Here is a 57,314-nt window from a genome sequence, read left to right on the forward strand (position 1 = left end):
CTCACCGGCCGGCGGTAGCGGCGGCTCGCCGCGGCGTGCCCGCGCGTCGACTATGGCGCTGATCTCGTCGGCGATCAGCTGTCGACCCAATTCCTGACGGTCCTGGACCCCGGCGGTGTCGTGGGTCTTCAACCACGCGGCCAGCTTGTCGGCGACCCGGCCCTGAATCGCGTACACCTGCTGGTAATCCACCACCGGTTGAGTCCAGTGCAGGCTGGAGGACGCGGTGGCCATTGCCTGGAGCCGGCCATGAACGTGACCGTTGGTGCTGCCGTTGAGGCGCCGCGGTGCGGCGCCGTTGTGCTCAGCCATGCCCTGCCCTCATCTCGGCGGTCGGTTGCTTCTGCCATCGGCGCGGACTCGTGGAGGCTGGGTCACCACGATCCGCCTCGGTCAGCCGACGTAGCCGGCCGCCGACCGCGGCCGCGGTCCGCGCCAGCGGCGACCGCGTGAACCCCCGCCCACGTCGCGCACCATCGCTGAAGACCGCTGCCGTCTTCGGGTCCCAGGCGACAACGCCCAACGACGGCAGTCCCAGGTGCGCCACGACGTCGTCGTGGCGGTACGGCTGGCCGTCTCCCACCAACAGCACATACAGCCGGCCGCCACCGGCGCCGTGCGCGGCCAGGTCGTCGCGAAGCCTGGTCGCCCACCCCTGCGCGGCCCGTACCGACCGCAGCGTCGACCGGACGACGAGCACGACCATGTCCGCGCGGCGCAGCACCGGCACCGGCGTGCCCGCGGCCTCCAGCCGGCCACAGTCGGCCACCACGTCCGTAGCAGCGTCTCCGAGACGCAGGCCCGCGAACACGTTGGCCAGCGCGGTCCACCGCGTCGATAGTGCACGCGCTTGACCGGGATCGGTGACGCCGGGCAGCACGAGCCTCGTGCCTTCACGGTCCAACGCGACAAGCTCCTTGTTGATATCCGCGGTGGAGCCGGCCCGCGAGGTGGCCGCGGTACCCAGCAGCCCACGCGCACTGGTCACGGAGCCGCCGAGATACCCGGCCAGGACGTCCCCGCCGGCGGGGTCGCATTCGGCGACCACCGCCGGGCGCGGCCAGGTCATCGCCAGCACGAGCGCTGTCGTCGTGACCCCCGGTGAACCCTTCGCCGACACCATCGCGAATACCGCCATCCCGGTCCCGCCTCACTCGCCTGGAGCCCGCAGCACGAGAGCGACCCTGCCCGTCGCTGCGCGTGCCGCCAGCGCCGCTCCCGCGCCGGCCGGCACCCGTAGATCGACCACCCGGATCCCGTTCGCGTCCGGTCGGCCCACGCTCACCACGGTCGCGGCCAGCTCATCCGGCTGCTCAGTCGGCGGATCAGCATCGTCGGGCGGCGTGCTCACCACCGCCACCTGGTCCTGGGCGCGCAACGGCTGGTTCGGCATCCGACTCGCGCTCACGGCCACACCGACCAGCTCCTCACCCGGCCCCGGAACCCGTTGTCTACTCAGCGCGCTACGCGTCAACAGCGTGCTGGGGCGCAGGTCCCTGGTCGCGAACTGGCCCAGCACCTGGCTGCGCCGAGAGGCGGGTACGACCGACACACCGGCGCCCACCGTGATCTGCGTGACGCGCACGTCCGCCGCCGTCAGCGCGTCGCCGTAGGCAACTGGCCGCGCCACCACCAACACCGCTGCTGTATCCGCCGCAGTGGTGGACAACCACGCACCCACCAACCCACCGTTCACACACAACAACGCGCCGACGAGCACCATCACCGGACGACGACGGCGTCGGGGCACTGTCGACCGCGGCATCACGAGCCCGCTCTCGGCCGGCGCGCCGGCGCTCTTCTCCGCCCTGTCCGCCACTGGCGTGGACTGTTCGCCTGCCATCGTTTACTCCCCGAGAAGTCCTGCCCCGTCGGTCCTCGCTATGTGCTCGTGGGCTGGATGAGCACCTGCATCTCACCGATGCGGACCGTTGTCGACGATGCCCGGGTGACCCGGATCGTTCCCGAATCGCCGCCGCCAGCCCAGTCCACCCGCCACGTCGTCGTGGCCGTCACCCGATACAGGTGGTTCGGCTCGCGTGCCGACGACCGCGTGTACCGGTGCCCACACGTCGGCGACATCCGATTCCCGAACTGCTTCCGATACCTGGTTCCCGGGCCATGGCACGTCACCGTCTGGTCGTCACCCATCTCCCAGACGATCCGCTCACCCCGCGCTGTCGCGGTCACCGACATCCCCGGCACCGACGCCGTCTCCGAGGCAGGGCCCCACGTCGACGCGGTCCGGCGAGTCCACATCCACACTGGCAGTCCGACCAATCCCGCCGCGCCGCGCCGTGGCGCCATCTGGATGTCTGCGCCGCGAATTGGTAGCTGTCTGACCGCGCGTCGCGCCAACTCGGCAGGCGTCACCGATGCCTCAGCATCGGGCGCGCTGGCGCGCCATTCCCAATACCCACCGGTTCCCGGAACACCGGGACACATCGTTTCCACGATCACGCCCGAGTCGTGGCCCTGCCACACAGGATCCGACTTCGGCGGCTGCGGGGACGCCAACTTCTCATAGCATCCAGTGGCGGGATTCCACGTGCCGAAGTCCGAGCTCGAACATGGCACCCGCTCCCGCGAGACCGGGCTCCGACAGACTCGCTGCCCCCGACCGGAGCGGTCCTGTCCGCGCTCGCTCTCGTCCTCGTTGCCAGGCTTGCCCGGTGCACTCGGTCGCAGGTTGCACGGCCCCATAACCCCCGGGCAGTCCACCGGTGGTCCTGCCACAGCCGAGGGTGTCCACACCCACACGGCCACCGGTACGGTCAGCACGAGGACCATCAGCGGGGCGAGCATGTCTGTTCCCGGTCGGGCGTCAACGACACCACATACCAGCGACCCTCGACCTGCCGCGCCTGCGCGGTGACCTCGTATCGGTGGTTCTGGCCCGACACAGCCAACGACTTCCCCGTACGGGCATCGACCGGGATCCACTTACTGTCATCGAAACAGTCGACGATCCGCGCCACCCCTCGCTTGTCGTCGACAGCGGTGACGCGAGGTGAGACCTTCGGCGCTCCCGTCAGCTTGATGTGCTGCTGCCGGTACCGGAACACCGTCTTGTAGATCTCACTCCGCGCGCCGCCCCACGCGTACCGCTCCACCGCCTTCGGCGACCGCGACGGATGCGCATACACCTCCGTCAGCACACCCTGCAGCCGTCGATACGTCCGCAACACCTCCGCCGCCTCGCCAGTCGGTGATGGCGTCGCAGCCGGCGACGTGGACGCGGGCGAGTGCCGAACCGTGCTAGAGGAACCGGTACCGGTAGACCGTGAGCCGTCCGCACCGCCACACGACACCGGGAGGCTCGCGCACACAAGGATCACGCCAGCCAACAGCCACAGGTCTCGCCGGCACATGCTGGCATCCGCCTCCCCGTCGACGGCGTGCAATACCCTGCGTTACGACACGGCCTCTATCTGTACACCCTTGTTTGGCGACGTCGCAACAGGGTGACGGAGCGCAATGACGCGCGGTGACCGTTTACCCGCATGGGTCCGCTGCAGCGAGGGCGAGCGTAGAGGGCGCAGCTGACGTTGAATGTGAGAGCGCTGCTCGTGTGCCCGTTCATATTCCGGAGCATTGCATGACCGGCCTGGGAAGCGGCTGCGCAGTACCCAGGGGAAGGTAGTGTCTGACGGAACCTCGACATGGCCGTCTCATCCTTCGGGGCTAGGCGTACTCGGGCGGCTGGCCATCGAGGCCGATACTCATGCTCGCGCTCTCGGCGTCCTGGGCCGGTCTCACGCTGATCGCGTGGTCGGCATCCGCCGCAGACGCGGCGAGACGTAGATGCGCGCGTTGCAGCTCGGCGCGGACCCGTTCGGGGCCGTGGGTCGATAGTGCTGCGATGCTGGTGAGGCGGCGCTGGTCGGTCCATAGCGCCTCGACGCCAACTGGTGGTGGTTGGCAGTACAGGACGTCGATGCCGCAGTCGTCGAATACGGATTGGTCGAGGTAGCGTGCGCCGCCGGTGCCGCATACGTACGTTGTGGCGTCGACCTGTTCGGTGAGGTCGGCGAGGCGTCGGGACCGGTCGTCGCTGACGCTGTAGGAGCTGCTGCGGACGGCGAGACCGGGCCAGTCGACGAGTTCGAGGAGCACCGTGGCGGAGGCGACGGCGATATCGTCGAGGCGGTCGGTCTTGCCGACCAGGTCGACGATCTCCTGGAGCGCGTCGCGAACGCTCCGCCAATATGGGGTACGGCCGTAGTGTTGAGTGAGCATGCCCTCGAGGCGGCGCTGGCAGGTCCTCGGGTCGACGATGGTCACATCGTTGATGAATGTGGCTCGACCATGTGGTAGGTGGACCGGGAGGGTGAGCCACTGGTGCCGGTCGCGTTCGCCCGGAGGGCCGACGCGGCAGCGATGTTGGTAGTCCCGGCGGACGAACTGGACGTCGTCGAGGATCACCCACCGGTCCGCGGCGTAGAGCTTGGCGAGGGTGGACAGGCCGGGGAACAGGTTCGGTTGGTGGATCGCTGCCCACGGTCCCCGGCTGCGCATCACTGGTCCCCTGCAGCCCTATAGCTTGGCCAGGCGGCTGGTGTACCCGGCAGCGACCAGCCGCTGGTAGGCGTCGAACACCTCGTCGGGGACGTCTTGGTCGATGGCGAATCCCTTCTTCGGGTATTCGATGACCCGCTGCATGTCCCCGATCATCATGTCCAGCACCAGTGGCGGGTCGACGTCGAGCTCGTCGGCGTACACGTCGAACTTGACGTCGACGGAGGCGCACACGACCTCGACGTCGGCCCACACCTTGCGGCAGGTGGCGTATCCGCGGCGTTCCATGTAGGGCATGGAGATCAGCATCACCGAGCCCACCGCGACACCGGCGGCGGCGAGCACTTGACGCGAGAGCGTCATGTTCTGGCCGGTGTTCGTCGCGTCCGGCTCGACCAGCACCGCGTCCGCGGGCACGCCGAGCTCGATCGCGCGCTCGCGGTTGTGCACCGCCTCGCCGCGCGGGAAGTACTGCACGGTATCGGGGCTGTTCGCGCCGGTGAACACCAGCACAGGGAACATGCCCCGCTGGTACAGCTCGGCGGCAAAGTCCGCCACGTCGGGGTCGGGCCCGCCGAGCGCGATGCCCGCCGAGCACGGCCGCAGCTGATGGTGCATCTGGTGGTAGTCCCAGACCAACGCCGCGTCCTGGTACTCCTCGTCGGTGATCCGTCGGCGTGCGTCGCTCACTGCGGTCTCCTGTCACGCTGCTCGGGGATACCTTGGATCTTCTCGACCCACTGGAGCTGATGGTTCAGGCCGTGCTTGGTCGCGACGTCGCGCGCGTGCGTGAGCACCCGCAAGCCTTCATCGGCGGTGCGGCGGTCCATGACCAGCACGTGGCCGCGTGCGGTGCCGAGGCGGACCTGTTCGAACGGGGAGTCCTCACGGCGGTGCGACGCGGCTAGGTCGATCGACCGGGTCGCGTTGCGCAGGTCCCCGGCGGCGAGCTGCGCGAGAGCGCGCTTCTGGTGGGCGATGCCCCAGCCGTCAGGCTCGCCGAGGTCCTCGAACGCGTGGCTGGCCGCGTCGATCTCCCGCATCGCCGGCTCGATGTCGCCGCTCTTGGTCAGAGACGTGCCGATCCATAGCCGCGCACGGGCACGCTCGTAGTCACGCAACCGCTCGTCGGTGGCGAGCTGCCGGTACATGCTGGCTGAGGTCTGCAGGTCGCCGTACATCTCGACGCCGATCGCCACCGACAGCTCGATCTGCGCGAGCCGCCGAGGGATATCCAGCTGGGTGAACAGGCTGGAGGCTTCCTGGTAGGCCTGCTGAGCCGACAGGGGCCCGACGAGCATGCCTTGGTAGCGGCGCATGTCGCCGAGCAGCATCAGCGACCGGCCCCGCAAGTACAGGCCGCGGTCGTCGAGGCTTGCCGGTGCGTACGGGGTGAGCCACCGTTGCAACATGATCGCAGTCGTACGGAAGTCCTGCCGGTTCAGATAGATGTGCGCCCGATCCAGATCGTCCGCCCATGACTCCAACTCCGACGGGTCAAGAACCGGCGGCGTGTCGGGCGTGCGGGGGTCTGGCGGGCTGAGGTGTTCTAGCGCGTGCAGGAGCAGCGGATCGAGGACAGCGCGCTCGAGGTGCCGTTGCACCGTGTCCGGTTCCCGCGCGTAGGACCGACCGGTGTAGGCACGGTCCGCCGCGCGGCGGCGGTCATCAAGCGGCGGCGGTGTGCTGCCGCTGCCGACGTGGAAGAGCACGCTCGCGGCGGTACGCATGGCAGGTGTGGGAAGCTCATCGAGGAGCGCCTGGAACACTCGCTGGTTGTATGCGAGCCGGCTCACCGTGTCTGCCGGTACGACGCCCCCGGCGGCGAACTTCTCTGTCAGGGCCGGGTACCGGTGCGGCCGCAGCGACAGGTCCGCGAGACCGGCCTTGCGCAGCCGCCGTAGCTCAGCCGACAACAACCGAGCCGTCTCATTGACCTCTCGGCTTTCCGGGAATCTTCCGTGTTCTGTCAGCACCTACTCCGCGAAATCCTAGTTCCCTAGAACCCATGAACGATAAGCGTTCCAGCGACCCAAGACTAGGCGATCACGCCTATCACCGCGACCTGATCTGGAACTAGCCGAGGGCAGGGCATGGACAAGGACAGTCTGGCTAGCGATGACGAGCTCACCGCGGACGAGCTCGCGGCGATGGACTCGTTGTGGCGGGCGAAGCGGGCAGGCGAGGTGTCCGAGACCGATGCGAAGCACATCTAGGTCATGATCCGGCTCGGTCACCCATACAGCGCTTTGAAACGCCTCACCCACTCGCGGCACCGGGGCCACGATGACCGGTGACCTAATGGCGCGGCTGCCTCGGTGGGCCGCGCCAGCCCCGGCCGCTTCCGTCGAGCTGCCGGCCAGCTCCGTCGAGCCAGGAGCCCCGAGCGATGCCTTGAGCAGACAACTGCACCACCGCACTCCTGACTCGAAAGCCAAGGCCACCCGTGAACGATGACGGCATGTCCGAACAGACAAGCAGGCTTGTCGCCGCCTCTCAACGCCTGCGCGCATGGAGGAACGAGCTGACAGCTGCTCAGACCGCTGCGATACAGGCCGTCGACGACGCGCGCCGCGCCGACGAGATATCACCGGACGAAGCCGTCGAGATCGAGGCCGTGATCCGCCGTGGACACCCGTACGGAGCAAGGAAGCGCCTGGCCGATGCTCGACGCCGCCACCGACAAGCGCCGCCATAGACCGGCGGCACCGTGGCCGGAGACCCGAGCCGACTACGGCGCTGCCCACCATCGCCGGGTCAACCGCCCGGTGCCCCGAGGAGAAAGGACAACCGATGAAGGACGAGCTGTACGCGCTGCCACTGGACGATGCGACATGGCAGAAATCAACGTTCAGCAACCCGGACAATTGCCTCGAGGTCGCGCTCGTGCCAGGTGGCGTCGCGGTTCGTGACTCAAAGAATCTCCACCGCGCGCCGTTGCTCTTCGACAACGCCGAGTGGCGCGCATTCGTCCGAGGCGCTGCCGCAGGAGAGTTCACCTGACCCGTCCACCGCTGACCGTGGCGGCCGGCAGCCCCGTAGCCAGCCGCCACGGTCGTTGTCCACGCGAGCACCCGATGGACAGGCCAGACCATACCGGCATGCTGTTGCTGCCGCTCCTCGTCGCCGCCACGGCGACTGACGTCATCACGATCGGCCACCTCGTCGCAGATGAGCGCTCTTGCTGGTGCGCTTCAGGGTGATCACGCTGGGGTCGAGTGCAGGGCCGTGTTGGCGACTACCCGGAGGAGCGGCGTCATCGCGGCTGCGGAATGGGCATGTCCGGCCCGGCCGGGTGGAGAACTTGCTCGAGCCGCCAGCACAGCCACTCCAGGTCGTCAGCTAACCGGCGGAGGGCGGCACGTCTCGTGGGGTCGGACTCAGTCCGGTAGTCGGCAGCGACCTGTCGGCGCCAGATCTGGAGCGCGGCGAGGCCGCGTTCGATGTTCTGGCGGGACTTGCGGTTGGGTACGTTAGTGGACATGGCTGTCCACCTCCTGTTCAGGTGGTTGGCCTAGGCCCGTCGCTGGTGTTGCCGCACCGCGGCGGGCCGCCCATCGGGCTAGCTGTCGTCTGGTACTCGCGCGCTCGCCGGCGTGGTTGAGCCGTCGGTTGTCAGTGGGACGGTGGCGAGCGCGGCGTCGAGGGTGGCGCCGATCATGGCGGTGGGCGTGGTGCCGTCGAGGCAGGCCGAGATGAACTCGTAGCCGCCGTCGTAGCCGCGCAGCGTGACGAGGACCTCGGAGGTGACGGTGTAGCTCATGTCATTGCTACGTCCGTGGGGTGGGGGTCGCGGAGTTGGTGGGTGGCGGTGCGTGGGTGAAGCGGCGTGGTTGGTCGCGGGACATGGCCGACGTCGCCGTCGCTGGCCAGGCGGTGGAGGGCGTTGGTGACGGCTCCGGCGCTGCGGCCGAGCAGGCGGGCGACCTGCCCGGGGGTGTAGGACTCGCCGTGCCGGTCAGGGGCATTGAGGTAGTCCAGGACTGCTGCGCGGAGTTCGCCTGAGCCAAGCCGCCGCTGGCCCGTTTCCGTCTGTCCCTTGAGTGTGGGTGTGATGGTCCAGGTGCTGGTGGCGCGCGGCCCGGTTGCGGCCCTGTCGGCCGGGGTGCGGGCGACGTGGCCTGCGTTGGCCCAGCGGGCGAGAGTCTTGGTCGCGGTCGACCGGCCGATGCCGGCGAGGCTGGCGAGGCCGTTGGCGGTGATCCCTGTGTGGCTGCGCAGTGCTTCCCAGAGCCGCTGCTCCGCGTCGGTGCGTGCGGGTGAGTAGTGCTCGCTGGCGGCGCGTGTGTCGACGTCGTCGCGTGTTTCTGTGCCGAGGGTCGAGGTGTTCTCGGTGTTGGTTTGCCGGCGGTTCTTGGCCGGTTTTTCGTCGTGTGTCATGACTCCATGGACGCTCTGTTTGTTTCACGAGTCAAGACGAGTAGTCTCGAATATTGGAGCAAATTTACGGCCGTGGTGCTCGGGATTACGTGGCTGTCAAGCGGCTCGGGGACCTGGGAGGTGGGTCAGGTCGCATCGGGCCGGCGCACCTACGGCGAGCCACACTCGGCTCGCGGGCGTGGTGTGTGCCAGGTTCTCGATGGTGGTGCTGGCCACCGGCAACCGGTACAGGGCGGGGGTGTTTCGGGTGATTTTGTCGTGGAAGTTGTTCTCGCGTTTCGCGCCAGGGAATACGAACAGGGCGGGGTGGCTGATTCCGGCGTCGGCGAGTTCGCGGTAGCCGGTGAGTTTTTCGGTGACGGTGTCGAGTTTCTCGGTTCCGGTGTCGTATTCGAGGAAGAATCCGATGTCGTGGTTGTTGTCACGCCACGTGCCGTAGCCGTCGGGGTGGACGATCCGTGCGCACGCGGCGGTGGCGTGGCGTTCGCTCAACCAATCGACCAGCTCGTACTCGGGGTTGGCTCGAGCGTGGGCGGCGAGGCGGGTGAAGAACTCGTTCACGCCGAGCAGGTGCGCCAGCCGCGGTGAGCGCGCGAGTTTCAGCGTTCTCTCGTAGGTCTTGGCGGCGGTCGGGATCGTGGCGGTGCCGGTGGATGCGGCGTGGACCATCGCGCCGAGTGGGCCGAGGGTGTAGCGCCATGACTGCGAGCCTGGGCGTGTGCAGGACCGGAACCGGGCCAGCACGCCGCGGCGGGTGAGCAGAACGAGGCGCTTGCGGGCGACGTTGTCGCTGGCGAACAGCGTTCGTGCGATCTGCTCGGTGGTGAGCACCTGGTGGTCGGCGAGCAGGGTGAGGAGGGTGTGGTCGCGGTCGGTGATCTGCCGCTGTGCCTCGACGGCGTCGACGACTTGTACCCGTGAGGCCGCCCTGCTCGATGCCTGTTCTGCGGTTGTTCTAGTGGCTGTTATAGCCAGTCGGGGTTGGTGCATCACTCCTCCGTCCCTGGTGCGACCTGCGGTGTTGGCCAGGGTGGGGTGTCCCGCTCACCGTCTCGTTCTGAGTGGGACGGTGAGCGGGATGTTGACGGGGAGGGTGAGTGGGACGGTGAGTGGCGCACGCTGATGGCCGTCTGATTGCTGTGTCGGATCGCGTCGCCGCCGGGTGCGGTAGCGAGTCGCTGCTGGTGGCGTGTGGCGGCGCGGTGTTCGACCGGGAGTCCGGTGCGGCGTCGCGCGGCGTCCCGGAGCGCCTCGGCGCGGCCGGGCACCGGGTCTGGCAGGGGTTCGGTGGTGAGGGTGCAGGGTGGCGCGTGGTGGCTGTGGTGCATGGTCCGGGCGGTGACGTGGTATCCGGGCTGTCGGGCGAGGTCGTCTGCGTCGAGGTAGGGGGTGACGTGACGCTCGAGCCGGGTGGCGTCGGTGGGGGAGACGGTGAACAGGATCTTGGTGCGGGCGTTGGCGTCGACGGCGTCGCGAACGTCGGGTGCGAGCTGGGTGGAGTGTTGGTGGGCGAGGACGAGGCAGAGCCGGTAGCCGCGGGCTTCGGCGAGGGTGTCGTCCATGCCGATCGGTAGGTGCAGGAAGTTGTGGCATTCGTCGACCACGACGGTGGCGTCCAAACGCTGTTCAGGCGGCTGCGCAGAGCGGCCGGTGGCGGCCCACCACAGCCCGGACAGCAACAGCGATCCGACGAGTTGCGCGGTGTTCTCCCCGATCTCGCCCTTGGGTAGGCGAGCGAGGAGGATGCCGCCGTCGAGGATCTGACCGAGGTCGATCGTGGAGCCGGGGGCGCCGAGCAGGTCGCGGGCAAACTGCCGGGACAGGACCGATCGGAGGCGCGACAACACGGGCCCGCAGAGTTGGTGGCGTTGGCTGTCGGTGAGCGTGTCGAAAGCGTTCCAGAACCCGTCCAAGCCCTCAGGTTCCCCGTGCTCGATGAGGAGCTGGCGTCGGAACGCGGGTTGGGTGAGGACAGCGACCACGTCGAGGAGGGTCGCGGTGGGGCGGCGGGCTGCGGTGAGGCAGGCGGCGCGGAACACCTCGTCCATGCGCGGTCCCCACCATGCGGTGTAGAGCTTGCGGAAGGTGCCGATCACGTTCTCCGCGGCTTGCTCGCGCGCCTCCACCCCGGCTGTATGTCTGGTTGGGGCGAGGACGTTCCAGGCGGGGGGTGCCTGGGTTTCGGCGGGGTCGATGATGACCAGCCGCCGCCCGGCGTGGGCGGGGAGCCTGTCGAGCACGTGGCTGGCGAGGTCGCCTTGGCAGTCCAGCAGTACGACGCCGCGGCCGGCGTCGGCCTCGGCGAGCACCTGGTGTGCCAGCCAGGTCGACTTGCCGGTACCGGTGACACCTTGGACGTGGACGTGGTGACGCGCGTCGGCGACGCGCAGGCCGATCAGTTCGCCCGCGGCGCTGACCCCGAGCGGCTTCGGCCGATCTCGCCGCGGGTCGCCGGCCGGTGTGACGCGCAGCCTCGGCGGATTCGGGTACGCCGGTGTGGGTGGCCGGTCACGCGACATGATCGTCTCCGCGTGGGTCGTGGGAGTGGCGGGGGATGCGGGGGAGGTCGTGGCGCGGGTCCCAGGACCGGCTGGGATTCTCGGTGATGCCGTAGCGGGAGGCATGTCCGGGAAGGTGCCAGAGCGCGGCGAGTTCGTCGGTGGTGGCGATGAATCCTCGGCCGGGGCGACGTGTCACGACCCGCCAGGCTGCTCGGCGGGTGTGGGTGAGGAGCAGTTCGGTGGCGCGGGCGACGCGGTCGTAGCCGCCGGCGATCGCGGCGACGACGTTCCGCCGCTGCCTACTCTTGCCCCAGGAAGCGACGGCCACCCGGAGCGTGACGCGCAGGTGCGGGCTGTCGGCCTTCTTGGCGTTGATCGCCTGCTGTTTGGTTTTGGTGACTGGGTCCTGCTCGCCGCTGCTGTGACGCGTGCCGTGGTGGCCGTTCGTGGCGCGGGTGGAGGTCAGGAACAGGTCGAAGAGCCAGAAGATGATCTGGCGCAGCGCGCGGAGCATCGTCAGCGCCACCGACAGTGGCCGCAGCCACGCCGAGCTGCCGTCGTGGTCGCTGCGGTGCGCGGTGACGAGGAGTTGGGCGCAGGCGATCTCACCTCGGCGACGGTCGGCAAGGCTGGACAGTGTCTGCCCGATTGGCTCCTCGGTGTGGCTGTCGCGGTGACGCCGGGTGGTGTCGATCAGCGGTGCCCACTCGCCGCCGCGTGGTGTGACGTCGGCTGCCCTCACCCGTCGGGTGCCGACGAGGGTGGGCCGGTCGGTAGTAGCGACACGAGCGTCCGGCCAGGCGCCGGTGACCGCGTCGGCGACGGCGCGAGTCGACAGTGCCGTTGGTACCCACACACCGATCCGGGTGGTCTGGTCGGTGGCGATGAGTTCCATCGCCAACGTCCGGGGCCCGATGGTGTGGCGGCGGGTGCGGTTGAGGATCCCGGCGATGGTGTGCCAGAAGTTCACGCCCGCGTCCGGTGATGGCCGCGCCGGTGGCTGGATCTCCACCCACCGCGCCGAGGCCGCGGCCCGCCTGCATGCCTCACGGCGCGCATACGCGCGCACCACGGCGACAGCCACGGCGGCGAGGGCGGTCACTGCCGGCAGCGGCCACCACGCGTGCCACAGCCCCTGCAACGCGGCCAGCCACCCCTGCAGGGTCGATCCTGGGTCGCAGATCAGGTCAGCGAGCACCGAATCCATGTCACACGCCGGAGACGGCGCTGGCGACGGGCCCGTGGCCGACGGCGCGGTGAGGGCGACGGACGTGGTGGTGTGTGGGTGAGCAGACGGATAGGCGAACATGGGAGTCCTTCTCGTGTGTCAGGCGGATGTGCGGGTGGCGCTGGTGGCCGGCACCGGTCGCGGACTAGTGGTCAGCAGGGGTCATCGCCCTCCTCGACGTCGGCCGGGTCGCTCGTGCACAGGCGGTCCTCCCGAGAGCTGGCCAGCGCGGCGAACCCGGTCCGCGCCGCACCTGCGGCGAGTAACGCGTCGCCTCTGCGCGCGGCGAGGAGGTAGCCGCGTTCGCCATCGGTGAGCCCGAACGCCTCGCTGACTTGGTCGATGGCTTGGGGTGCCTGGGCGAGCAGGATCTGGGTGGCGGCGTTGGCGACCACGGCGCGGCCGAGGTCGCTGCCGAGCACGTCGGCGACGTCTTGGGTGACCACCGACAGGCCGCACCAGTGTTTGCGGGCGGCCTTGGCCAGGCGCATGAGGAACTGGGCGCCGGCGTGGTCGCGCAGCAGCAGCCACGCCTCGTCGACGACCACCAGCCGCCGGCGTCGCCGGGTGGGCGTGGTGACGCGTCGCCAGGTCGCGTCGAGGGTGAGCAGGGTGCCCAGGGTGCGTTGTTCGTCGGGGAGGTCACGGAGGGAGAAGACGACAAGGTGGCCGTCGGGTCGATGGGTGGTGGGGCCGTCGAACAGGCCTCGCCAGCTGCCCGCCACGTACGGCTGCAGTCCGCGAGCTACTGCCCGGGCGGTGGGGTCCTCGTCGGCTGCGAGGGCGGCGGCGAGGTCTTTGAGCAGGGGCGCCGGTCGGACCCAGGTGCGCGGGTCGCTGGTGATCCCCGCTGTCGCGTAGGTGGTGACGATCGCACGGTCCAGTGCGGCCCGCCCGGCTGCGTCGGGCTCGTTGCCGAGGAGGACGGTGACCAGGGTGTGCAGGAACAACCCCCGACGCGTCAACGCGTCCGGCTGATCGGCGGCGTCGGTGGGGAGGTCGAGCGGGTTGACACGCACGCCGGGTGTGCCGAGAGAGATGACGGTGCCGCCGACGGCGTCGGCGAGACGGGCGTATTCGCGTTCGGGGTCGATGACGGCGACCTCGACGCCGGCGTACAGCAACCTGAGTGTCTCGAGCTTGGTCAGGTAGGACTTGCCCGCGCCGGAGCGGGCGAGGGTGACTGAGTTGTAGTTGTCCTGGCCGAACCGGTCCCAGACCACCAACGAGGTCGACGCGGTGTTCCGCCCGTACAGCACGGCAGTGTCACTGGTGCTGGCAGCCAGGTCGGGGGAGGTGAACGGGAACGCGGCGGCGACGGCGTCGGTGTCCATCACCCGCCGCACCCCGAGCCGGTCTACCCCCAGCGGCAGCGTGGCCGTCCAGCCCTGCAGCGTCCGAAACGTCGTCGGCTGCGCGTCCAGCAACAACGACGCGGCCAACGCCTGGACCCGCTTGCACTCCGCCGACAGTTCCTTCGGGTCGCGGGCGTGCACGGTGAGGTAGAGGCCGACGCGGAACAACCGGCCCTCGCCACGCGCCAGCCGTTGCGCCAGCTCACTGGCGTCGTCGGCGGCGACCTCGGCTTCCACGTCGTTCAGCCGTCCCCGCTGGGTGTCCGCGCGGGCGGTGGACTCCAGCCGGGCGCGTTGCCGCCGCAGCCGGTCGGCCGCGACCTCGGTCGGGACCGGGTCGACATGGAGTGCGACATCGACCCGGCCGGGATCGGCCAGCAGCGGGTCGAGCCAGCCGAGGCCGACCTCGGCGGGATAGCCGACCACGGCGAATGATGCGCACACGCCCTCGCCCACGCGCAGCGCCCGGGTGCCGACGGCGACCGCGTCCGGACCCAGCCCCGCTGTGGCCATGGGTGCGTCGGTGTGGTGCGTGGCGGGGTACAGCCAGGAACGGACCAGGTCCAACGCATTCATCGGTCAGACTCCCTCGTCTCACGGTTTCGCCTCGTGACGACTCCTGTGGTGGTCCCGACTGGTGCGGGGCCGTAGGGGTCACAGGTGGCGGCCACCAGTTGGCGGGCCTGGCCGCCGGCCAGGACAGTCGCGGTGATACCGCATGTCTGGAGTGCCCGGGCGGCGTCGTCGGCGCGGCGGGTCAGCCGGGAGCTCGCGTCGCCGGCGTCGCCGTCGGATGTGGGGTCGCGGAGGACGAGGAGCACCTGCCGGGCGCGCAAATCGTCGGCCGTCGCCTGGGCGAGGAACTCCGCGCATTCCCGCGCGGCTTCCTCCAGGGCGAGGTGGGGCAGCCCGCCGGCCGCCTCCTCGAGCCGGGCTGCCATGGGGGTGAGGCTGACGCGCTCGGTGCGCACCACCACTTGGGCGGGTTCGGCGAGTGAGTTCAACCACCGGGCAAAGGAGGCGACCCTGGCTTGCTGCTCGGCGTCGGTGGCCAACGCGAAGTTCACCGTCGAGCACGCCAGTACCACCGCGGCCCCGTCCGGGCCCAGATCGACGATCCCGTCCTCGGTGATCGCGTGGGCCGGCAGGCGCAATGGCGCCGGTAACGGCTCGGTGTCGTCGGCCCTGACCCAGGCCGGTGGCGCGGACACCGAGACCTCGGACGTGCTGACCAGGTGTCGAGGCTGGCACGCCTGTCGTAGCGCGGCCCAGGCCAGCCGGTCTAACGTCACACCGTCACGGCGGCCCAACGCCAACACCAGACCGAGACCCGCGATCGGCGCGGCGGCGCCGAGGAACACCGGCAGCGGCAGCCAGGCATCTGTGGCGATGAACACCAGCCACAACACGACCGCTACCACGGCGAGGATCGCGACCTGCCGCGCGGTCAACCGGGCCAGCACCACATCGTCACGATCGACATCGGCGGGAATGGGTACACGTGTCCGTTGCTGCGTCATGGCTTGCCTCCGGTTCGTGTGGTCACCGCGCGCACGGCCTGGTGGGTCCTGCCGCGGCCAGCGACGGCCAGCGCGGCGGTGACACGGCGAAAGACCAACGCGCTGGCGACGACCTGGACGGTGCGGGTGACCGGACTACCGGACAGGCCACCGCGCCAGATCCACCGCGAGATCCAGGACGGGATCCGCACCAGGATGTAGAGCAGGCAGACCGTGATCCACAGGTCCGCGATGCCCGTGCCGGTATGGGTACCGACGACGCCGAACAGCTGGACCTTGTACCAGTCGGTGTCGAAGAACACCCGCATCGCGGTGATGAACACCAACGCTTGGGCCACCTGGATCGCCAGCACCCCCGCGAACCCGCGCCACCACAACCGCGCGATCTCCTCGGTCTGCGGCAGGCAGTGACACGCCAACGCCAACGGCGCCACCGCGATCAACAACACCGTCAGCGTCAAGCGGATCAGGTAGATGACCCCGAGTGCGAGGGCGAGCAGCAGCACGATGATCACTACCCACAACACGAACACACTCGCCGACCCGGACAGGGTGTTGCGGTTGAGCAGGTCGTAGATCGTCTTCGTCGCGTCCTCCACATCCACCCCGGGGCCGAGCAGGGCGGCGGAGAGGGCATTGGCGAAGCCGATCGCTTTGCCGACCAGCAGCAGGCTCACGTTCGCTAGCACGACACCGCCGACCAGACGCGGCGCGATGTCCTTGACCGTGTAGGCGGCCTGCACCGTCGGGTTGCCCAGCAACGTCAACCCGGCGATCACGACGAGCAGGACGAGGCAGCTGTTCGCGACCACCAGCGACCCGGTCCACAGCCCCTTCACCCGCTCGGCCTGATCGAGGCGCGGGGTAGCCAGCAGCGAGTCACCGAGCAAGTCGAAGACCGGGTTGATGGCCTGCCGCACCAGCTCCCGCAGGTACTCGGTCATCGCCTCGCTCATCTGGCACCCCATCTCGAACGCGCCACACTCCCGCCCCGGTGTGGGACCAGGCGTAGGTGGAGCCGTCGGCCGCGGCGGTGGCGCGTTTGGTGTCGTCGGCCGCGGCGAGGGCGACCCGGGCGACGACACGCGACCCGGCGTGGGTGGGGCCGTCGCCGATGACGGTGCCGACGACGGTGCGGGCGGTGGGGATTGTGGTGTCGGTGAGGGGCGGGGCTCGGCGTTCACGGTGGCGGCGACACTGCCGACCGCCAACGCGACAAGCAGCCCCGCACCGGTCAGCCGCAACGCCAACCGGATACGGCCACGCCGCGTGGACGGCGGACGGGGGAGCCTGGCCATCTCAGGCGCCCACGAACTTCTTCAGGATCGACACCAGCAGCGGCGCCAGCGCCGCGACCGTGTACCCGACCGCGGCGTATTTCAGCGTGTCCTTCGCCTTGGCGACCTCGCCGGGGTCACCACCGGCGAGCAGGTAGCGGATCCCGCCGACGGTCAGGAACAGCGTGGCGAGTGCGACGAGCAGCCCGACCAGCCAGTTCCGGATGTTGTCGATCACCGCCGTCAATGACGACGGCGCGGCCACGTCGCCGGCTAGGGTCGCGGCTTGCGCGGGTGCGGCACCGATCAGCACGACGATGGTGACCATGATGCTCACCGTGGCCGCCGTCGCGGCAGTGACTGTGCGGGCATGTCTCATGTCTGAACTCCCTCCCTCGCGGCGGGTGCGGGTAATGCGAAAAGATCCGTCAATGACCAAGACCGGGTGATGGCGCGTCAGGTAACACAGAAATTTCGAGGTTTCCCGCGAGAATCGCCTCGGCGAGGCGGTGTTCGGCGCGGAAGCGTTGCATCAGTACCGCGCGAAACGGCTGATCGAGTTTCCTCGCGACGCTGGTCAGCGGTATGCCGTCCAGGCGGGTCCGGGCGATCAGGTCCGCCTCCGCGGCGGTGATGACCTTCTCGGTGACCGCGCGCGAGGACGAGGTCGGGGTGTCCCCACGGCCGCGGAGGCGCGGTCGATGTCACCGGCCAGCTACTCGCGTGGGGCGGGTCGTTGGTGGCGTGACGCAGCTTCGCACCGGCGCGGTAGGCGATCCAACACAGCCGCAGCGCGATCTTCGGACGCTCGGTGTCGATGCTGCGCAGCGCGGTGAGGAACCCGGTCAGTACCTCCGCGTCCAGGTCGGCGGTGTCGCCGGTGTAGCCGCACGCGAGCTTGCCGGCAACGCGACGCAGCCCGGGCAACGCGACGCCGACCGCGGCGACCGTCCACGACGGGCCACACACCCGGGCACGGTGGACCAGTTCCCGCCACGCCGCGTCGCGTACGTATCGGCTGGTGCGGCGGTCCAGCAACAGCCGCTTGAGCTCGGTCACCGGGATCGGTCGTTGCGGCAGATAGACGCTGATCTCTGCCCCGTGTACCGCCAGTGGCATCGGCCCGAAGACCAAGGCGCTGAACGCGGCGTCCGCGGTGTCCAGCGGTGAGTGCCGGCTCTTTCGACTCGCCATCGCAGGGGCCTCCTCATCGGCCGAGGTGATGTAGGAGCCCCATCACGACAGAGCGGGTGAACAGAACTTGCACAGCCGAAACGACCGCGGTGGTGTGCATGATCTGTTCAAGATCCGTGCAACCCCGTCGACCCGTGAACACCCGGTCCGGGGACTGTGCAATATCGCCCTGACCAGCGTGTTCATCCCTCCGCCCGCTGGACGCCCGTGCCGCCGGCTCATTCCCAGGAGCCGAGACAGCTGCGTCGCATCCGCCCCGTGGCAACCGCGCTACCGGTCCCTGCGGCGAGGTCGAGCCGCGTGACAGCCGTGAGTTCACGTGGCGGCCCGGTTGTGGGACCGCTGGCGCGGGTGCATGGACGGGCAAGTCCCCGCGAGGGCCGTCGTGGCCACACCTGGACGGTCGCCCACCGCACGACGCGGGACGCCGCCAACGAAAGTCCCGACGAGTTCTGTGACCTCTCAGCCCGAAAAGCGGACTTGGTCAATGAAGGGCCGACGTCTGTCCAATGTCGCCGCCCTCATGACCTGTCCGCACTTGTCGATCGCGAGGCCGCTCATGAACACGAAGCAACTACACGCCGAGATCCGCCACGGAGACGCACTATCGGTATTGCCGACCCTCGACTCCGAGTCGGTGGATTGCGTGATCACCGACCCGCCGTACAACTCCGGCGGCCGAACCTCGACCGAACGCGCCAGCCAAACCACCCGCGGCAAGTACGTCAGCGGCGACGCCAAACACACCCTCGCCGACTTCGCCGGAGACACCCGCGACCAACGCGGTTACCGCTACTGGCTGTCCCTCGTCCTCGCCGAATGTCTCCGCATCTGCACGCCTGGCGGGTCGTGTCTGGTGTTCACCGACTGGCGGCAGCTGCCCGCCACCTCCGACGCGCTGCAGGCATCGGGGTGGACCTGGCGCGGCATCATCCCATGGCACAAACCGCTGGCCCGCCCACACCGCAACGGGTTCCGCCGCGAGTGCGAGTACGTCCTCTGGGGCTCGCACGGACCGCTCGCACGTCGGGACCAGCCGGTATATCTGCGTGGCTGGCTGTCCGGCTCCCAGCCACGCCGGAATCGTCAGCACATCACGCAGAAGCCGCTGGAAGTGATGGCCGAGCTGGTCAAGATCTGCCCACCAGGCGGACTCGTCCTCGACCCCTTCGCCGGCGCCGCCTCCACCGGCGTCGCCGCCATCAGGAGCGGGCGCTCATTCCTCGGGATCGAAACAACCGACCACTATGCGGTGGTCGCTCGAGAACGGATCAGTCAGGCACTGGACCAGGTGGTGACCTCATGCTGACGCCACCAGCGTCGGACACCGACGAAGGCCAGCATGACGGACTCGACGACCAGCGGCCTGGTTGGCGGTACGACCAGCCTTCGGGCCGTGGCCATTCCATGTGCTACCTCGGGACGGTGCACCCGGTGGGTGGGGTGGAAGGCGACAGGTTGCGTCGCGAGCTGACCGCGGTGTTGCGTGACCTCCTTGACTGGATCGCGGACCAAGAGGTAATCGATGGTCGGTTGGACAACGGACCCGGCGAGGAAGGGAAGGAACGCCATGACAGCGGTCGGTGAGGAGAACCCGGACCCGCCCCGTTTCCATGCACCGTCCACCCGTTCTGCCAGTGGCAAGTCACCCGGCAGCGGGTTGTCGGACTACGCCGTCTCTCCGTTCGGGATGCCGGCCGCGTTGTTGGGTGATGAGGTGCGGGTCGCGTTTCTCGGGCGGACATCGACGGAGGATCAGCAGGATCCGCGGCAGTCGTTGATGCGGCAGCTGCACTCGTGTAAGTCGGCGATCCCGGCCTCGTGGGTGATCGTGGCGCATTTCTACGACGTCGAGTCCGGTCGGATGGAACTCGCCGCCCGTGGCCGCGGCGAGAACTATGAGCGGTTCGACATCCCTATCGCCCGCGACGGCGGCGTCGCTGACCTGCTGGAGGAGGCCAGCCACCCGGGTCGCCGGTTCGACGTGGTGATCTGCGAGAGCATCTCCCGCGTCGCCCGCCGGGCGTTCGAGGGACTCTCGATCGAACGGGAGTTGGACAACGCGGAGACGCCGTTGTTCGCGTCCAACGAGCCGATCACGTTGTCGGGGAGCCGGGCGCAGCGGGTGCTGCAGCGGCGGATCAACCAGTCCGTCGCCGAGTATGAGGTGCTCAACATCCTGGAGCAGTCCTGGGGCGGACTATGCACGCATGTGCGGGAGGGTTGGAACATCGGCAAGCCCTGCTACGGCTACAAGGCCAAGACCTACCGGCATCCGAACCCGTCCCGGGCGGACAAGGGGAACACCAAGACCCGCCTCGAACCCGACGGACGCAAGGGCGAGACCGTCACCCAGATCGCGATGTGGCGGTACCACGAGCAACTCGGCTACGGCACCATCGCGGACCGGTTGAACGACGACCTGGAGACCTACCCGCCGCCGGAACCGACCCGCAAGACCCGGGCGCGCGGTGCGTGGAGCAAGACAACCGTCTCCGAGATCCTTCGGAACCCGAAGTACACCGGCTACCAGGTGTACAACCGGCGCGCGTCCCGGTCCCGGCGCGGCAAAGTCAACGACCCGGTCAAGTGGGTATGGTCTCCCGAACCCGCGCACGAACCGCTGATCCCGAAATGGATGTATGACAAGCTCGCCGAACGCAGGAAGGCCCGCAGAGGCTCGCGTGAACAGGCCGACACCAGCGCGCACCCGCAGGCGCGGCGGACCTACCTGTTCCGGGGCATGGTGTTCTGCGGCTGCGGACGGCGCATGTTCGGCAACCACTCCCGTGACCGGACCTACTACATGTGCTGGCCGCGCGGGAACAACCGCGGCCGACCCAGCGCCTACCCGAACCACCCGAAGGCCGTCTACCTCAACGAACGCGCCCTGCTCGACGCGGTATCCCGGTTCTACGCCGACCGCGTGTTCGGCCCCGACCGACAAGCGTTGCTGGCCGCCGACCTCGCCCAGGTCGATGACAACGCCGCCGAGGCACGCGAGGCCGAACGAGACCGGCTCCGACGGGCGCTCGCCGACGTCGACCGTCGCCAGGCGACGATCCTGCGGCAGGCCGCCGACGCCGACGCCGACGACCCGTTCGTCACGGCGCTACGGCAGACCTACAACGACCTGGAAGAGCAGAAGAACGCCGCCGCCACCGCGCTCGCCGACCTGGACGGCGTCGCGGTCGAACCGCGACGGCCTGCTACCGACACTGCGCTCCTCGACGCTCTGCCTGCGCTGCGGCTGGACCTCGCCCACGCTCCCGAGCCACTGCTGCGACGGCTATTCGAGACCACCCGGCTCACCGTCCGCACCCACCACGACACCGACACCGCCGATATCGAGATCCGGCTCCCCGCCGCGCACCTCCCCGACGCCGCACGCACCGCCCAGGCCATCACGGAAGACCGTACGACGCCCGACAGCCGGCAACACCACGACGTGCAGATGCTGTACGTGCCCCCAACGGGATTCGAACCCGCGTTGCCGCCTTGAAAGGGCGGAGTCCTAGGCCACTAGACGATGGGGACGTCGGGAGCCTGGTCAAGGATAGAAGGTCGCGCGGCGATCTACCAAAGCGGGCGCTAGCTGCCGCTACGGGTCACGCGTCCTGGCGTGCTCGGCTGCGGGCTGGTTGGCGGGGTCGACGGCGGCACGGTGAGGGGGGTTACGACGCCGGAGCTGGACGGCGTCGGCAGCGGGGTGGGGGACTCGCCGATGCGGCGGTCGAGCGGCCGCGTGGGGTCCTCCTCCGCGTAGCGGTCGATCTGTGCCGAGGTGAGGCCGACGCCACCGAGGGTGATCTCGTCCCAGGCGTTGAGCCGCTTGGTCTCCTTGTCGAGGTACAGCACGTCGAGCTGGATCGGGCTTGGCTTCTTGCTGTCGATCGCGCGCAGGCCGGAGCCGCCGGTGGAGCCGACGGTCATCTGCCTGGTGCCGCCTGGCTGGAGGTCCGTCTGCCGCCGGTGGTAATGGCCGGAGAGCACGAGCGGCGCCAGTCCGTCCCACTGCTCGGCGATCATCGGGTCGTGCGTGAGCGCCATGTCCATGACACCGGCGGCGTCGAGCCGGGGGCGCAGCTGCTGGCCGTACGCCTCCAGGTTCTCGTCGCTCTCCAGGGTGTAGAGCACCTCGTCCGGCTGGAACCTGGGGTCGCCGATGCCCCACATCCTGATGCCGTTCACCACCTTGGGCTTGCCGGACAGCACGATGCCGTTCTCCTGCCGTGCCACCGCGCGTACGGTCTGCTCCGAGTCGTGGTTGCCCTTCACGAACACGTACGGCACCCCGAGGCTCTCGATGCCGTCCGCCGTACGGTTCTCCGCCGTGGTGCCCTGGTCGACCAGGTCGCCGGTGTCGATGACCACGCTCACGTCGAACTGCTGCTGCACCGACCTGATGATGTTCCAGGCCGCGGGGTTGTTGTGGATGTCGGAAATGTGCAGCACCCGGATGGTGTCCGGGTCGGGTTCGGTGAGCGGCAGATCGGACGTCGCGTCGTACAGCTTGGTCAGGTTGGTGACGAGTTTCGCCAGCTGGGTGCGGTACTTGCTGAAGTCGGACGCGATCGTCTCCGCGCTGCCAACCAGCCGCGGCGCGCTGGCCAGCACGCCGGTGTAGCGGGGTTCCTCGATCGCCTCCGGGTTCCAGCTGGCGGCCGCGACGGCGTACGCGGCGACCGCCGCCGTCAGGGCGACACCGCTGCCGATCGCCATCCGCCGCCAGGTGCGGAACACGATCGCGGTGAAGATCGCCGCGCCGAGCACCGCACAGCCGGCGGACTTCAACGCGAGCACGGTGACCGCGCGTTCGAGGTCGCGGACCACCCGGTCCTCGATGCCGGCCAGGCTGTTCGGGTTGCGGACGATCTCCCTGGCCGCCTCGTCGCGGATCTGCGTCACCGTCGCGTGGATGGACAGCGGGGTGTCCGACGTGTCGAACTCGATCGAGCCGAGCGGCGACAGGTCGATGAACGTGTTGCCGGTCAGCGACGGCCGCAACGTCAGTTGTGCGTCTACGGGGCCGACCGGTTCGACGACCGAGCCGCCGACGAGCAGCCCGAACCAGGCGCCGACGAGTGCCACCGATGCCACCGCCAGCCGGCGGCGCATCCGGGCGCCGAGCCACCACACCAGGTACCGGCGGGCTCGCGGTCCGAGCCCGCGGGTCAGCCGGCGGCGCAGCCTGTTCACCACATGCACCCGCCCAGGCTCTCATCCCGGTGCGCGAACCGTGGCGGACTCCGGACAGAATGACCAGGTGGTGGAGCTGACCCCGCAGGAGTTCGAGCGCCTCGTCGACGAGGCGCTCGACGGCATCCCGCCTGAGTTCACCGAGATGATGGAGAACGTCGCGCTGGTGATCGAGGACGACCCGCCGCAGCCGGGCCTGCTCGGCCTCTACCAGGGCGTGCCGCTCACCGAGCGCGGCCAGTGGTACGCGGGCGTGCTGCCGGATCGGATCTCCGTCTACCGCAACCCGATCTGCGCGATCTGCAACACGCCGGACGAGGTCGCCGAGGAGGTGCGGGTCACCGTCGTGCACGAGATCGCCCACCACTTCGGCATCGACGACGAGCGCCTGCACGAGCTCGGCTGGGGCTGACCTGCGAAGTTCGGCACCGACAGGCATCGTCCTCGTATCCTGGAGGTCTCACCAGGGGAGGTGCGCCGTGCGAGACGTGCTCGACGAGCTGGAGACGTTGTGGTCGGCCGGCCGGCCGTTCGGGATGGCGCGAGTGGTGCGCACGTGGCGCAGCGCGCCGCGGGCCGCCGGCGCGACGATGGCGGTGGGCCCGGACGGCGCGGCGTTCGGCAGCGTATCCGGCGGCTGTGTCGAAGGAGCCGTGTACGAGCTGGCCGGCCGGGTCAGCGAGACCGGACAACCGGTGCTGCAGCGCTACGGGGTGAGCGACGACGACGCCGCGGCGGTGGGCCTGACCTGCGGCGGCGTGCTCGACGTGCTGGTCGAGGCGGTCGACGCCGAGTCGTACCCCGAGTTCGGTGCCGTGGTCGAGTCCGTACGCACCGGTGAGCCGGTGGCGGTCGCCACGGTCATCGAGGTCGACGGCTCCGGCCCGACGGCGGAGGGCGAGTTCGCCGGCGAGCAGCCGGCCGAGCTCGGCCGCCGGCTGGTGGTGTGGCCGGACCGCAGGTCCGGTTCGATCGGGTCGGACCGGCTGGACGACGCGGTCACCGACGACGTACGCGGCATGCTCGCCGCCGGCACCACCGACGTGCTGCGGCTGGGCAGGCACGGCGAGCGCCGTGCGGACGACCTGATGATCTTCGTGCAGTCGATGGCACCGAAGCCGCGGATGGTCGTCTTCGGCGCCATCGACTTCGCCGCGAGCATGGCGCGGATGGGGTCGTTCCTCGGCTTCCGGGTGACGGTGTGTGACGCGCGGGGGGTGTTCGCGACCAAGCGCAGGTTCCCGGACGCCGACGAGGTGGTGGTCGAGTGGCCGCACCGCTACCTCGAACGCGAGCTGCACGAGGGCACCCTGGACCAGCGCACGGTCGTCTGCGTGCTCACCCACGACCCGAAGTTCGACGTGCCGCTGCTGCAGGTCGCGCTCCAGACCCCGGCGGCGTACATCGGCGCGATGGGGTCGCGCCGTACGCACGACGACCGGATGGCGCGGCTGCGGGAGGCGGGGGTCGCCGAGAGCGACCTGGCGCGGATCTCGTCGCCGATCGGGCTGGACGTGGGTGCACGTACCCCGGAGGAGACCGCGGTGTCCATCGCGGCGGAGATCGTACAGACCCGGTGGGGTGGCACCGGTGCCCGGCTGGCCCAGCTCAGCGGGCCGATCCACAAGGACGCCACCGGGTTGACGGTGCGGGCCGACCCTTGACCGCAGGCGCGGTCGCGGGCCTGGTGCTCGCCGCCGGGGCCGGCCGCAGGTTCGGTGGGCCGAAGGCGCTTGCGTTGCTCGACGGCGAACGGCTGGTCGACCGCGCCGCCGCCACGTTGCGCGCCGCGGACTGCGCACCGGTGGTCGTCGTCGAGGGAGCCGCCTCGCTCGGCGACGTGCCCGGTGCGACCACCGTGCACGCGCAGCGGTGGCGCGACGGCATGGGCGCCTCGCTGCAGGCCGGTCTCGCCGCGCTGCCCGACGACGCGGCTGCCTGCGTAGTACTCCTCGTCGACACACCGTGGCTGACGTCCACCGCCGTACGCGCCGTGATCGCCGACTGGCACTCGGCGGCGCCAACGGCCGCCGCGGCCATCGCCACCTACGAAGGTCGCCGCGGCCACCCCGTGCTGCTGGCACGCAAGATCTGGCCGGCCGTCGCCCACCTCGCCACCGGCGACGAGGGAGCCAGAGCATGGCTACGCGCCCACCCGGACCAGGTGCACGAGGTCCCCTGCACCGGCCTAGCCGACCCCCGCGACGTCGACGTCCCGACCCCGGGCATCACCGCCCCCTGACGCTGCGCGGGGTCAGGTGAGGGGTGGGGTGCGTTCGGCGAGGGTGTTTACTGCGGCGGTGAAGCAGGTGGCTGGTGGGCGTACCAGGCCGGCGCCTACCTGGCCGGTGCCGGCTACTCGGCCGGCGATGCCGGTGTTCACGCTCGGTAGGACGTTCGTACGTACGACGGCGACTGCGTCGATGCCTGTCGGGGTGCCGCGGAAGCCGAGCACCGGTACTTGGTACGTGGTGTGCTCGGCGACGGTGATCTCGTACATCGCCTTCGTTGCGGTGAGGGCGTCGTCGGCGGAGCCGCCGACGAATCGGACGATTGCGGGGGCGGCGGCCATCGCGAAGCCGCCGAGGCCTGCGGTCTCGGTGATCGTGGAGTCGCCGATGTCCGGGTTGGCGTCGTCGGGTCCGTAGCCGGCCAGGTAGAGGCCGTCGGGTACGTCGGCCGGTGCGGTGAACCAGGTGTCGCCGGTGCCGGACAGCTGCACGCCGAAGTCGGTGCCGTTGCGGGCCATGGCGACCACGAGCGACGACCCCTCGACGCCGCGGGCGGCGTCCGCGGCCAGCTTGCCCGCGGGCATCACCAGGTTGAGGAAGAAGTGGTCGTTGCCGTTCGCGAACCGACCGACCTCGGCGACGTCCGCGGCACCGAGGCCGGCGGGCAGCTGATCGGCGGCGACGGCGTCCATCAGCTCCGGCAGCAGCTCGCGGACGAACAGCATGGTGCCTGCCCGGTTGCGGTTGTGCCCCTCGTCGCCCATGTGCAGTGCTTGCGCGATGATGCCGCGGACGTCGACGGGACCGTCGCGGTCGGCGCGGCGGCGTACGGCCGTCTGCAGCAGCGGGCCGAGCACGCGCGCCATCCAGTGCAGCCGGTCGACGACCTCGGGACCGTACGCGCCGTACCGCAGCACCTTGCCGAGGCCCTCGTTCAGCGTGCAGTACGCCTGGCCGCCGTGCGTCGGGTCGCGCAGCACGAAGCCCCACATCGACGGCGTGATGAGGCCGGCCATCGGGCCGACGGCGCCGAGCTGGTGGCACGGCCGCAGGTCGTAGCCCCGGCCGGACGCCAGCATCCGTTCTGCTTCCTCGGCGTCGGCGGCCATGCCCTCGTACAACACTGCACCGATGAGGGCGCCGCGCATCGGACCGGACGCGCGCGCCCAGTCGATCGGCGGGCCGGCATGGCAGAACTGGCCGCGGTCGAGGCCGAGTACGTCGCGGGCCGGCAGTACGTCGACGAGCTCGGCGCCCGCCGCGAGCAGCCGGCCGGCCGCGGTGGCGTTCGCGTCGTCGCGGCGGCGGTCGGCGAGCACCCGCGCAAGCGCCGCCGGGTCGGTGCCGGGCAGCGGTGGCCGCCAGTCGGTGCGGCTCACCCGGACCTCTTGGCATTCCAGCGCATCGGCGAGCAGGTCGAGGCCGGTGTTGACCACGCGAGGGGCGTCGTCGAGCAGGCCGCCGGGCGGCCGTCGGTCGGAGTCGGTGGACATGGTCAGCTCACCAGGGTGACGGCGTGCCGCGCGGCGGCCGCGTTGGACAGGTGGACGTGGGCGCCGGCGTCGGCCAGCGTGCGGGCCTGCCGGTCGAGGTTCTGCTCGTCGCCGCGGCTGCCGGTCAGCGAGATCACCACGTTCGCCGCCGCCTCCGCGACGGCCGGCGCCAGCTCACCGGCCGGGTCGGGGTGGCTGCCGTAGCCGAGCACGACGTCGGCCAGCACCGCGCCGACGGACGGGTCACCGGCGGCCCGGACGAACTCCTCGGTGCGCAGCGTGGGGTCGATCATCGGGTGGGCACGGCCGCGGGTGTACTCGTCGGCGCCGAAGTCGGTCATCGCGAACCGGTCGGCGGGTAGGCTCGCCGCGGCGACGGTCGCCGCCTCGCCGCACAACGTGCCGCCACAGAACAGCCCGCGCAACGCGCTGCCCGGTCGCGCGGTCAGCTCGTTCACCGGTCGCCACTGCGGCCACTGCGGTACGGGGCGGCCGAGCGACCGGAGCACCCGCTCGGCGACCGCCGTGAGGTCGTCGTGCGCCTGGCCGACCGGTGCCCACAGCACCGCCTGCTCGCGTGCCTGTGTCAGCTCGGTGAGCTGCCCGAGCACGGTGCCGTCGGGCGGTTTCGTCACGACGACGGTCAGCTCGGTGAGGTTGTCGGCGAGCAGTGCGTCGAGCGCCTGCCTGGTGGCGAGCCCACCCACCTCGGCGGACAGGTCGCGGCCGCCCACACCGAGCACGTGCCGCACCCCGCAGCCCGCCTCGGCGAGCAGGCAGGTCAGCTGCTGGGCGCCGGTTCCGGACGCCGCGACGAGCGACACCGGTCCAGGCTCGACCACGTTGGCGAAGCCGAACCCCACGGCGTCGATGACCGCGGTGCCGCAGTCCGGCCCCATCACGAGGAGGCCGCGTTCCGCGGCCTCCCGCTTGAGCGCGATCTCCTGCTCGAGCGGCACGTTGTCGCTGAACACCATGACGTTGCTGCCGGCGCGGAGGGCGTCCACGGCTTCGCCGTACGCGTACTCGCCCGGCACCGACACCACGGCGAGCTCGGCACCGGTACGGGCCACCGCCCCGGCCGTGGTGTGCGGGACGACCGCGACGCCGCTGCCGGTCGCGGGGACGCGGGCGGTGAGCAGCTCGGCGAGCCGTTCGACGGCGGTCGACATGGCGGCGTCCGGGTCCGCGTCGTCGTCGAAGCGGACGGCCACCACCAGGTCACCGGCGGCGGTGCCGGCCGGCACGTCGAAGCCGCGGTCGGCGAGCAGCTCGAGGTTGAGCTCGGTGCCCATCGCCACCTGAGCCTCGGCGACGGACGACAGCTCGGCCAGCGCGAGGCTCGCGGACATCAGGGTGACCGAGTCGTGGTACTCGCCGCGCCGGACCTCAACCCGGGTCCTCATGTTTCACCGCTCCTCGGTAGACACGGTGTCACTGACCCTTGCCGTAACCATGTCCATGGCTGCATCCTGCCATCTTGCGCGCCGACGCGCCGGTACTGTCCTGGCAAGGAGGATCCGATGGCGTTCGGGTGGAAACTGCACGGCGACGGCAAGAAACTCGAGGTGGGCGAGGTCGTCGCGCCCGACGAGCGGCTGTCGTGGGGCCGGACGGTGGGCCTGGGCGCCCAGCACGTCGTCGCCATGTTCGGTGCCACTTTCGTCTTCCCCCTCGTGATGGGTTTGAACCCTCAGCTCGCGGTGATGATGAGCGGGGTGGCGACCATCCTGTTCCTGCTCATCGTCAAGGGCAAGGTGCCGAGCTACCTGGGTACGTCGGCGTCGTTCGTCGGTGGCGTGGCGGCGATCCGTGCCCAGGAGGGCACCAGCGCCCAGGTGACGGGCGCGATCCTTGTGGCCGGGCTGATCCTCGCCGTGGTCGGTGTGCTCATCCACTTCCTCGGCGCGCGGATCATCAACAAGATCCTGCCGCCGGTGGTCACCGGCGCGGTGGTCATGCTGATCGGGTTCAACCTCGCTCCCGTGGTCGCGGACATCTACTGGCCGCAGGACCAGTGGATCGCGCTGCTCGTCATGGTTGCCGTGTTCCTGATGAGCGTCGGGCTGCGGGGCTTCCTCGGCCGCATCTCCATCTTCCTCGGCTTGGTGTTCGGCTACGTGCTCTCCTGGGTGTTCGACCTGGTGTTCGGCCAGATCACCTCCTACGACGCCGCGGCGGAGAAGGTCACCACGCACTCGCGGGTGAGTTGGGAGAACGTCCAAGCGGCGGACTGGTTCGGCCTACCGCCGCGCACCGGCACGATCGGCCCGGACGGCGCCGCACTCGTCGGCTGGCACCTGCCGGACATCAAGTGGACGTTCGTCCTGCTGGTCATCCCCGCGGTCATCGCCCTGATCGCGGAGAACGCCGGGCACGTGAAGGCCGTCGCCGAGATAACGCGCACCGACCTCGACCCGGTCATGGGCCGCGCGATCGGCGCGGACGGCGTGGCCACCGCGCTCACCTCGTTCGTCGGCGGGTCCCCGACGACGACGTACGCGGAGAACATCGGGGTGATGGCGGCGACACGGGTGTACTCGACGGCGGCGTACTACGTGGCGGCGATCGTGGCCATCCTGTTCGGCTTCTCGCCGAAGTTCGGTGCGATCATCTCGGCCACACCCGGCGGGGTGCTCGGCGGCATCACTGTCGTGCTGTACGGCATGATCGGGCTGCTCGGCGCGAAGATCTGGCGGGAGAACCGGGTCGACTTCGGCAACCCGGTCAACCTGGTGCCGGTCGCGGCCGGCCTGATCCTCGCGATCGGCGACACCGCGCTGCGGTTCTCCAGCCAGTTCCAGCTCTCCGGCATCGCGCTCGGCACCATCGTGGTGATCGTCTTCTACCACTTCGCCAGGCTGATCGCTCCCCGCCACCTCGTGCATGCGGCCGACGGCAAGGAGCCGGTGAAGGAATGAAGCCGGCACTGTTCACGTACCACCGGCCGAGCACGGTCGCCGACGCCGTGGCGACGCTGGCCGAGGTCGGTGCGGACGGCAAGGTGCTCGCCGGCGGCCAGAGCCTGGTGCCGCTGCTGTCCATGCGGCTGGCGGCACCTGAGCACATCGTGGACATCGGGGCGCTGCCCGCGCTCGACGGCGTCGACGTGACGCCGCACGAGGTGCGGGTGGGTGCGCTCGTGCGGCACACCGACCTCGAGCAGCACGCTGGGGCGTATGAGGTGCTGCCCCTGTTGCGGCAGGCGTTGACGTACGTCGCGCATCCGACGATCCGCAACCGCGGCACCGTCGTCGGCAGCCTCTGCCATGCGGACTCGGCCGCCGAGCTACCCGCGGTGCTGGCGTTGCTCGACGGGCACCTGGTGGCCACCTCGACGCGGGGCGAGCGGCAGGTGTCGGCGGCAGAACTGTACCTGGGCCCGCTGCAGACGTCGCTGCACGACGACGAGCTGGTGACCGCCGCGGTGTTCCCTGTGCCGACCAGCCGGGTCGGTACGGCCGTCGTCGAAGTGGCCAGGCGCAACGGCGACTACGCGGTCTGCGGTGTGGTGGCGATGGTCCGCCGTGGTGCGGACGGCGACATCGAACGTGCCCGCGCCGCGTACGTCTCCGTGACGGCCGTGCCGCGGGTGCTCGACCTCACCGCGGTCGCCGCTGGCGGTGACTGGTCGGCGGCGGGGGAGCACGCGAAGGAGCAGCTCGCCTGTAGCGGCGACATCCACGCGTCCGCGGAGTACCGTCGACACCTGGTCGGCGTGCTCACCGGCAAGGCGCTCGCCGAAGCCGGAGAGGCGGCCGGATGACGGAGCAGCAGCTGCCGGTCACGTTGCGGGTAAACGGGGTGCGGCACGACCGCACCGTGCCGGTGCGGATGCTGCTCTCCGACGCGCTGCGCCACGAGCTCCGACTCACCGGCACACACGTGGGTTGCGAGCACGGCGTCTGCGGTGCGTGCACGGTGCTTGTCGACGGCCGACCGGCGCGTTCGTGCCTGCTGTTGGCGGTGAGCGTCGACGGGCACGAGATCACTACGGTGGAAGGCCTCGCCGGCGCCGACGGCTCCATGAGTGCGGTGCAGCAGGCGTTCCGCGACTGCCACGGACTGCAGTGCGGCTTCTGCACGCCGGGTTTCCTCACGACCATCTCGGCGTTCCTCGACGGCAACCCGTCGCCGACGGAGACCGAGGCGCGGGAGGCGATCAGCGGGAACCTCTGCCGCTGCACCGGTTACGAGAACATCGTGCGGTCCGTGCTCCGCGCGGCCGAGCTGATGCGGGAGGGGGCGGCGAGTGACACAGATGTTCGGTGAGGCCGTCCCGCGGCTGGAGGACCCGCGGCTGCTGACGGGCGCCGGCAGGTTCCTCGACGACCTCGGGCACGACGCGCTGGCGGCCGCGTTCGTCCGCAGCCCGCATGCGCACGCGCGCATCACGGACATCGACGTGACCGAGGCGCTCGACGCCGACGGCGTGGTCGCCGTCTACACCTACGACGACCTCGTCGCGGACACCGCCACCCGGGTCGCGGAGCCGCTGCCGGTGCTGATCCCGCACCCGGCACTGCATTCGCCGCGCACGCCGTACCCGCTGGCGAAGGACGAGGTGAACCACGTCGGCGAGGCCGTCGCCATGGTGATCGCCCGCGACCGCTACCTCGCCGAGGACGCCTGCGACCGCATCCAGGTCTCGTACGACCCGCTGCCACCCGTCGTGGGTATAGAGAACGCGAGGGCCGCCGACCAACTGGTGCACGCGGACGTGCCGGAGAACACTGCCGGGCACCTGGTGCAGGACAACGGCGACGTCGACGCCGCGCTGGCCGCCGCGCCGCACCTGCTCGACCTGACCCTGGAGGTCGAGCGCAGTGCGTCCACACCGTTGGAGGGCAAGGGAGTCTACGCGCGGTGGGACGTCGCCGACCAGGAGCTGCGCGTGTACACGTCGACGCAGGCGTCCACCTCCGTGCGCGCAGCCGTGGCGGCGAAGCTGAACCTGCCGCTGGCCAAGGTGGAGTGCATCGCGCCGGACGTCGGCGGCGCGTTCGGCGTGAAGATCGTGCACCCGTGGCCGGAGGAGGTGCTCGTGCCGTGGGCCGCGCGCAAGCTCGGCGAGCTCGGCTACCCGGCCGAGGTGAAGTGGGCGGAGGACCGCCATGAGCACTTCGTGTCCAGCGCGCACGAACGCGGCCAGCTGCAGGACATCCAGGTAGGTTTCGACGACGACGGCCGGATCCTCGCCCTGGACGTGCGCATCTGGCACGACAACGGTGCCTACACGCCGTACGGTCTGATCGTGCCGATCGTGACGTCGACACAGCTGCTCGGGCCGTACAAGCCCGCCGCGTACCGGTGCGAGTTCTGGTCGCTCTATACGAACACCGTGCTCGTCACGCCGTACCGCGGTGCCGGCAGGCCGCAGGGCGTGTTCGCCATGGAGCGCACCATGGACGCCATCGCCGTGCAGCTCGGCCTGGACCGTGCCGAGGTGCGGTCGCGCAACTTCATCCAGCCCGACGAGATGCCGTACGACCACGGCCTGACGTTCCAGGACGGGCGTCCGCTGATCTACGACTCCGGCGACTACCCGGCCGGCCTGGCCAAGCTGAAGGAGCTGGTCGGGTGGGACGACTTCGAGAAGTACAGGGAGCAGGCCCGCGCGCAGGGACGCCGGGTCGGCATCGGCCTCGCCTGTTACGTCGAGGGCACCGGCGTCGGGCCGTACGAGGGCGGCCACGTGCAGGTGGAGACCTCGGGCAAGGTGAAGGTCGCCACCGGTCTCACCAGCCAGGGGCAGGGGCACCTCACCTCGTTCGCGCAGATCGCCGCCGACGAGTTGGGCGTGCGGCTCGAGGACGTGGAGGTGACCACGGGCGACACCAGGCGGTTCGCGTACGCCGTCGGCACGTTCGCCTCACGCGCCGCGGTGATGAGCGGGTCGGCCATCGCGCTGGCCGCGCGCAAGGTGCGGGAGAAGGCGCTGCGGATCGCCGGTGAGGCACTGGAGGTCGACCCGGGCGACCTGACGATCGCCGACGGGGTCGTGCAGGTCAAGGGCGATCCGCAGGCGAGCATCCCGCTGGCCAGCGTCGCTGTACTGAGCAACCCGCTGCGGTACGCGTTCGACGAGAACGCAGCGGCAGCAACGCAGTTCGCCTCGACCGACGTCAGCAAGCCACCGGTCGCCGAAGGTGACGCGCCCGGCCTGGAGGGCACGGACTTCTACTCGCCGGCCCGGTCGACGTTCGCGTCCGGCATGCACGCCGCCATCGTGGAGACCGACCCGCAGACGGCGGAGATCAAGATCCTGCGCTACTGCGTGGTGCACGACTGCGGCCGGTTGATCAACCCGAGGATCGTGGAGGGGCAGATCCACGGCGGGGTCGCTCAGGGCATCGCGGGGGCGCTGTACGAGCGGATGGAGTACGACGAGAACGGCCAGCTGCTCAACGCCTCGTTCATGGACTTCCTCATGCCGTACGCGTCGGAGCTGCCTGCGACGATCGAGATCGACCACCTGGAGACGCCGTCGCCGCTCAACCCGTTGGGCATCAAGGGCGCAGGCGAGGCGGGGGTGATCCCCTCGGCGGCGCTGTTCGCCGCCGCGATCGAGGACGCCGAGGGCATCCGCATCACGAAGATGCCGCTGAGCCCCAGCGAGCTGTTCGGCCTGCGGGCGGAGGCGCAGGCATGAAGATGACGGGGAGCGCGTCGCTGCGTGCGGAGCCGGCACGTGTGTTCGCTGCGCTGCAGGACCCCGAGGTACTGGCCGAGGCCGTACCCGGCTGCGAACAGCTCGAGCCGACCGGCGACGGCAGGTACCGGCTCGCCGTGACCGGCACGCTGGCGTCGGTCACCGGCACGTACGACGGCGAGGTGCGGCTGGACGTGCAGCCGCCTGAGCTGCTGTCGGTGCAGGGCCGGCTCAGCGGTGCTCCTGGTGCCGTCGATGGAACCGTACTGATGGTCCTCGCGGCAGCCGAGGACGGTGGCACCGAGCTCAGCTACGACGTGGACGTGACCGTCGCAGGGATGCTGGCGGGCGTCGGGCAGCGGCTGCTGCTGAGCGCGGTGCGTCGGGTGCTTGCGGAGTTCTACGCGGGGATCGACCAGGCCGTGTCCGGCGCCGCCGAGCGTACGAGCGCGGCCGCTGTAACACCGCAGGCGTCCGGCACGGTATACCCGACGGCAGCTCGCGAACGTGGCCGACCGGATGCCGGCGCACTGCTGCTCGCAGCGGCCGCAGGCGCGGTGATCGCGCTCGTGGGTGTCGGCATCGGGCGGCGATTGCGTAGGCTGGCAGCGCGCTGACGTCCCTGCACATCGACCGGCCGGCAGGTGAGTGACGATGTTCAACCCGGTGAGTCTGGACGGTGCGGCTCTCGGCGACAGCTGGGTACTCGACATCGACGTGCGGCCCGGCGAGGTCGTCTTCGAACTCGACCTGGTGCTGCTGCCCGGCCACCCCGCCTACGAGCCGCCGGAGCCGGGCGAGGAGTACTGCTACCGGCGTGCGTCCCTGCGGTTCGGCGGCCTGCGTGAGGTCACCTGGCGGCTCGGCGACTCCCCGCCGTGGGAGGACCCCGAGGACGAGCTCGACTACGGCAACATCGACACCCTGCGAACCGACGGCGAGGTCTACGAACTCGACGGCGACTGGGGCGCCATGCGACTGGTAGCCGACCCACCACTGGTCGACCTGCAGTGACGCGGCGCCGCGCCGGCTACCGCAGCTGCGTGCTCTCCCGTTGCACGAGCTGGAAGTCGACGAGTACCTCGCGGGAGTCCGTCCCCCGCTTTCCTGCGAGCCGCCGGACGAGCAGGTCGATCGCCGTGGTGGCTATGCGCTCCTTATCCGGTGAGATCGTGGTGAGCGTCGGGTTGGAGTACGTGCTTTCCTCGATGTCGTCGAAGCCGACGACTGCAACGTCGTCGGGGACGCGCAAGCCACGGCGGCGCAGCGTGTAGAGGGCGCCGAGAGCCACCAGGTCGTTGAAGCAGACGACGGCATCAGGCGGCTCCGGCAGGTCGAGCAGCTCGTCCATCGCCCGCACGCCCTCCATCCTGTGCAGTCGGCGAGTAGGTACCACCAGCTGGTCGTCGACCGGCAGGCCCGCGTCCTTCAGCGCGGACTGGTGACCCTCGAGGCGCAGCGCGCCCGTGCCGACGCGCCGCTCCACCTGGCTGCCGATGGCGGCGATGCGGGTGCGGCCCAGCCGCACGAGATGGCCGGTGGCGAGCCTGGCCGCAGCGATGTTGTCGAACGCGACGTGGTCGGTGGTCGCGGGGTGTTCCCGCTCACCGAGCAGCACCATGGGCGTCTCGCTCGATGCCGCCGCTATCTCCTCCGCGCCCAGGGCCAACGGGCTGAAGATCAGCCCGTCGATCACGTTGTCCCGCAGACCGCTGGCGATCTGCCGCTCCCGGTCGACCAACCCGTCCGTCTGGTCGATGAGGATGGTGAAGTCGTGCTCCTCCGCCGCCCTCGTGATGTGCCTGGCAAGCTCGCCGAAGTACGGCACGGCGAGGTCGGGCAACGCCAGGGCAATGACCTTCGTACGGCCGGTACGCAGCGACCTGGCCGACACGTTGGGCACGTAGTTGAGCTCGGTGATCGCGGCGAGCACCTTGGCGCGCATCTCCGGTGAGACGTGCTCGTACCCGTTGACGACGTTCGACACCGTCTTGGCCGACACGCCGGCCAGCTTGGCGACGTCGCTCATCCGCGGCCGCATCGTCGACCTCCCCTCCTGGCCGCAATGCTAGGCCGCCGCCGTCGATTCCCGGTGTGGGCGGTCACCGCGCGGGGTCCAGCCGCAGCAGCGTCACCGAGTGTGCGGGGAAGGTGTGGTCGAACGCGGTGCTGCCCACCTGTCGCTCGCTGCGTTCGATGCGGACGTCGTCCGGATGGTCGAGGTTGTTGAAGCTGGTGAAGTCCTCGCCGGCCACAGTGCTTGCGGTGACGGTGCCGGTGTGCGTGAAACCACCGGGCACCACGGTGACGTCCGCGGCCCGGGTCGACATCCGGTTCACGACGAGGACGTTCAGCTGCCCATCCCTGTCCACGGTCGTGGTGCCGACCAGGCCGTCGTACGAGCTGCCGAGATCGGTGGGGTCCGTACTCACCTGCGGGTTGCCGACCAGCTGGTGCGGCACGACCTTGCCACCGCCGGTCAGGAACGGCTGCAGCTGTTGCCGGACAACGGCTTCCGACGTGTACGCGAAACCCGGCGCGCCACCGAGCACCGCGCGCAGACCCTGTGGCTCCTCCGCCACGAGGGTGTTGCCCTCTGCCCACGGCAGGCCGAGCTCGCTCCACCTCGCCCACTGCGACGCCATGTACAGGGCGTGCGACATCGCGGTGTTCCAGCTGGGGTAGGCGGAGGCGTCGTGCGGCCCGAAGAACAGGGCACCGAACTCCGTCGTGGTGATGTAGCTGCCCTTGCCTCCGTACCTGCGTACGTCCTTGCGGGCCTGCCGTACCAACTCGGTGGCGTTCGCCTCGCCGAGCATGTGCCAGTCATGACCCTGTTGTGCGGACTCCAGTGCGTCGCCGAAGTCCCGCCGGAAGTTCGTGTACGGGTGGATGACGAGGCCGTCGTAGGCATTGCGCTCGCCGCGGTCGGCCATCAGCTCGGGGAACGACCTGTCGCCGAGCCCGCTCTGGCTGGTGATCGGCGCCCAGGTCGCGAGCACGTCGATGTCCGGGTCGACCTTCTTCATCGCCGCGGCGAAGTCGACGAACCCGGCGTGCGGGCCGGAGTCGTAGTCGGCGGTGACCTGTGCACCCTCGGGCGGTATCCGGCCGTGCGTGCCGTCGCCGAAGGCGACCCTGCCGGTGCGCGGGTCGAACGTGTAGACCTCGTCGTCGGGCCCGGCCCCTTCCAGGTCGTCGACGGCGCGCCACTTCTCGCCGTCGACGTAGACGGCCTGACTGTCCTCGACGACCGGCGGGTAGTGCACCTGGAAGCTGGAGTCCGCAGAGCCGTTGCTGTACGACGCCGAGTCGCGGTGGTCGCATGCGGTGCCCACCGGCTGGTCGAGCTGTCGCTGGGTGCCGCCGAACGCGTACTGCTGCATGGCCTCGCTCGGCGACGAGCTCATCCAGTAGCGCTGTTCGGGACGGTCGTGCTCGTTGCCGACCTCCCAGTGCTCGACGCCGTACGGTTTGCGGTGACCGTTGGCCGCCCGTAGGTCGGCCCAGGCGACACCACCGCGCGGGTTCGTGCCCGCGGGCGCGTTCATGTACTCGACCCAGTCGGCTGCGTCCGCCGGCGTCTCGTTGGCGAACGGGACCATGATCGACGCTCGCGCACCGGTCTCACCGGTGAACGTCATGTGCTCGTCGGGTCCGTACCGGCTGTCGCGCGGCGTGCCGTTGCCGCCGTCGACCTGGCATTCGCGGTCGTCGAGCGGGCCTACGGCCCGCTTCCAGTCGAAGAGGTTGGCCTGCGTACCACCGGGATAGCGGATCGAGCTGACGCCCGCGCGCGCCGTCTTCTCGACGGCGTCGGGGACGCCGTGGCCGGCCTCCGGATCCCACAGCCCGAGCGAGTCGTCGTGCCACCGGTTGTTGTTCACGCCGCCGAGCAGTACCGACGCCGGGTGTTTGGCCCCGGTCGTGTCGATGCGTAGCACGGTGCCCTCGTCGGCAGCCGCTTGGACCGGAACCGTTGCCGTTGCTGCCAGTAGGGCAGTCACGGCAACGAAGGCGTACCGTCGTAGCCCGTTCATGAGTCTCCTCCGGCACCGGTGTCCGAGTCACTGATCCGCCGAGCGGCGGTCCTGCTCGCGTCGATCTCCTCCGCTGGCACAGCGGCAGCGGGACGGCCGATGATGGCGCGAAGGCGCTCGATGGGCAGCTTCGGTTCGCGGTCCTCGGTGAGCAGCCCGTTGCGTTCCTGCTCGGTGTCGGTCAGCTGCGTGTAGCAGAAGCCGGCTATCTCGGCGCTGTCGAGCACGGCGTCGACGAGGTCCGCGAGCTGGCTCTCGTACTCCTCGACGGAGCTGACGGTCCCGTAGCCGAACCAGTGCTCGCCGGGCTCTGGTGCGTAGCTGAGCCCACCGAACTCGGAGAGGATGACCGGCTGGCCGCGGTACTCCGGCTCGCCGAGCAGCACCCTGCGCCGGGTGGGGCGACGTTCCCGCAGCGTCCTGGTGAGGGCCGCCTCGCTGCCGTACCGTTCCCGCAGCGCGTCTCCACGTACGGCGTAGTCGTGGACCGACCAGATGTCGCTCTCCGTGTGCTCCCAACCGTCGTTCGAGATGACCGGCCGGGTGGGGTCGATGGCCTTGGTGAGCTGGTAGAGCGCCGTCGCGTAGTGCCGTTGGGCCGGTACCTCAGCGAGATGGCGCACTCCCCAGCTCTCGTTGAACGGCACCCAGGTGACGACGCACGGGTGACTGCGGTCGCGACGTACGACGTCGAGCCACTCGCGCACGAGCCGGTCCACGGTCGCCGGCTCGAACTCGAAGGCGCTCGGCATCTCCTCCCACACCAGCAGCCCGATGCGGTCGCACCAGTAGAGGAAGCGGGGATCCTCGATCTTCTGGTGGATGCGCATGCCGTTGAAGCCGAGCTGCTTCACCAGCTCCACCTCCCTGCGCAGCGCGTCCGCGCTCGGTGCCGCGAGGTGCGACTGTGGCCAGTAACCCTGCTCGAGCACCAGCCGCGGGTACGCCTGCTGGCCGTTGAGGAGGAAGCGTCCGTCTCCGATGCCCACCGTGCGCAGACCGACGTACGACGCGACGTCGTCGATCACGTCGTCGGCGTCCAGGAGCGTGACGGACGCGTCGAGCAGCGTCGGGTGGTCGGGGGACCACAGCAACTTCGCCAGGTCCTCGGCGTTGCGCGCGGCGGCGATCGCCACGTCGCCGCGGTGGTATGCGCCGGTCACCAGCTCGGTGTGCTCGGCGAGCAGCCCTTCGCCCAGCCGCAGCCGGATGCGCAGCCGCAGCGGCCGACTCGGGTGCTCGGACAACCGCACCTCCACCCCGACCCTTGCGTTGGCGGGGTCCGGCGTCCAGTGCAGCTCGTCGACATGGATCGCCGGCACGTCCTCCAGCCAGACCGGCTGCCAGATGCCGGTCGTCCTGCGGTACCAGATGCCGTGCGGCTCGGCCGCCCAGGTCTGCTTGCCACGCGGCTGGGTGACGTCGTCCGGCCGGTCCTCCACGCAGACCACGACCGTCTGGTCGCCGGTGTCGACGAGGGCCTGGGTCACGTCGAACCTGAACGGTGTGTGCCCACCTTCGTGGCTGCCGACGTACTGGCCGTTGACCCAGACCCGTGCGCGGTAGTCGACGGCGCCGAAGTGCAGCAGCGTCCGGTGGTCCGCGGCCGGTCGTGGCGTGGTGAAGCTGCGGCGGTACCAGACGACGGCGGGCGTGTCCGGCTCGTGCACACCGGACAGCTTCGACTCCGGTGGGTAGGGCACGGTGATGGTCCGGTCGAACGGTTCGGCCTCGGCGAACCAGCGCTCGGTGAGCCCGACGTCGTTCCTGTCGAAAGCGAACTGCCACTCACCGCAGATGTCCAGCCAGTCCGTACGGACCAGCTGTGGTCGCGGATGGGTATTCGTCTCGGTCACCTCGGGCTCCCTCTCCATCACCAGTCGGACAATCGGCCGCGGTGGCGGTCCTCGGTGCCGACGAGGACGTCCAGCAGCTGCTCGTGCAACACCGTGCGCACTTCCCTGCAGGTGTCGTCGTCCCACCTGTTGACGAGCTCGGCCGGGTCGGCGACCAGGTCGTAGAGCTCGCCGGTGCGCTCCCGTGCGGTGGCAGGTTCACCGTGGTGCACGACGAGCTTCCACCGGTCGTGACGCAGCATGGTGACGTGCACCGGCGGGTCGTAGGCGTGACCGCTGTTCCGGTACTCGCACAGCGCCCAGTCGCGCCATGTCATGTCGTCGCCGCGGGCCAACGGGAGCAGGCTCCGCCCCTGATCGCCGGTCAGCGGCGCGACGCCGGCGGCGTCCAGCAGCGTCGACGGCAGGTCGACCCACTGCACCAGCTCGGCGCGGCGCTCGCCACGAGGAAGCTTGCCCGGCCAGCTGAGGACGAGCGGTACGCGCACCGCGCACTCGTACATCATCGGTCCCTTGAGCATCAGCTGGTGGTCGCCGAGCATCTCGCCGTGGTCACTGGTGAACACCACGAGCGTGTCGTCGGCGAGCCCTTCCTTCTCCAGCGCGCCGAGGATCCGCCCGACCTCGTCGTCGATCAGCGTGACCATGCCGTAGTAGGCCGCTCGTGCGTACCTCAGCTCCTCGGCGGTGTACTCGGTATAGCCCTTGGCGTGACCGCCGTACGACTTCTCCGAGGCTGCACGCAGGATCGCCGGCTTGCCGGTGAGCTCACCGTCTTCGGTGTTCACCGGTGGCAGCGGGGCGTGCAGGTACCTGTCGACGTACTCCTTGGGTGCCTCGAAGTCGTGGTGCGGGTCGAAGAAGTTGGTCACGAAGCAGAACGGCTTGCTCGTGTCGCGCGCTGACCGCAGGAAGTCGATGGTCTCGTCGGCGATCCACCTGCTGTAGTGGGCTTCCGTGGGCATCGCGTCGAACGTGACGGACGAGTCGGGGTCGCTTGCTTCCGCGTAGAGGTCGGGTCGCCGTGACTTGAGCCAGCGGTGGTACTGGTTCTCCGACGAGCCCGGGTACGGGTCGTGTGCCCACCGGTAGACCCGGAACCCGTCGTCCAGCCGCGGCTCCATCCGGCCGCGCTGGCAGGCACCGAGGTGGAACTTGCCGACCAGCCCGCAGTCGTAGCCGGCGTCGGCGAGCTTCCTGGTGAACAGCTCGTGGTGTGGTTCGATGTCCACACCGTTCGCCCAGAGGCCGTGCGAATGGACGTACTTGCCGGTCATCAGGCTCGCCCGCGACGGCGCGCAGACCGGGCTCTGGACGTAGCAGTTCTCGAAGAGCACACCGCCGGCCGCGAGCCGGTCGATGTTGGGCGTGGCGATGTGCGGGTTGCCGTAGCAGCCGAGCGCGTCGAAGCGTTGCTGGTCGGTGCAGATGAGCAGGATGTTCGTCATGACTTGATGGCTCCGGCAATCCCGTCGAAGAAGTAGCGCTGCAGGAAGAGGAAGAGCAGGACGATGGGTACCAGCGAGATGGTTGCGGCGGCGGCCATCCCCGGCCAGTCCACGGAGCTCTCGCCGACGAACGCCTGCATGCCGACGCTCAGGGTACGTAGCTCCGGCCGGCTGAACGTGAACACCAGTGGCACGAGGAAGGCGTTCCAGCTCGCGAGGAACGTGAGTACGGTGACCGTTGCCGTGACCGGCCCGGCGAGCGGCAACATCACCCGGACGAAGACCGTGATGAACCCGGCGCCGTCAATGATGGCGGCTTCCTCGAGCTCGCGTGGGATGTTGCGGAAGTAGCCGGCGTACAGCAGCACAGCCGCGACGTGTCCGCCGCCGCTGAGCGCGATGATCATGCCGCCCAACGAGTTCAGCATTCCGAGCCTGTTGGTCAGCTCGACGACCGGGATGATGGTGAACCCGGCGGGCACGAACAGGGTGCCGACGAGCACGACGACGACCAGCTTCTTGCCGAGGAAGCTGTACCTGGCGATCACGTAACCGGTCATGGCGCACCGGATCACGACGATGACGACCGTCGCGAGCGTCACGACGATTGTGTTGAACAGGTACGTGCCGAAGTTGGCGTCCGTCCAGGCCCGTTGGTAGTTCTCCCACTGCAGTGTCTTCGGGATCAGGCTGAGGCCGGAGCTGAACACCTCGAGTGGATCCTTCAACGAGGCGGCGAGCACCCACGCGAACGGATACACCCAGAACAGGCAGACGACGGTGAGGCCGGCGGTCGCGATCCACAGCGGTAGTCGTAAGCGGAGCTTGCTCATCTCTGCTCACCCACCGAGCTGCGTGCCGCGCGGATGCCGAGGTACTGCACGACCGCGACGACGAGCATGACGAGCCCGAAGACGACGGCGGCGGCCGACGCGAAGCCCAACCGCGGAACGCTCGCCGTGAACGCCCACCGGTAGATGTAGATCTCGATGACCTCGGTGGCGTACATCGGCCCGCCATTCGTCATGGTGAGCATCAGGTCGAAGATCTGCAGGTTCTGCTCCACCGTCAGCAACGTGATGATGACGAGGAACGGTGTCAGCATCGGCAGGCTCACATGCCGGAAGACCTGCCAGCCGTTGGCGCCGTCGACGCGTGCTGCCTCGTGCAGCTCACGCGGGATGGTCTGTAGTGCGGCCAGCCAGTAGATCATCGTCACGCCGAGCCACTTCCACGTGTGGACACCCATCACCGTCCACAGCGCGGTGCTCGATGAGCCGAGGAAGTCGATGCCCTGGCTGGCGATGTCCGCCTTCATGAGAGCCAGGTTCACCGGCCCGCTCGCCGGGTCGAAGATGAACTGCATCACCACGCCCACGATGGCCGTAGTGGTGACGACGGGGAGGAAGAACGCGGTGCGGAACAGCCGTACGAACGGCAGCCGCGGGTGGTTCAGCACGACGGCGATGAGTAGCGACGCCCCGACCCGCAGCGGAACGGTGATCACCATGAACAACCCGGTGATCTTCAGCGTGTTCCAGAACAGTGGGTCGGCGAAGACCTCGCGGTAGTTCGCGATCCCGACGAACTTCTTGTCCGCGTCGAACCCGTTCCAGTCCAGCAGTGAGTACCAGTAGCTCGCGAGGATCGGCCACAGCGTGTAGAGGCCGTACAGCACCGCCGTGGGCAGCAGGAAGAAGTACAGCCACCGGTCACCCCATAGCCGCCGGCCGAGCCGTTGCCGGCCGTGTGTCGACGGTGCCCGGGTCTCGCCGGTGCGTTGCAGCGTCGCGGTCATGTGACCTGCCTGATCACCAGGTCACGATCCTGGCTTGGTGACGTAATCGCTACCGCGCTTCCAGTCGGCGAACCTCCAGTCGTCCACGCCGACGCCGCTGCCGACGGACTTGATCGTCTTGTCGCGTTCTGCGGTGAGCTTGTCGGAGAGCTTCTTCAAGGCGCCTTGCCAGTCGGCGAGCTCACCGGTGACCGCTCCCTGGACGATCTCGCCGAGCGTCGGCTGGACCGGGTTCATCGCGCTGGCGACCTCGATGGTCTTGGGGTTGCGCACCGAGAGGCTGGGGCCGTTGAAGACCTGCTCGTTGAACAGCTCGACCGACCGTTCGTACGTCGGGTGCACGTCGGCGTCCGCCAACACCTTCGAGTTGAGTGGCGGTTGGTCCATCGCCTCCGCCAGCCCGCGCTGGCCGTCGTCCTCGATGAACTTGGCGATCAACGCGCTGGCGGCGTCCACGTGCTTGCTCTTGCCGGAGATCCAGAAGGAGAGCGCCGCGTTCGCGGGCACCCCGCAGAGCGCGACCTGCTGCCTGTCGTCGGGCACCGGGATCGAGCCGACCCCGACCTTGCCGGCGAACTGCTTGAACTCCGCGTTGAGCACGCCGATGTTGTACGAGCCGTCAAAGAACGTGCCGGCGATGCCGGTCGCCCAGCGCGCACGGGCCGTGCGTGCATCCAGTGAGGTGGACGCGGGGAACAGCACCTTGTCGCGTTTCATGGCGATCCAGAACTCGATGGCGTCCACGAACGGTTGCGTGTGGTACGCGTACTCGCCGGTGCGCAGGTCGATGCCGCCGTCCGGCGGGACGCCGCCGCTGATGGGTGCGCCCGCTGCGGCGGCCATCTGTAGGATCTGCATCTCCAGGCGTAGCACCATCTTCAGCGGTGCGATCCATCCGGAGATGCCGTCCCCGCCAGCCTTCTGTATCGCCCTGGCACCCGCCCGGATGTCGTCGTACGTGGTCGGCGGGTCATCGGGGTCGAGGTCGGCCTTCGCGTAGAGGTCCTTGTTGAACCAGTTCAAGGTGTCGTGCGAGCGGAAGCTGAAGATCGGCATCGCGTAGAGCTTGCCGTCGAAGACGTTCTTCCCCTCCACCCGCGAGCTGTCGGGTAGCAACTTCTCGTGTTCCCCGTCGAGCTCGATCGGGGAGAACCAGCCCTGCTTCTCGAGCCTGGCTGGTGGCAGCTCCACCCCGACGAGCGTGAACACGTCGGGCAACTGCTTGCTCTGCCAGGCGAGCTGCAGTGCCTTGCCCTGGTTCTCCGGGTTCTGCACCTCGTACTCCACCGGCATGCCGCCGTCTTCCTTGGCGAATGCGGCGAACAGCTTCTTCTCGAACGAGGAGATCGGTTGGAACTGGTCCCACCAGCGGAGGGTGCCGGCCTGTTCGCGCGCCTCCTGGCTGGGCGCCGTGTTACAGCCGCCGAGCAGCACGCCCCCGGTAACGAGCCCCGTCAGTTGCAGGAATCCACGCCGGTCCACAGTGCTCATAGGTCCTCCTTGACCTACTCGGCTGCCATCTAGCCGACAAGTGGGAGCAGTTGTAGCCCAGATTTACCACGATGTAAACCCCGATGCCTCCTGGGTTACTACGCTGCGACCCGGCCGGTCCTGGCGCTCGGCCACGCTGAGCTGGGAAACCGCTGCATGGACGGGGTTGTGTCCGCGCCCGGCGGATGCACAGAGTAGGCGAGCCTGGAGCCGCAAGGCCGTACATCGATGTAAACCCGGCCGCACCGGTCAGGGTGCGACCGCTCTCGCGACGGCGGCGAGCCACGGCCGCCCCGGGCCCTCCAGGACGCACCGGGCGAACAGCCAGTGCCGAAGACGCACGGGATCCAGGCCGAGGAGGGCGGCCAGGCGCCGGCCGAAGCCGAGCGGGTCGGCCACCAGCCGGTCCGGCGAGTTGAGCATGTGCTGCAGCGCGTCGTACGTAGGGTCCCCGGCGTGCGGCTTCGGGTCGATGGCCAGCCATGGCTCGCGCGTGCTGGCGAGGACGTTGCCGGGGTGCAGGTCGGTGTGGAGCAGCACCTCGTCGGTGGCCGACGCGGGCAGCTCACGGAACAGGGCGACGCCGGCACGGGCGAGGCCGGGGTCGCCGGCGACTCGTTCCTCGAAGTCGTCCGCCCAACGGGCGCACATGTCGCTGAGCGGCTGGTAGCGATGAGCCGCCGGTTCGATCCACAGCCGGCGGAGCACGCCAGCGAGCACGGCGTCCTGGGCGGCCGCGGGCAGCGCGTCCCGCAGCAGGGTGCCAGGCTCGCAGCGTTCGAGCAGCAGCACGTTGCTGTCGCCAACGACCCGGCTGCGCACCAGCCGCACCGCGCCGCGGCCGTCCCAGTCCGCGAGCGCCTCGGCCTCGTGCCGCGCCTCCGGGTGCCGGTGGGCGATCTTCAGCGCCAGCGGTCTGCCGGCACCGTCCCGCGCCGGCGCCGTCCACGAGGTCGCGCCTCCCGGCTGGTACGGCCGGCCCACCGTCAACGCCCAGCTCGCCGCGACGTCGGCGAGGAGGGCGGGCAGGCTCGCCACCCACGCGCCGAGGGGTGCGTTGCCCACCAGTTCCGCGACGAGGTTCTCGGGCAGCTCGAGCTGAGACATGGCAGGTGGGATTCTGGCCGTCCGATGAGTTCGGGGCTGCGGCAGGGTCTGTACGTCCGGTACGTCAGCTCGACCGGAAGGGACTCGGGAAGTTGCTCATCATTGCGGGATCGGTCGTGTTCGCCGATCAGGCGGACAGGGACCGCTTCGTGGCGGCGCACGCCGATCTGGTCGCCAGGGCACGGGCCGCGCCGGGCTGCCTGGACATCGCCATCAGTGCCGACGTGCTCGACCGGCGCCGGGCGAACAACTACGAGCGCTGGGAGGACGTCGAGCGCTCGACCGGTGGCGGCAGCAGGCGAACGCGCCCGACCTCGGCCACCTGATGGTCGACGTCGACGTCATGCGGTACGACATCAGCGACGTCCGGCCGCCGTTCGACTGAGATGCTGCTTGACCCTGACACCGTGTCAGGCCGTAGACCGGAGGAGTCATGTTCAGTATCGGAGACTTCGCCAGACACGGTCGGGTGTCGGTGCGCATGCTGCGGCACTACGACGCGCTCGGGCTGCTCGAGCCCGCGTACGTGGACCCGGTCACCGGCTACCGCTCGTACGACGCGGCCCAGCTGACGCTGTTGAACAGGATCGTCGCGCTGAAGGACCTGGGGTTCACCCTGGACCAGGTGCGGTCGATCCTCGACGACAAGGTGAGCGTGGCGGAGCTGCGCGGCATGCTGCGGCTGCGGCGTAGCGAGCTGCAGACGCAGCTCGCGGTGGACACCGCACGGCTGACCCAGGTCGAGGCGAGGCTCCGGACCATAGAGACGGAGGGTGTCGTGCCGGTCGACGAGGTGCAGGTGAAGAGGATTCCCGCGGTGCGGGTCGCGGAGCTCACGGCGACGGCCGCGAGCTTCGAACCGTCCGCCATCGGGCCGGTGATCCGCCCGTTGTACGAGCAGCTGTGCACGCTGCTCGACCGCGCGGGCGTACGCCCGACAGGCCCGGGGATCGCCTACTACGAGGAGGCGGCCGACGGTGGCGTGCTGGTCCACGCGGGCCTGCCGGTCGACGTCGACCGTACGGACGGGTACGAGTTCGACGTGGTCGACCTGCCCGCCATCGAGCAGGCGGCCACCGTCATACACGAGGGCTCGATGGACGACGTGATGAAGACGATCCAGACGCTCGCCCGCTGGATCGACGACAACGGCTACCGTTCCGCCGGCTACAACAGGGAGCTGTACATCTCCACCGGCGAGGACACGAGCACCTGGGTCACCGAGCTGCAGGAGCCGGTGGGCGAGGTCTGAGCGGTCAGCCGTCCACGGCCTGCCGGGCGGCGTCCGCCACCCGGTTCCGGTAGTCGTCCCACCAGCTCTGGTCGCCCGGGGCCAGGTTGTCGACGTCCGCGCGCAGGCCGGCTGAGCCGTCGATGAGCTCACGGACGATGTCCGCGTGGCCGGCGTGCCGGTGCGTCTCGGCGATGACGTGCACGAGGATCTGGTGCAGCGTGACGTCGCCGCGCTCGGCCGGCCAGTGCGGTATGTGGCCGGGCGCGTCCAGGTCCAGCTCGTCGATGGTGGAGTCGGCGTGCCGGCAGGCGCGGCGGTACAGCTCGACGAGCTGCGCCCTCGACTCGTCCGGCTTCGCCCACATGTCCACGTTCGGCTCCGGGTCTTCGAGCCACGGCAGCGGCTCGGCGAACGGGCGGCCGAACGGCTCGCCGAAGTAGCCGGCCTCCACACCCGTCAGGTGCTTGACCAGCCCGAGCAGGTTGGTGGCTGTGGGTGTCAGCGGGCGGCGGATGTCGTACTCGGAGAGGCCGTCGAGTTTCCAGAGCAGCACGTCACGAGCGATCTGTAGGTAGCGCTTCAGGTGTGCCTTCTGGTCGGTTGCCGTCATGGGGCGAGCCTGCCACAGTCTTGGACTGTGGCGAGGCGGATCAGGGTGGGTATCGACACCGGTGGCACGTTCACCGACGTGGTGGCCGTGGACGAAGACACCGGCGACCTCGTCGCCACGAAGACGCCGTCCACGCCGGCGGATCCCGCCGACGGCTTCCTCGCCGGGGTGCACAAGGCGCTCGGCGCGCTCGGTGCCGGCGCGGACGCCGTGCAGGCGGTCAGCCACGGCACCACCGTCGCGACGAACAAGCTGCTCGAAGGCAAGGTCACCGACCTCGGGTTCGTCACCACGGAGGGCTACCGGCACGTGCTGGAGATCGCACGCCAAGCGGTGCCCGACGGCTACGGGAACTCGTACTTCTGGGTGAAGCCGCCGCGGATCGTGCCGGTCGACAGGGTCCGTACGGTCGGCGGCCGGTTGGCGTACGACGGCAGCGAGCTGCGCCCGTTCGACGAGGCGCAGGCGGTGGAGGTGGCGCGCTGGTTCCTGGCGCAGGGCATCGACACCATCGGCGTGTGCTTCCTGCACGCCTACGCCAACAGCGCACACGAGCAGGCGATGCGCGACGTGCTGGCACGCGAGCACCCGGACGCGGTCGTGAGCATCTCCAGCGATGTGCTGCGTGAGTACCGCGAGTACGAGCGCAGCGTGACCACGCTCGTGGACGCTGCGGTCAAGCCGGACATCCGCGGCTACGTGGCGAACATCGAACGCAGGCTCGCCGGGCTGCGCGGCGAGCCGATCCCGTTCTACGTGATGAAGTCCAACGGCGGCGTGCTGTCCGCCGCCGAGGTGGTGCACCAGCCGATCAGCACGGTGCTGTCCGGGCCGGCCGCGGGTGTGCTCGGCGCCGCGCTCGTCGCGCGGCATGCCGGGTTCGGCTCTGTGGTCACCCTGGACGGCGGGGGCACCTCCACCGACGTAGCCGTGGCCGTCGACGGCGAGCCGGCGCTGACCACCGAGGGCAGCATCGGCACGTACCCGAGCAAGATCCCCATGGTCGACGTGGTGACGGTCGGCGCCGGCGGCGGCTCGATCGCCTGGATGAGCCCCGAGGGCACGCTGAAGGTGGGACCGCGGTCGGCGGGGGCGAGCCCGGGGCCGATCTGTTACGGGCACGGCAGTGCCGAGCCGACGGTCACCGACGCGAACCTGGTGCTTGGGCGCATCCCGCCGCACCTGCTCGGCGGTGAGATACCGCTGGACGCGGCGGCGGCCCGCGCCGGCCTCGCCGTGCTTGCCGGCAAGCTCGACCTCGGTGTCGAACAACTGGCCGACGGCATCCTCGAGGTGTCCGCGTGGAACCAGGCGAACGCACTGCGCCAGGTCACCGTGAAGCGCGGCCTGGACGTCCGCGACTTCCGGCTGGTCACGTTCGGCGGGTCGGGTTCGCTCGCGGCGTGCCGGCTGGTGGACGTGCTCGGCCTCGACGGCGTGCTGGTGCCGCGCAACCCCGGCAACCTGTCCGCGTACGGGCTGCTGACCGTCGACGTACGCAACGACTACGTGCGTACGTACGTGTGCCGCCAGGAACAGCTCGATCCCGCCGCCGTGCAGGCGATGTTCGCGGCGCTGCGGGCGGAGGCCGATGCCGCGCTGGCCAAGGAGGGTTTCCCCGAGGCACAGCGGAAGTTCGTCCGCACGGCGGACCTGCGGTACTTCGGCCAGGCGTTCGAGGTGCGGGTGGAGCTGTCCGACGGGCCCGTCGACGGCGCCCTGCTCGGCGCGGCCGCAGATCGCTTCCACGCCACCCACCGACAGCTCTACGGCTACGACTTCGCGCACGAGGAGCGGCAGCAGGTGGAGTGGGTGAACCTGCGGGTGACCGGTATCGGGCCCATCCGCCGGCCGGAGATCCCCGAGATCGCATCGGGCACCGGCGGCGAGGACGCCCGCACCGGCAGCAGACCCGCGTACTTCGGCGGCTGGACGGAGGCCGGCACGTACGACCGGGCGCGGCTGGGCGCCGGCGACACCGTGACCGGGCCTGCGGTGCTGGAGGAGTTCGGTGCCACCGTGCCCGTGCATCCAGGCTTCGTCGCCGAGGTCGACCGCTACGGCAACCTGCTCGTCGCCCGGGAGGCATCCTGATGCGGCAGCATCCGTACGGCTACCGGCTGACCGACCCCGCCACCGCTGGCGCGCCCGACCCGGTGCTGGTGGAGATCGTGGAGGGCTACCTGGCCAGCGTGGAGCGCGAGGTGGAGGCTGCGATCGAACGTACGTCGCGGTCGCCGATGATCAGGGACGCGCACGACTTCAGGGCCGGCATCCACGACCGGCACCTGCGCAAGCTCACCGGCCGGTCGTACTCGGCGCTCGTGCACCCGGTCGCCAGGGACTTCCCGCCGGAGACGATGCGGCCGGGCGACGTGTACTTCCACAACGACGTGTACCTGTCCGAGGGCGGCATCGGGCACCTGCCGGACCTGTGCGTCACGGTGCCCGTGTTCGCCACCGACGAGGCCGGCGAGCCGTACGTGGTGGCGTTCATGCAGGCGTTCGGCCACCACGACGACATCGGCGGCTCGGTGCCCGGCTCGATGCCGTCACACACGACGACGGTGTTCGAGGAGGGCTTGATGGTGCCGCCGATCAAGCTCTGGGACGCCGGGGTGCGCAACGACGCCGCCCTGCGCATCATGACCCGCAACTCGCGGATGCCGGACAGCCTCGCCGCCGACCTGGACGCCGAGTGTTCCGCCTGCCTGATGGGTGCGCGGCGGCTCGGCGAGCTGTTCGACAGGTACGGGGTCACGGCGGTGGAGGCGTGCTTCGACGCGCTGCTCGACAAGACCACGGAGACGTTCAGACGCGAGGTGCTCTCGCGCATCCCCGTCGGCACGTACGTGTGGGAGGACTACGCGGAGCACGACGGTGTCGACCCGCCGAAGCTGCACACGCAGCGCATCACGTTGACCAGGACCCCGGACGACGACGTCGACGGCGCGCGGCTGATCGTGGACTTCTCCGGCACCGCACCGCAGGCGAAGGGCCCGATCAACCACTGCGGCGACTACGCCGAGGGCGTGTTCCTGAAGAAGTGGCTCGCGCCGATCCTGCGCAACCTCGCGGACAGCCCGGAGCGGATGGCCGAGCTGGACGTGAACGAGGGCGTGGTGCCGCTGCTGGAGATGCGTTTTCCTGACAAGGGCACGTTGCTCACCCCCGTGTTCCCCGCACCGACGAACGCGCGCACCTTCGTCATCCTGCGCATGCTCGGCGTGCTCGCGGGTGCCGTCGCCAAGGCGGTGGACGGCGAGATGCCCGCCGACCAGGAGACCATCCGTTATACGGGTGTCTACGGCACCGACGCCGCGGGTGAGCCGTACCTGATGCGTGAGGTGCTCGGCGGCGGCTCAGGCGGACGGCCGTACGCCGACGGCGAGGACACCATCCACGTGGTGCCGGACTCGCGGAACCTGCCGACCGAGTTCGCGGAGAGCAGGTTCCCGTTCGTGGTCGGGTCGCTCGGTCTCGCCGTCGACTCCGGCGGCCCGGGGCTGCGCCGAGGTGGTCTCGGCTACGAGAAGCGCATAAGGATGCTGCGCGACGCGCACTTCATGTCCATCGCCGACCGGTCGATGTTGTCGTGCTGGGGCGTGAAGGGTGGCCGCGCCGGCCGCCCGTTCGCAGTGACCGTCGACCCCGCCGGCCCGAACGAGCGGCAGGTGGACGCGCTCGCGGACGCCGAGCCGGTGCAGGCGGGCGAGGTGATCAGGATCCGCACCACGGGGGGCGGCGGCTGGGGCGACCCGCTCGTCCGCCCGTACGACGACGTGCTGCGCGACGTGCGGTGGGGCAAGGTGTCGCTCGACGGTGCCCGCCGCGACTACGGCGTGGTGGTGACCGGCCCGGCCGACGCGCCGTCGCTGGACGAGCGTGCCTCCCAGCGGCTGCGGGCATCGCTGCGCTCCGAGCGGGGCGACCAGCAGCCGTTCTTCAACCGAGGATCCGGCTACGCCCGACTGGCCGGCGGCATCCCCGCGTCACCCGTCGACTGGCTGTAGCGGCGTCGATGGCCCGCTCGTGGCAGTGGATCCTGTGCCTCGTGCTGGGAGCGCGGCCGTCAGGGCACGACGACGATGCGGCCGCGGGTGGCGCCGGCTTCCAGCTGCCGGTGGGCGTCGGCGGCCTCGGCCAGCGGGAGCTCGGCGGCGACGCTGGCCCGTAGCACGCCGTCGGCGAGGCCACGGTTCACCGCTCGCGCGGCGTCGGCGAGGTCCGCCGCGCTTGCGTTGCTGATCACGAAGCCGCGCAGGCTCGCGTCGTTCACGTAGAGCTGCCCGATCGGCAGCGAAGGCAGCGCCTGCCTGCCCGCGATGACGATGAAGCGCCCGCCGCGGGCGAGCAACGGGAGGGTGTGCTCGAACGCGTAGTGCGTCGAGTTCTCCCAGAACACGTCGATGCCACCGGGAGCGGCGGCGGCGACCTTCGTCCACAGGTCGGGATCGCGGTAGTCGACGACCTCGCTCGCCCCGCACGCGCGACACCAGTCCGCGTCGTCGTCGCGTGCCGTGGCGATCACCGTCGCGCCCGCTGCCGCGGCGAGCTGCACCACGGCGCTGCCGACGCCACCGGCCGCACCGGAGACCAGGACGGTCTCCCCGTAGCGCAGCTGCGCCTCCCTGAACAGCCCGAGGTACGCGGTCGCGGCCGTGTGCAACAGCGCGACGGCGGGCACCGGTTCCACCCCGGCGGGCAGCAGGTAGAGGCGATCCCCAGGCACGTTCGCGTACTCGGCGAACGAGCCCTGCCGGCCGCCGTACCCGAGGCTGTTGCACCACACCGGCTCGCCGACGCGGAAGTCCGTGACGGCGGCACCGACCGCGGCGACCGTACCGACCAGATCGCGCCCCACCACGAACGGGAACGTCATCGGAACCGGGTACGTACCGGCGCGGACGAACGTGTCGACGTGGTTGACGGCCATCGCCTGCGTGCGCACGAGCACGTCGGTCGGACCTGGCGTGGGTTCCGCGAGGTCTCCGATGGTGATGTTCTCCGCCGGTCCGACCTCGGTGATGTACGCAGCCCGCATGACCGGCAATCTACCGACCATGCGGGATTTGCAGCATCCCGCGATCTGGGACCGAGCGCCCGCGGCGATCTGCATCACAGCGGAGACGGTCGCCCGGCAGCTAGCCTTGGCTCCATGGACGCAGCAACTGGGCCGCTTGCCGGGTACGTCGTCGTCGACCTGACTCGGGCGCTCGCCGGCCCGCACGCTGGCATGATCCTCGGCGACCTCGGCGCCCGCGTGATCAAGGTGGAGACGCCGGACACCGGTGACGACACCCGCGGCTGGGGTCCGCCGTTCGTCGATCCCGAGCAGCCGGAGGCGGGCCGCGAGTCGACCTACTTCTTGTCCTGCAACAGGAACAAGGAGTCGATCACGCTCGACCTGAAGAGCGAGGCCGGCAAGGCGACGCTGGCCCGCATGGTCAGCCGCGCCGACGTGCTGCTGGAGAACTTCCGCACCGGCGTGCTCGACCGGCTCGGCTTCCCGACCGACCGGCTGTTCGAGCTGAACCCGCGCCTGGTGGTGATGTCGATCACCGGCTTCGGCCACGACGGTCCTGAGGGTGGCCGGCCTGGCTACGACCAGATCGCGCAGGGCGAGGCCGGCCTGATGTCGGTGACCGGTTCCGGTCCTGACGACGTGCAGCGCGTCGGTGTGCCGATCGGTGACCTGCTGGCCGGCATGTACGGCGCGAACGGCGTGCTCGCCGCGCTGCTCGAGCGCGAACACACCGGGCGCGGCAAGGTGGTGCGTACGTCGTTGCTGGCCGCGATCGTCGGCGTGCACGCGTTCCAGGGCACCGCCTGGACGGTGGCCGGGAAGGTCGGCAAGGCCCAGGGCAACCATCACCCGTCGATCTGCCCGTACGGGCTGTTCCGCTGCCGCGACGGCGCGGTGCAGATCGCCGTGGGCACCGAGGGGCTGTGGCAGAAGTTCTGCACGGCCTTCGGCCTCGACCCGCAGGCGCCCGGCATGGCCACCAACAGCGAGCGGGTGGAGAACCGCCCACAGGTGATCGAGGCAGTGGAGGCGGCGTTCGCCGAGTACGAGGCGGAGAAGCTGCTCGCCGAGCTTGCCGGCGTCGGCGTGCCCGCCGGCAAGGTGCGCGGCATCGATGAGGTGTACGAGTGGGACCAGACGCAGAGCCAGGGGCTCGTCGTCGACGTCCAGCACGAGACGCTCGGCACCGTGAAGCTGCCCGGTCCACCGCTGCGCTTCTTCGACGCCGAAGGCGCGGAGACCACCCGACGTGTGCACGGTGCACCGCCGGTACTCGACTCCGACGGCACCCGCGTAAGGGCCTGGTTGGACGGCGCTCAGGACTAGTCCCGACCCGCGCGCGATGACGTACGCTGCGCGGATGCGAGTGCTGATCGCCCTCGGCGGCAACGCCATGACGGCGCCGGACGGGTCGGCGCGGCCGGACGACCAGATCGCCGCGGTCACCGGCGCCATGGAGCACGTGGCCGACCTGGTGGTCGCCGGGCACGAGGTGGCGCTGACGCACGGCAACGGCCCGCAGGTCGGCAACATCCTGGTGAAGAACGAGCTCGCCGCCGACGTCGTACCGCCGGTACCGCTGGACTGGTGCGGCGCACAGACCCAGGGCACCATCGGCTTCATCCTGCTCGACGCACTGCAGCGCGCGTTCTGGCTACGTGGTGTCGAGCGGCCGGTGGCCGCCCTCGTCACCCGCACCCGGGTGGACGCCGACGACCCGCTGCTCGTTCGGCCGAGCAAGCCGGTTGGCCGGTACCTGCCGTACGCGGAAGCCCGCACCCTGATCGAGCACGGCCAGAACTGGGAGGACCGGGGCGAGCGCGGTTGGCGTCGGGTGGTGGCGTCGCCGGAGCCGCGCGAGGTGCTCGACGCCGACCCGGCACGCGTGCTGCTCGACCAGGGCTACGTCGTGGTGGTCGGCGGTGGCGGCGGCATCCCCGTGGTGCACGAGTCCGGCGGGCTGCGCGGCATAGAGGCGGTGATCGACAAGGACCTCACCGCCGCGTTGCTCGCGCGGGCCCTCGGCGTGGACGCGCTCGTCATCGCGACCGACGTGGACCACGTGCAGACCGGGTACGGCACCGCGTACGCGCGTGCGCTGACCCAGGTGACGTCCGCGCAGCTGCGGTCGTACGCGGCCGCCGGCGAGTTCGCCGCCGGCTCGATGGGGCCGAAGGTCGAGGCGGTGTGCCGGTTCGTCGAGCACGGCGGCCGGCGGGCGGTGATCACCTCGCTCGCGCACATCGAGGACGCCGTGACGGGAGCCGCCGGCACCGTTGTCAGCTAGGGTATACAACTGTACAGTGTACGTATGAACACCCCTGCTGGCCGGGTCGGCCGGGCCAGGATCATGGATGCCGCGCTGCGCCAGTTCGCCGTCCACGGCTTCAAGGCCACGACGATCAGGAGCGTGGCCGCGGAGGCGGGCGTCTCGCCCGCGCTCGTACAACAGCACTACGGCACCAAGGACGGGCTGCGCGAGGCGTGCGACGAGCACGCCATCGGCACCCTGCTCGAGCAGGCCAGGCGCAGCATGGCGGGCGAGGCGGCGAACCCCGGGTTCGTCCCGACGATGTTCGAGACCAGCCGGCTCAGCACCGGATACCTCGCCCGCGCGCTCGTCGAAGGGTCCGCCGCGGCGGCCACGTTCTTCGACGAGGGTGCCGCGCTGACGGAGGAGTTCCTGACCGCCACCTGGCCCGAACGCTTCCCCGCCGGCTCCGCGCGGACGAGGGACGCGGCGGCCGTCATGGCGGCCATGCACGGCGGCACCCTCGTGCTACACGAGCACGTCTCCAGGCGGACCGGCGTGGACGTACTGCAGTCGGAGAACACAAGTCGGTTGGGTGCGGCCATCGGCGACGTGTACGCGGCCATGGGGGAGTTCCTGGCCTCCGGTGTCGGCGGCCAGCTCACCGAGGCGGTGCAGGCAGTTGCCGACGAGGAGCAGACGTTGGAGGGGGCAGGCGATGACTGAGGCGATTACCGCGACCGGCCTGGTGAAGACGTTCGGCGCCACACGCGCGCTGGACGGGCTCGACCTGGCCGTCCGCACCGGCGACGTGCACGGCTTCCTCGGCCAGAACGGCGCGGGCAAGTCGACGACACTGCGCGTGCTGCTCGGGATGGTGCACGCAGACGCGGGCGACGTGCAGGTGCTCGGCGGCGATCCGTGGCGCGACGCGGTCGAGCTGCACCGGCGGCTCGCGTACGTACCTGGGGACGTCACGCTGTGGCCCGGCCTGTCCGGCGGCGAGATCGTCGAGCTGCTCGGCCGGATGCGCGGCGGCGTCGACGCCGGGCGCAGGGACGAGCTGTTGCGGCGGTTCGACCTCGACCCACGGAAGCGGGCGCGCACGTACTCGAAGGGCAACCGGCAGAAGGTGGCGCTCGTCGCTGCCCTGGCCTCGGAGGCAGAGCTGCTGATCCTCGACGAGCCGACGTCCGGCCTCGACCCGTTGATGGAGTCCGTGTTCCGCGAGTGCATGGCCGAGGAGAAGGCGCGCGGCCGTACGGTCCTGCTGTCCAGCCATGTCCTCGCCGAGGTCGAGGCCGTGTGCGACACGGTGACGATCATCCGCGCCGGGCGTACGGTCGAGTCCGGCAGCCTCGCGCAGCTGCGCCATCTCACCCGCACCTCGGTGACGGTGGAGCTGGCCGGGTCGGCGCAACCGCTCGCGGCGACGGCCGGCGTGCACGACCTGCACGTCGACGGTGCGCGTGCGCACTTCGAGGTCGAGACTGAGCAGCTCGACAATGTTATGTACGTGTTGGCCACGAACGGGATACGCAACCTCGTGGTGCAACCCGCGACGCTCGAAGAGCTGTTCCTGCGGCACTACCAGGGCAGCGTTCCCGCGCCGGTGACGGCATGACCACCCTCACCGGGACGGCCGGCCTGGTGCGACTGATCCTGCGGCGCGACCGGTTCCTGCTGCCGCTGTGGTTGCTGCTGCCCCTCACCATCGTCCTCGGCCGCGCGGGCACCGTGGGAAGCACGTACCCCACCGCGCGAGCGCGGCAGGAGCGGTTCGAGCAGGTGCTCGACATCCCCATGTTTCTGCTCTTCCAGTCGCGCGCCTTCGACAGCACACCGGGAGCGTTGGTGGCGCAGGAGGCCTTTGCCGGCACGACCCTCGCCTGCGCGATCGGCGCGATCCTGTTCGTCGTACGGCACACGAGGTCCGAGGAGCAGGCCGGTCGCCGCGAGCTGCTCGGCGCCACGGTGGTCGGCCGGCATGCGCCGTTGACCGCTGCCGTGAGCGTGGTGACGGGCGCCGGACTCGTGCTCGCCGTCGTCATCGCGGGTGGTCTCGTTGCCATGCAGCTGCCGGTGCTCGGTTCTGTGACGTTCGCCGCGGTGGCACTTGCCGCAGTCGTGGTCGCGGCGAGTCTGGCGGCAGTGCTCGTGCAGGTGACCACGAGTGTGAAGCTGGCTGCGTTCGGCGCCATCGGTGTGTTCTACGTCGGCCATCTCGTCCGTGGTGTCTCGGACATGGGTGGGTCCGGGCTGGTCTGGTTGGGTTGGCTGAGCCCGAGCGGTTGGCTCGAACACGTCCGCCCGTTCGCCGGCGAACGGCTGTGGCCGTTCGCTCTCGTGGTCGCGTTCGCCACGGTGTTGCTGGCGGCCGCGTACGTGCTGTCGACCCGGCGCGACCTCGCGGGTGGCCTGCTGCCAGAACGACTGGCCGCCGGCACGGTGACGCCCGTGTTGCGCGGACCGCTCGGGTTGGCGTGGCGGCTGCACCGCGGCATGGCCGTCGGGTGGGCGACGGTGCTTGCCTGCTGTGCGCTCGGCACCGGCTATGCCGGCGGTGCGGGCGCGATGAGTGCGTACGCCAAAGGCGCGTGGCTACGGGAGTACGCCGCTGCGATGGGCGTCTCGCCGAGCGCGGCCTTCTTCGTCTACGTCGCGTTCCTGCTCGGCCTCATCGTCGCGTTCTACGCCGTGCTCACCACGTTGCGGATGCGTACGGAGGAGGAGCTCGGCCATGCCGAGACCGTGCTCGCTGCGCCGGCAGGCAGGACCCGGTGGGCGGCGAGCCATCTCGTGTTCGCGATGGCCGTGCCTGTGGTGCTGTTGGCGATCCTCGGTCTCGGCGCTGGCGTGGGTGGCGGCCTGAGCGCAGGCGACCTCCCCGGCCAGGTGGTGTCGA

The 57,314-nt window shown here is 69.9% G+C and carries 52 protein-coding genes, 1 tRNA gene and 1 pseudogene (1 of these 54 running past the window's edge); 22 read left to right on the top strand and 32 right to left on the bottom strand.

Features of this window, described 5'->3' with window-relative positions:
- The 7 genes from GEV07_05305 to GEV07_05335 all read right to left on the bottom strand — a co-directional run.
- Positions 1-312 (bottom strand): hypothetical protein (locus GEV07_05305; protein ID MQA02152.1); only part of this gene is annotated, 312 nt, incomplete at its 3' end.
- Positions 305-1,138: a hypothetical protein gene (locus GEV07_05310; protein MQA02153.1), complete on the bottom strand. Its 834-nt coding sequence runs from the start codon at positions 1,136-1,138 to the stop codon at positions 305-307. The genes GEV07_05310 and GEV07_05305, both read right to left, overlap by 8 nt.
- A gap of 12 nt (positions 1,139-1,150) precedes the next feature.
- Positions 1,151-1,843, bottom strand: a complete 693-nt coding sequence (locus GEV07_05315; protein ID MQA02154.1) for a flagellar biosynthesis protein FlgA — start codon at positions 1,841-1,843, stop codon at positions 1,151-1,153.
- 946 nt (positions 1,844-2,789) lie between these two features.
- On the bottom strand, positions 2,790-3,188 hold the full coding sequence (locus GEV07_05320) for a hypothetical protein (protein ID MQA02155.1): 399 nt from the start codon (positions 3,186-3,188) through the stop codon (positions 2,790-2,792).
- 496 nt (positions 3,189-3,684) lie between these two features.
- Positions 3,685-4,518 carry a hypothetical protein gene (locus GEV07_05325; GenBank protein MQA02156.1) on the bottom strand — a complete coding sequence of 278 codons (834 nt, stop codon included), beginning with the start codon at positions 4,516-4,518 and terminating at the stop codon, positions 3,685-3,687.
- An 18-nt stretch (positions 4,519-4,536) separates the two neighbouring features.
- Positions 4,537-5,136, bottom strand: a complete 600-nt coding sequence (locus GEV07_05330; protein ID MQA02157.1) for a YdcF family protein — start codon at positions 5,134-5,136, stop codon at positions 4,537-4,539.
- A 68-nt stretch (positions 5,137-5,204) separates the two neighbouring features.
- The gene (locus tag GEV07_05335) at positions 5,205-6,437 is read right to left on the bottom strand and encodes a hypothetical protein (protein MQA02158.1); all 1,233 of its coding nucleotides are present in this window, start codon (positions 6,435-6,437) and stop codon (positions 5,205-5,207) included.
- Positions 6,438-6,979: 542 nt separating this feature from the next.
- Between GEV07_05335 and GEV07_05340 the strand changes: the two genes are divergently transcribed.
- Entirely contained in the window at positions 6,980-7,216 is a 237-nt protein-coding gene (locus tag GEV07_05340; GenBank protein MQA02159.1) for a hypothetical protein, read from the top strand.
- A 95-nt stretch (positions 7,217-7,311) separates the two neighbouring features.
- Positions 7,312-7,521: a DUF397 domain-containing protein gene (locus tag GEV07_05345; GenBank protein ID MQA02160.1), complete on the top strand. Its 210-nt coding sequence runs from the start codon at positions 7,312-7,314 to the stop codon at positions 7,519-7,521.
- Positions 7,522-7,774: 253 nt separating this feature from the next.
- Here GEV07_05345 and GEV07_05350 read toward each other — a convergent pair whose 3' ends face one another.
- The 11 genes from GEV07_05350 to GEV07_05400 all read right to left on the bottom strand — a co-directional run bounded on the left by GEV07_05350 (position 7,775) and on the right by GEV07_05400 (position 17,838).
- Complete coding sequence (locus GEV07_05350) at positions 7,775-8,002, bottom strand: hypothetical protein (GenBank protein ID MQA02161.1); 228 nt, start codon at positions 8,000-8,002, stop codon at positions 7,775-7,777.
- A gap of 78 nt (positions 8,003-8,080) precedes the next feature.
- Positions 8,081-8,281 (bottom strand): hypothetical protein, encoded by a 201-nt coding sequence (locus tag GEV07_05355; GenBank protein MQA02162.1) that lies wholly within the window; start codon positions 8,279-8,281, stop codon positions 8,081-8,083.
- Positions 8,278-8,898, bottom strand: a complete 621-nt coding sequence (locus GEV07_05360; GenBank protein ID MQA02163.1) for a hypothetical protein — start codon at positions 8,896-8,898, stop codon at positions 8,278-8,280. Before GEV07_05360 ends, GEV07_05355 begins: the two co-directional genes overlap by 4 nt.
- A gap of 96 nt (positions 8,899-8,994) precedes the next feature.
- The gene (locus GEV07_05365; protein MQA02164.1) at positions 8,995-9,888 is read right to left on the bottom strand and encodes a hypothetical protein; all 894 of its coding nucleotides are present in this window, start codon (positions 9,886-9,888) and stop codon (positions 8,995-8,997) included.
- Positions 9,888-11,522: a type IV secretion system DNA-binding domain-containing protein gene (locus tag GEV07_05370; GenBank protein MQA02165.1), complete on the bottom strand. Its 1,635-nt coding sequence runs from the start codon at positions 11,520-11,522 to the stop codon at positions 9,888-9,890. The genes GEV07_05365 and GEV07_05370 overlap by 1 nt, the downstream gene beginning before the upstream one ends.
- A complete protein-coding gene (locus GEV07_05375; GenBank protein MQA02166.1) occupies positions 11,407-12,597 on the bottom strand; it encodes a hypothetical protein in 1,191 nt (396 codons plus the stop codon). The genes GEV07_05370 and GEV07_05375 overlap by 116 nt, the downstream gene beginning before the upstream one ends.
- Positions 12,598-12,779: 182 nt before the next feature.
- A complete protein-coding gene (locus tag GEV07_05380) occupies positions 12,780-14,495 on the bottom strand; it encodes a conjugal transfer protein TraC (protein MQA02167.1) in 1,716 nt (571 codons plus the stop codon).
- Between the two features lie 59 nt (positions 14,496-14,554).
- Positions 14,555-15,502, bottom strand: coding sequence for a PrgI family protein (locus tag GEV07_05385; protein MQA02168.1), 948 nt, complete (start codon positions 15,500-15,502; stop codon positions 14,555-14,557).
- Positions 15,499-16,458, bottom strand: a complete 960-nt coding sequence (locus GEV07_05390; protein MQA02169.1) for a hypothetical protein — start codon at positions 16,456-16,458, stop codon at positions 15,499-15,501. Before GEV07_05390 ends, GEV07_05385 begins: the two co-directional genes overlap by 4 nt.
- A gap of 343 nt (positions 16,459-16,801) precedes the next feature.
- The gene (locus GEV07_05395) at positions 16,802-17,107 is read right to left on the bottom strand and encodes a hypothetical protein (protein MQA02170.1); all 306 of its coding nucleotides are present in this window, start codon (positions 17,105-17,107) and stop codon (positions 16,802-16,804) included.
- Positions 17,108-17,235: 128 nt separating this feature from the next.
- Positions 17,236-17,838, bottom strand: a complete 603-nt coding sequence (locus GEV07_05400; GenBank protein ID MQA02171.1) for a hypothetical protein — start codon at positions 17,836-17,838, stop codon at positions 17,236-17,238.
- Positions 17,839-18,532: 694 nt separating this feature from the next.
- Here GEV07_05400 and GEV07_05405 point away from each other — a divergent pair.
- Positions 18,533-19,282: a site-specific DNA-methyltransferase gene (locus GEV07_05405; protein ID MQA02172.1), complete on the top strand. Its 750-nt coding sequence runs from the start codon at positions 18,533-18,535 to the stop codon at positions 19,280-19,282.
- A 381-nt stretch (positions 19,283-19,663) separates the two neighbouring features.
- Positions 19,664-21,475 carry a recombinase gene (locus GEV07_05410; protein MQA02173.1) on the top strand — a complete coding sequence of 604 codons (1,812 nt, stop codon included), beginning with the start codon at positions 19,664-19,666 and terminating at the stop codon, positions 21,473-21,475.
- Here the strand turns inward: GEV07_05410 and GEV07_05415 are convergent.
- Both GEV07_05415 and GEV07_05420 read right to left on the bottom strand, forming a co-directional pair.
- Positions 21,438-21,510, bottom strand: a tRNA-Glu gene (locus GEV07_05415). The two genes, GEV07_05410 and GEV07_05415, sit on opposite strands and share 38 nt — an antisense overlap.
- A gap of 54 nt (positions 21,511-21,564) precedes the next feature.
- Positions 21,565-23,172: a hypothetical protein gene (locus tag GEV07_05420; protein MQA02174.1), complete on the bottom strand. Its 1,608-nt coding sequence runs from the start codon at positions 23,170-23,172 to the stop codon at positions 21,565-21,567.
- A 67-nt stretch (positions 23,173-23,239) separates the two neighbouring features.
- Between GEV07_05420 and GEV07_05425 the strand changes: the two genes are divergently transcribed.
- From GEV07_05425 to GEV07_05435, 3 genes are all read left to right on the top strand, one after another.
- Complete coding sequence (locus GEV07_05425; GenBank protein ID MQA02175.1) at positions 23,240-23,584, top strand: hypothetical protein; 345 nt, start codon at positions 23,240-23,242, stop codon at positions 23,582-23,584.
- Positions 23,585-23,651: 67 nt separating this feature from the next.
- Positions 23,652-24,836, top strand: coding sequence for an XshC-Cox1 family protein (locus GEV07_05430; GenBank protein MQA02176.1), 1,185 nt, complete (start codon positions 23,652-23,654; stop codon positions 24,834-24,836).
- Entirely contained in the window at positions 24,833-25,414 is a 582-nt protein-coding gene (locus tag GEV07_05435) for an NTP transferase domain-containing protein (protein MQA02177.1), read from the top strand. The genes GEV07_05430 and GEV07_05435 overlap by 4 nt, the downstream gene beginning before the upstream one ends.
- A 12-nt stretch (positions 25,415-25,426) precedes the next feature.
- Here GEV07_05435 and GEV07_05440 read toward each other — a convergent pair whose 3' ends face one another.
- Both GEV07_05440 and GEV07_05445 read right to left on the bottom strand, forming a co-directional pair.
- Entirely contained in the window at positions 25,427-26,896 is a 1,470-nt protein-coding gene (locus GEV07_05440) for a DUF1116 domain-containing protein (GenBank protein ID MQA02178.1), read from the bottom strand.
- A 2-nt stretch (positions 26,897-26,898) separates the two neighbouring features.
- Entirely contained in the window at positions 26,899-28,302 is a 1,404-nt protein-coding gene (locus GEV07_05445) for an FdrA family protein (GenBank protein ID MQA02179.1), read from the bottom strand.
- 117 nt (positions 28,303-28,419) lie between these two features.
- On the opposite strand from GEV07_05445, the gene GEV07_05450 reads away from it, so the two are divergent.
- From GEV07_05450 to GEV07_05475, 6 genes are read left to right on the top strand one after another with little or no spacing between them, the layout of a single operon-like run.
- A complete protein-coding gene (locus GEV07_05450) occupies positions 28,420-29,817 on the top strand; it encodes a nitrate reductase (protein ID MQA02180.1) in 1,398 nt (465 codons plus the stop codon).
- Positions 29,814-30,662, top strand: coding sequence for a xanthine dehydrogenase family protein subunit M (locus GEV07_05455; protein MQA02181.1), 849 nt, complete (start codon positions 29,814-29,816; stop codon positions 30,660-30,662). Before GEV07_05450 ends, GEV07_05455 begins: the two co-directional genes overlap by 4 nt.
- On the top strand, positions 30,659-31,168 hold the full coding sequence (locus GEV07_05460) for a 2Fe-2S iron-sulfur cluster binding domain-containing protein (GenBank protein ID MQA02182.1): 510 nt from the start codon (positions 30,659-30,661) through the stop codon (positions 31,166-31,168). Before GEV07_05455 ends, GEV07_05460 begins: the two co-directional genes overlap by 4 nt.
- A complete protein-coding gene (locus GEV07_05465; protein ID MQA02183.1) occupies positions 31,158-33,548 on the top strand; it encodes a molybdopterin-dependent oxidoreductase in 2,391 nt (796 codons plus the stop codon). Before GEV07_05460 ends, GEV07_05465 begins: the two co-directional genes overlap by 11 nt.
- A complete protein-coding gene (locus tag GEV07_05470) occupies positions 33,545-34,165 on the top strand; it encodes a carbon monoxide dehydrogenase (GenBank protein MQA02184.1) in 621 nt (206 codons plus the stop codon). The genes GEV07_05465 and GEV07_05470 overlap by 4 nt, the downstream gene beginning before the upstream one ends.
- A 37-nt stretch (positions 34,166-34,202) precedes the next feature.
- Complete coding sequence (locus tag GEV07_05475; GenBank protein MQA02185.1) at positions 34,203-34,562, top strand: hypothetical protein; 360 nt, start codon at positions 34,203-34,205, stop codon at positions 34,560-34,562.
- A gap of 16 nt (positions 34,563-34,578) precedes the next feature.
- Here GEV07_05475 and GEV07_05480 read toward each other — a convergent pair whose 3' ends face one another.
- The 8 genes from GEV07_05480 to GEV07_05515 all read right to left on the bottom strand — a co-directional run bounded on the left by GEV07_05480 (position 34,579) and on the right by GEV07_05515 (position 45,288).
- Positions 34,579-35,589, bottom strand: a complete 1,011-nt coding sequence (locus GEV07_05480) for a LacI family DNA-binding transcriptional regulator (GenBank protein MQA02186.1) — start codon at positions 35,587-35,589, stop codon at positions 34,579-34,581.
- A 61-nt stretch (positions 35,590-35,650) separates the two neighbouring features.
- On the bottom strand, positions 35,651-37,492 hold the full coding sequence (locus GEV07_05485) for a hypothetical protein (protein MQA02187.1): 1,842 nt from the start codon (positions 37,490-37,492) through the stop codon (positions 35,651-35,653).
- A gap of 92 nt (positions 37,493-37,584) precedes the next feature.
- Complete coding sequence (locus tag GEV07_05490; protein MQA02188.1) at positions 37,585-39,462, bottom strand: glycoside hydrolase family 2; 1,878 nt, start codon at positions 39,460-39,462, stop codon at positions 37,585-37,587.
- A complete protein-coding gene (locus GEV07_05495; protein MQA02189.1) occupies positions 39,462-40,892 on the bottom strand; it encodes a sulfatase-like hydrolase/transferase in 1,431 nt (476 codons plus the stop codon). Before GEV07_05495 ends, GEV07_05490 begins: the two co-directional genes overlap by 1 nt.
- Entirely contained in the window at positions 40,889-41,725 is an 837-nt protein-coding gene (locus GEV07_05500; GenBank protein ID MQA02190.1) for an ABC transporter permease subunit, read from the bottom strand. The genes GEV07_05495 and GEV07_05500 overlap by 4 nt, the downstream gene beginning before the upstream one ends.
- Positions 41,722-42,690 (bottom strand): ABC transporter permease subunit, encoded by a 969-nt coding sequence (locus GEV07_05505; GenBank protein ID MQA02191.1) that lies wholly within the window; start codon positions 42,688-42,690, stop codon positions 41,722-41,724. The genes GEV07_05500 and GEV07_05505 overlap by 4 nt, the downstream gene beginning before the upstream one ends.
- A 21-nt stretch (positions 42,691-42,711) precedes the next feature.
- A complete protein-coding gene (locus GEV07_05510; GenBank protein MQA02192.1) occupies positions 42,712-44,181 on the bottom strand; it encodes an extracellular solute-binding protein in 1,470 nt (489 codons plus the stop codon).
- Positions 44,182-44,430: 249 nt separating this feature from the next.
- Positions 44,431-45,288: a kinase gene (locus GEV07_05515; GenBank protein MQA02193.1), complete on the bottom strand. Its 858-nt coding sequence runs from the start codon at positions 45,286-45,288 to the stop codon at positions 44,431-44,433.
- 92 nt (positions 45,289-45,380) lie between these two features.
- Here GEV07_05515 and GEV07_05520 point away from each other — a divergent pair.
- Both GEV07_05520 and GEV07_05525 read left to right on the top strand, forming a co-directional pair.
- Positions 45,381-45,673 (top strand): annotated as a pseudogene (locus GEV07_05520) (antibiotic biosynthesis monooxygenase).
- A 48-nt stretch (positions 45,674-45,721) separates the two neighbouring features.
- Positions 45,722-46,540 (top strand): MerR family transcriptional regulator, encoded by an 819-nt coding sequence (locus GEV07_05525; protein ID MQA02194.1) that lies wholly within the window; start codon positions 45,722-45,724, stop codon positions 46,538-46,540.
- A gap of 4 nt (positions 46,541-46,544) precedes the next feature.
- Here GEV07_05525 and GEV07_05530 read toward each other — a convergent pair whose 3' ends face one another.
- Complete coding sequence (locus GEV07_05530; protein ID MQA02195.1) at positions 46,545-47,132, bottom strand: DUF664 domain-containing protein; 588 nt, start codon at positions 47,130-47,132, stop codon at positions 46,545-46,547.
- 27 nt (positions 47,133-47,159) lie between these two features.
- Between GEV07_05530 and GEV07_05535 the strand changes: the two genes are divergently transcribed.
- Together GEV07_05535 and GEV07_05540 are read left to right on the top strand one after the other, a co-directional pair.
- Positions 47,160-49,226, top strand: a complete 2,067-nt coding sequence (locus GEV07_05535) for a hydantoinase/oxoprolinase family protein (protein ID MQA02196.1) — start codon at positions 47,160-47,162, stop codon at positions 49,224-49,226.
- Entirely contained in the window at positions 49,226-51,145 is a 1,920-nt protein-coding gene (locus GEV07_05540) for a hydantoinase B/oxoprolinase family protein (GenBank protein ID MQA02197.1), read from the top strand. The genes GEV07_05535 and GEV07_05540 overlap by 1 nt, the downstream gene beginning before the upstream one ends.
- 59 nt (positions 51,146-51,204) lie before the next feature.
- On the opposite strand, the gene GEV07_05545 is transcribed toward GEV07_05540, so the two are convergent.
- On the bottom strand, positions 51,205-52,176 hold the full coding sequence (locus tag GEV07_05545) for a zinc-binding dehydrogenase (protein MQA02198.1): 972 nt from the start codon (positions 52,174-52,176) through the stop codon (positions 51,205-51,207).
- Between the two features lie 114 nt (positions 52,177-52,290).
- Here GEV07_05545 and GEV07_05550 point away from each other — a divergent pair, with 114 nt between their 5' ends.
- The 5 genes in view from GEV07_05550 to GEV07_05570 are tightly spaced (at most 34 nt apart) and all read left to right on the top strand, a layout consistent with a single transcriptional unit that may run on beyond the window.
- Positions 52,291-53,484 carry a CoA transferase gene (locus tag GEV07_05550; protein ID MQA02199.1) on the top strand — a complete coding sequence of 398 codons (1,194 nt, stop codon included), beginning with the start codon at positions 52,291-52,293 and terminating at the stop codon, positions 53,482-53,484.
- A gap of 34 nt (positions 53,485-53,518) precedes the next feature.
- Positions 53,519-54,445 (top strand): carbamate kinase, encoded by a 927-nt coding sequence (locus tag GEV07_05555; GenBank protein ID MQA02200.1) that lies wholly within the window; start codon positions 53,519-53,521, stop codon positions 54,443-54,445.
- Positions 54,446-54,469: 24 nt separating this feature from the next.
- Positions 54,470-55,135, top strand: a complete 666-nt coding sequence (locus GEV07_05560) for a TetR family transcriptional regulator (GenBank protein MQA02201.1) — start codon at positions 54,470-54,472, stop codon at positions 55,133-55,135.
- Positions 55,128-56,033, top strand: coding sequence for an ATP-binding cassette domain-containing protein (locus GEV07_05565; GenBank protein ID MQA02202.1), 906 nt, complete (start codon positions 55,128-55,130; stop codon positions 56,031-56,033). Before GEV07_05560 ends, GEV07_05565 begins: the two co-directional genes overlap by 8 nt.
- Positions 56,030-57,314 carry the 5' portion of an antibiotic ABC transporter gene (locus GEV07_05570; GenBank protein ID MQA02203.1) on the top strand. The gene runs 311 nt beyond the window's last position, so 1,285 of the gene's 1,596 nt are visible here — the first part of the coding sequence; the start codon lies at positions 56,030-56,032; its stop codon lies off the right edge, out of view. The genes GEV07_05565 and GEV07_05570 overlap by 4 nt, the downstream gene beginning before the upstream one ends.

Source organism: Streptosporangiales bacterium (genome assembly GCA_009379825.1).
GTDB lineage: Bacteria > Actinomycetota > Actinomycetes > Streptosporangiales > WHST01 > WHST01.

Excerpts from the sequence above, each read along its gene's own strand:
- GEV07_05310 (MQA02153.1), bottom strand. The coding sequence starts at position 1,138 with ATGGCGGTATTCGCGATGGTGTCGGCGAAGGGTTCACCGGGGGTCACG.
- GEV07_05315 (MQA02154.1), bottom strand. The coding sequence starts at position 1,843 with ATGGCAGGCGAACAGTCCACGCCAGTGGCGGACAGGGCGGAGAAGAGC.
- GEV07_05325 (MQA02156.1), bottom strand. The coding sequence starts at position 4,518 with ATGCGCAGCCGGGGACCGTGGGCAGCGATCCACCAACCGAACCTGTTC.
- GEV07_05330 (MQA02157.1), bottom strand. The coding sequence starts at position 5,136 with ATGCACCATCAGCTGCGGCCGTGCTCGGCGGGCATCGCGCTCGGCGGG.
- GEV07_05340 (MQA02159.1), top strand. The coding sequence starts at position 6,980 with ATGTCCGAACAGACAAGCAGGCTTGTCGCCGCCTCTCAACGCCTGCGC.
- GEV07_05345 (MQA02160.1), top strand. The coding sequence starts at position 7,312 with ATGAAGGACGAGCTGTACGCGCTGCCACTGGACGATGCGACATGGCAG.
- GEV07_05350 (MQA02161.1), bottom strand. The coding sequence starts at position 8,002 with ATGTCCACTAACGTACCCAACCGCAAGTCCCGCCAGAACATCGAACGC.
- GEV07_05355 (MQA02162.1), bottom strand. The coding sequence starts at position 8,281 with ATGAGCTACACCGTCACCTCCGAGGTCCTCGTCACGCTGCGCGGCTAC.
- GEV07_05360 (MQA02163.1), bottom strand. The coding sequence starts at position 8,898 with ATGACACACGACGAAAAACCGGCCAAGAACCGCCGGCAAACCAACACC.
- GEV07_05365 (MQA02164.1), bottom strand. The coding sequence starts at position 9,888 with ATGCACCAACCCCGACTGGCTATAACAGCCACTAGAACAACCGCAGAA.
- GEV07_05370 (MQA02165.1), bottom strand. The coding sequence starts at position 11,522 with ATGCCTCCCGCTACGGCATCACCGAGAATCCCAGCCGGTCCTGGGACC.
- GEV07_05380 (MQA02167.1), bottom strand. The coding sequence starts at position 14,495 with ATGGCCACAGCGGGGCTGGGTCCGGACGCGGTCGCCGTCGGCACCCGG.
- GEV07_05385 (MQA02168.1), bottom strand. The coding sequence starts at position 15,502 with ATGACGCAGCAACGGACACGTGTACCCATTCCCGCCGATGTCGATCGT.
- GEV07_05390 (MQA02169.1), bottom strand. The coding sequence starts at position 16,458 with ATGAGCGAGGCGATGACCGAGTACCTGCGGGAGCTGGTGCGGCAGGCC.
- GEV07_05395 (MQA02170.1), bottom strand. The coding sequence starts at position 17,107 with ATGGTCACCATCGTCGTGCTGATCGGTGCCGCACCCGCGCAAGCCGCG.
- GEV07_05405 (MQA02172.1), top strand. The coding sequence starts at position 18,533 with ATGAACACGAAGCAACTACACGCCGAGATCCGCCACGGAGACGCACTA.
- GEV07_05410 (MQA02173.1), top strand. The coding sequence starts at position 19,664 with ATGCCGGCCGCGTTGTTGGGTGATGAGGTGCGGGTCGCGTTTCTCGGG.
- GEV07_05440 (MQA02178.1), bottom strand. The coding sequence starts at position 26,896 with ATGTCCACCGACTCCGACCGACGGCCGCCCGGCGGCCTGCTCGACGAC.
- GEV07_05445 (MQA02179.1), bottom strand. The coding sequence starts at position 28,302 with ATGAGGACCCGGGTTGAGGTCCGGCGCGGCGAGTACCACGACTCGGTC.
- GEV07_05450 (MQA02180.1), top strand. The coding sequence starts at position 28,420 with ATGGCGTTCGGGTGGAAACTGCACGGCGACGGCAAGAAACTCGAGGTG.
- GEV07_05455 (MQA02181.1), top strand. The coding sequence starts at position 29,814 with ATGAAGCCGGCACTGTTCACGTACCACCGGCCGAGCACGGTCGCCGAC.
- GEV07_05460 (MQA02182.1), top strand. The coding sequence starts at position 30,659 with ATGACGGAGCAGCAGCTGCCGGTCACGTTGCGGGTAAACGGGGTGCGG.
- GEV07_05465 (MQA02183.1), top strand. The coding sequence starts at position 31,158 with ATGTTCGGTGAGGCCGTCCCGCGGCTGGAGGACCCGCGGCTGCTGACG.
- GEV07_05470 (MQA02184.1), top strand. The coding sequence starts at position 33,545 with ATGAAGATGACGGGGAGCGCGTCGCTGCGTGCGGAGCCGGCACGTGTG.
- GEV07_05475 (MQA02185.1), top strand. The coding sequence starts at position 34,203 with ATGTTCAACCCGGTGAGTCTGGACGGTGCGGCTCTCGGCGACAGCTGG.
- GEV07_05480 (MQA02186.1), bottom strand. The coding sequence starts at position 35,589 with ATGCGGCCGCGGATGAGCGACGTCGCCAAGCTGGCCGGCGTGTCGGCC.
- GEV07_05490 (MQA02188.1), bottom strand. The coding sequence starts at position 39,462 with ATGGAGAGGGAGCCCGAGGTGACCGAGACGAATACCCATCCGCGACCA.
- GEV07_05495 (MQA02189.1), bottom strand. The coding sequence starts at position 40,892 with ATGACGAACATCCTGCTCATCTGCACCGACCAGCAACGCTTCGACGCG.
- GEV07_05500 (MQA02190.1), bottom strand. The coding sequence starts at position 41,725 with ATGAGCAAGCTCCGCTTACGACTACCGCTGTGGATCGCGACCGCCGGC.
- GEV07_05505 (MQA02191.1), bottom strand. The coding sequence starts at position 42,690 with ATGACCGCGACGCTGCAACGCACCGGCGAGACCCGGGCACCGTCGACA.
- GEV07_05510 (MQA02192.1), bottom strand. The coding sequence starts at position 44,181 with ATGAGCACTGTGGACCGGCGTGGATTCCTGCAACTGACGGGGCTCGTT.
- GEV07_05515 (MQA02193.1), bottom strand. The coding sequence starts at position 45,288 with ATGTCTCAGCTCGAGCTGCCCGAGAACCTCGTCGCGGAACTGGTGGGC.
- GEV07_05525 (MQA02194.1), top strand. The coding sequence starts at position 45,722 with ATGTTCAGTATCGGAGACTTCGCCAGACACGGTCGGGTGTCGGTGCGC.
- GEV07_05530 (MQA02195.1), bottom strand. The coding sequence starts at position 47,132 with ATGACGGCAACCGACCAGAAGGCACACCTGAAGCGCTACCTACAGATC.
- GEV07_05540 (MQA02197.1), top strand. The coding sequence starts at position 49,226 with ATGCGGCAGCATCCGTACGGCTACCGGCTGACCGACCCCGCCACCGCT.
- GEV07_05545 (MQA02198.1), bottom strand. The coding sequence starts at position 52,176 with ATGCGGGCTGCGTACATCACCGAGGTCGGACCGGCGGAGAACATCACC.
- GEV07_05550 (MQA02199.1), top strand. The coding sequence starts at position 52,291 with ATGGACGCAGCAACTGGGCCGCTTGCCGGGTACGTCGTCGTCGACCTG.
- GEV07_05555 (MQA02200.1), top strand. The coding sequence starts at position 53,519 with ATGCGAGTGCTGATCGCCCTCGGCGGCAACGCCATGACGGCGCCGGAC.
- GEV07_05560 (MQA02201.1), top strand. The coding sequence starts at position 54,470 with ATGAACACCCCTGCTGGCCGGGTCGGCCGGGCCAGGATCATGGATGCC.
- GEV07_05565 (MQA02202.1), top strand. The coding sequence starts at position 55,128 with ATGACTGAGGCGATTACCGCGACCGGCCTGGTGAAGACGTTCGGCGCC.